Origin of the sequence: Gracilibacillus halophilus YIM-C55.5 (assembly GCF_000359605.1) — a bacterium.
Taxonomy (GTDB): domain Bacteria; phylum Bacillota; class Bacilli; order Bacillales; family Amphibacillaceae; genus Gracilibacillus; species Gracilibacillus halophilus.
The window spans coordinates 1-56,286 of sequence record NZ_APML01000012.1 but is presented as its reverse complement, the minus strand read 5'-3'; the positions used below and the strand labels follow the sequence as shown (position 1 = coordinate 56,286).

General features: G+C 37.5%; 49 protein-coding genes, 1 pseudogene and 1 riboswitch. Of the genes and pseudogenes, 40 read left to right on the top strand and 10 right to left on the bottom strand.

The window, feature by feature from the left end; genetic code table 11:
* Positions 1-322 precede the first annotated feature (322 nt).
* The gene (locus J416_RS02970) at positions 323-532 is read right to left on the bottom strand and encodes a hypothetical protein (protein ID WP_003464472.1); all 210 of its coding nucleotides are present in this window, start codon (positions 530-532) and stop codon (positions 323-325) included.
* A gap of 249 nt (positions 533-781) precedes the next feature.
* Between J416_RS02970 and J416_RS02965 the strand changes: the two genes are divergently transcribed.
* From J416_RS02965 to J416_RS02895, 17 genes and pseudogenes are all read left to right on the top strand, one after another.
* Complete coding sequence (locus J416_RS02965) at positions 782-970, top strand: hypothetical protein (RefSeq protein WP_003464469.1); 189 nt, start codon at positions 782-784, stop codon at positions 968-970.
* Positions 967-2,430 carry a sodium:solute symporter family protein gene (locus tag J416_RS02960; RefSeq protein ID WP_003464467.1) on the top strand — a complete coding sequence of 488 codons (1,464 nt, stop codon included), beginning with the start codon at positions 967-969 and terminating at the stop codon, positions 2,428-2,430. The genes J416_RS02965 and J416_RS02960 overlap by 4 nt, the downstream gene beginning before the upstream one ends.
* A 143-nt stretch (positions 2,431-2,573) precedes the next feature.
* Positions 2,574-2,987 carry a MarR family winged helix-turn-helix transcriptional regulator gene (locus tag J416_RS02955; RefSeq protein WP_003464464.1) on the top strand — a complete coding sequence of 138 codons (414 nt, stop codon included), beginning with the start codon at positions 2,574-2,576 and terminating at the stop codon, positions 2,985-2,987.
* 9 nt (positions 2,988-2,996) lie between these two features.
* Positions 2,997-3,710 carry an MFS transporter gene (locus tag J416_RS14995; RefSeq protein WP_052000922.1) on the top strand — a complete coding sequence of 238 codons (714 nt, stop codon included), beginning with the start codon at positions 2,997-2,999 and terminating at the stop codon, positions 3,708-3,710.
* Positions 3,711-3,751: 41 nt separating this feature from the next.
* Positions 3,752-4,027 (top strand): MFS transporter, encoded by a 276-nt coding sequence (locus J416_RS15640; protein ID WP_420805422.1) that lies wholly within the window; start codon positions 3,752-3,754, stop codon positions 4,025-4,027.
* A 228-nt stretch (positions 4,028-4,255) separates the two neighbouring features.
* Entirely contained in the window at positions 4,256-4,801 is a 546-nt protein-coding gene (gene cudC, locus J416_RS02945) for a choline uptake/conversion transcriptional regulator CudC (RefSeq protein ID WP_003464461.1), read from the top strand.
* Between the two features lie 402 nt (positions 4,802-5,203).
* Entirely contained in the window at positions 5,204-6,577 is a 1,374-nt protein-coding gene (gene glnA / locus J416_RS02940; protein WP_003464460.1) for a type I glutamate--ammonia ligase, read from the top strand.
* Between the two features lie 110 nt (positions 6,578-6,687).
* Positions 6,688-7,355: pseudogene (locus tag J416_RS14985) on the top strand (EAL domain-containing protein); the annotation flags it as partial.
* Positions 7,338-7,928 carry an EAL-associated domain-containing protein gene (locus J416_RS14980; protein WP_420805423.1) on the top strand — a complete coding sequence of 197 codons (591 nt, stop codon included), beginning with the start codon at positions 7,338-7,340 and terminating at the stop codon, positions 7,926-7,928. The pseudogene J416_RS14985 and the gene J416_RS14980, both read left to right, overlap by 18 nt.
* A 143-nt stretch (positions 7,929-8,071) precedes the next feature.
* A complete protein-coding gene (locus tag J416_RS02930; protein ID WP_003464448.1) occupies positions 8,072-10,621 on the top strand; it encodes an exo-rhamnogalacturonan lyase family protein in 2,550 nt (849 codons plus the stop codon).
* A gap of 246 nt (positions 10,622-10,867) precedes the next feature.
* The gene (locus tag J416_RS02925) at positions 10,868-12,421 is read left to right on the top strand and encodes an extracellular solute-binding protein (RefSeq protein ID WP_003464447.1); all 1,554 of its coding nucleotides are present in this window, start codon (positions 10,868-10,870) and stop codon (positions 12,419-12,421) included.
* A 196-nt stretch (positions 12,422-12,617) separates the two neighbouring features.
* Complete coding sequence (locus J416_RS02920; RefSeq protein WP_240407245.1) at positions 12,618-13,511, top strand: ABC transporter permease; 894 nt, start codon at positions 12,618-12,620, stop codon at positions 13,509-13,511.
* A 20-nt stretch (positions 13,512-13,531) separates the two neighbouring features.
* Complete coding sequence (locus tag J416_RS02915; protein WP_003464445.1) at positions 13,532-14,407, top strand: carbohydrate ABC transporter permease; 876 nt, start codon at positions 13,532-13,534, stop codon at positions 14,405-14,407.
* A 96-nt stretch (positions 14,408-14,503) separates the two neighbouring features.
* On the top strand, positions 14,504-16,822 hold the full coding sequence (locus J416_RS02910; RefSeq protein ID WP_003464444.1) for a helix-turn-helix transcriptional regulator: 2,319 nt from the start codon (positions 14,504-14,506) through the stop codon (positions 16,820-16,822).
* Between the two features lie 14 nt (positions 16,823-16,836).
* Positions 16,837-19,359, top strand: coding sequence for a glycosylhydrolase-like jelly roll fold domain-containing protein (locus J416_RS02905; RefSeq protein WP_003464443.1), 2,523 nt, complete (start codon positions 16,837-16,839; stop codon positions 19,357-19,359).
* Between the two features lie 4 nt (positions 19,360-19,363).
* Positions 19,364-20,041, top strand: a complete 678-nt coding sequence (locus tag J416_RS02900; protein ID WP_003464442.1) for a YesL family protein — start codon at positions 19,364-19,366, stop codon at positions 20,039-20,041.
* Positions 20,031-20,669, top strand: a complete 639-nt coding sequence (locus tag J416_RS02895) for a rhamnogalacturonan acetylesterase (RefSeq protein ID WP_003464441.1) — start codon at positions 20,031-20,033, stop codon at positions 20,667-20,669. The genes J416_RS02900 and J416_RS02895 overlap by 11 nt, the downstream gene beginning before the upstream one ends.
* A gap of 55 nt (positions 20,670-20,724) precedes the next feature.
* Here J416_RS02895 and J416_RS02890 read toward each other — a convergent pair whose 3' ends face one another.
* The 3 genes from J416_RS02890 to J416_RS02880 form a co-directional block, all read right to left on the bottom strand.
* Positions 20,725-22,878, bottom strand: a complete 2,154-nt coding sequence (locus J416_RS02890; protein ID WP_003464440.1) for a methyl-accepting chemotaxis protein — start codon at positions 22,876-22,878, stop codon at positions 20,725-20,727.
* Between the two features lie 435 nt (positions 22,879-23,313).
* The gene (locus J416_RS02885; RefSeq protein WP_003464439.1) at positions 23,314-24,021 is read right to left on the bottom strand and encodes a DsbA family oxidoreductase; all 708 of its coding nucleotides are present in this window, start codon (positions 24,019-24,021) and stop codon (positions 23,314-23,316) included.
* A 125-nt stretch (positions 24,022-24,146) separates the two neighbouring features.
* A complete protein-coding gene (locus tag J416_RS02880) occupies positions 24,147-25,847 on the bottom strand; it encodes a BCCT family transporter (RefSeq protein WP_003464438.1) in 1,701 nt (566 codons plus the stop codon).
* Between the two features lie 267 nt (positions 25,848-26,114).
* On the opposite strand from J416_RS02880, the gene J416_RS02875 reads away from it, so the two are divergent.
* The 21 genes from J416_RS02875 (at position 26,115) to J416_RS16105 (ending at position 47,064) form a co-directional block, all read left to right on the top strand.
* On the top strand, positions 26,115-26,381 hold the full coding sequence (locus J416_RS02875; RefSeq protein ID WP_003464437.1) for a phage holin family protein: 267 nt from the start codon (positions 26,115-26,117) through the stop codon (positions 26,379-26,381).
* A gap of 15 nt (positions 26,382-26,396) precedes the next feature.
* A complete protein-coding gene (locus J416_RS14975; protein WP_003464436.1) occupies positions 26,397-26,978 on the top strand; it encodes a M23 family metallopeptidase in 582 nt (193 codons plus the stop codon).
* Complete coding sequence (locus J416_RS16385; protein ID WP_003464435.1) at positions 26,975-27,262, top strand: peptidoglycan-binding domain-containing protein; 288 nt, start codon at positions 26,975-26,977, stop codon at positions 27,260-27,262. Before J416_RS14975 ends, J416_RS16385 begins: the two co-directional genes overlap by 4 nt.
* Before the next feature lie 158 nt (positions 27,263-27,420).
* Positions 27,421-29,196, top strand: a complete 1,776-nt coding sequence (locus J416_RS02860) for a methyl-accepting chemotaxis protein (RefSeq protein WP_003464434.1) — start codon at positions 27,421-27,423, stop codon at positions 29,194-29,196.
* Between the two features lie 215 nt (positions 29,197-29,411).
* Positions 29,412-30,680, top strand: a complete 1,269-nt coding sequence (locus J416_RS02855; RefSeq protein ID WP_003464433.1) for an MFS transporter — start codon at positions 29,412-29,414, stop codon at positions 30,678-30,680.
* Positions 30,681-30,786: 106 nt separating this feature from the next.
* Entirely contained in the window at positions 30,787-31,404 is a 618-nt protein-coding gene (locus J416_RS02850) for a class I SAM-dependent methyltransferase (RefSeq protein WP_003464432.1), read from the top strand.
* Between the two features lie 117 nt (positions 31,405-31,521).
* On the top strand, positions 31,522-33,309 hold the full coding sequence (locus J416_RS02845) for a methyl-accepting chemotaxis protein (RefSeq protein ID WP_003464430.1): 1,788 nt from the start codon (positions 31,522-31,524) through the stop codon (positions 33,307-33,309).
* A 186-nt stretch (positions 33,310-33,495) separates the two neighbouring features.
* Complete coding sequence (locus tag J416_RS02840; protein ID WP_003464427.1) at positions 33,496-35,148, top strand: sensor domain-containing protein; 1,653 nt, start codon at positions 33,496-33,498, stop codon at positions 35,146-35,148.
* A gap of 138 nt (positions 35,149-35,286) precedes the next feature.
* A complete protein-coding gene (locus J416_RS02835) occupies positions 35,287-35,547 on the top strand; it encodes a metal-sensitive transcriptional regulator (RefSeq protein ID WP_003464424.1) in 261 nt (86 codons plus the stop codon).
* A 100-nt stretch (positions 35,548-35,647) separates the two neighbouring features.
* On the top strand, positions 35,648-36,127 hold the full coding sequence (locus J416_RS02830; RefSeq protein WP_003464421.1) for a DsrE/DsrF/DrsH-like family protein: 480 nt from the start codon (positions 35,648-35,650) through the stop codon (positions 36,125-36,127).
* An 18-nt stretch (positions 36,128-36,145) separates the two neighbouring features.
* Positions 36,146-36,451, top strand: a complete 306-nt coding sequence (locus J416_RS02825; protein WP_003464418.1) for a rhodanese-like domain-containing protein — start codon at positions 36,146-36,148, stop codon at positions 36,449-36,451.
* A gap of 21 nt (positions 36,452-36,472) precedes the next feature.
* Entirely contained in the window at positions 36,473-36,700 is a 228-nt protein-coding gene (locus J416_RS02820) for a sulfurtransferase TusA family protein (protein WP_083875520.1), read from the top strand.
* Between the two features lie 527 nt (positions 36,701-37,227).
* Positions 37,228-39,078 carry a GGDEF domain-containing protein gene (locus tag J416_RS02815; protein ID WP_003464413.1) on the top strand — a complete coding sequence of 617 codons (1,851 nt, stop codon included), beginning with the start codon at positions 37,228-37,230 and terminating at the stop codon, positions 39,076-39,078.
* On the top strand, positions 39,068-40,375 hold the full coding sequence (locus J416_RS02810) for an ABC transporter substrate-binding protein (RefSeq protein ID WP_003464409.1): 1,308 nt from the start codon (positions 39,068-39,070) through the stop codon (positions 40,373-40,375). The genes J416_RS02815 and J416_RS02810 overlap by 11 nt, the downstream gene beginning before the upstream one ends.
* Positions 40,376-40,532: 157 nt before the next feature.
* Positions 40,533-43,076, top strand: coding sequence for a PEP/pyruvate-binding domain-containing protein (locus J416_RS02805; protein WP_003464406.1), 2,544 nt, complete (start codon positions 40,533-40,535; stop codon positions 43,074-43,076).
* A gap of 53 nt (positions 43,077-43,129) precedes the next feature.
* Positions 43,130-43,285 carry a YozQ family protein gene (locus J416_RS15285; protein ID WP_003464403.1) on the top strand — a complete coding sequence of 52 codons (156 nt, stop codon included), beginning with the start codon at positions 43,130-43,132 and terminating at the stop codon, positions 43,283-43,285.
* A gap of 236 nt (positions 43,286-43,521) precedes the next feature.
* Positions 43,522-44,295 (top strand): alpha/beta fold hydrolase, encoded by a 774-nt coding sequence (locus J416_RS02800; protein WP_003464400.1) that lies wholly within the window; start codon positions 43,522-43,524, stop codon positions 44,293-44,295.
* Positions 44,296-44,297: 2 nt separating this feature from the next.
* Positions 44,298-45,512 carry a Mur ligase family protein gene (locus J416_RS02795; protein WP_240407244.1) on the top strand — a complete coding sequence of 405 codons (1,215 nt, stop codon included), beginning with the start codon at positions 44,298-44,300 and terminating at the stop codon, positions 45,510-45,512.
* Positions 45,509-45,874 carry a glutamate ligase domain-containing protein gene (locus tag J416_RS16115; RefSeq protein WP_240407243.1) on the top strand — a complete coding sequence of 122 codons (366 nt, stop codon included), beginning with the start codon at positions 45,509-45,511 and terminating at the stop codon, positions 45,872-45,874. The genes J416_RS02795 and J416_RS16115 overlap by 4 nt, the downstream gene beginning before the upstream one ends.
* A gap of 21 nt (positions 45,875-45,895) precedes the next feature.
* Positions 45,896-46,327, top strand: a complete 432-nt coding sequence (locus J416_RS16110; protein ID WP_240407242.1) for a hypothetical protein — start codon at positions 45,896-45,898, stop codon at positions 46,325-46,327.
* A complete protein-coding gene (locus J416_RS16105; protein WP_240407241.1) occupies positions 46,327-47,064 on the top strand; it encodes an ATP-binding protein in 738 nt (245 codons plus the stop codon). Before J416_RS16110 ends, J416_RS16105 begins: the two co-directional genes overlap by 1 nt.
* A gap of 95 nt (positions 47,065-47,159) precedes the next feature.
* Here J416_RS16105 and J416_RS02785 read toward each other — a convergent pair whose 3' ends face one another.
* Positions 47,160-48,023, bottom strand: a complete 864-nt coding sequence (locus J416_RS02785; protein ID WP_003464397.1) for an AraC family transcriptional regulator — start codon at positions 48,021-48,023, stop codon at positions 47,160-47,162.
* Positions 48,024-48,151: 128 nt separating this feature from the next.
* Between J416_RS02785 and J416_RS02780 the strand changes: the two genes are divergently transcribed.
* Positions 48,152-50,404 (top strand): glycoside hydrolase family 127 protein, encoded by a 2,253-nt coding sequence (locus J416_RS02780; protein ID WP_003464395.1) that lies wholly within the window; start codon positions 48,152-48,154, stop codon positions 50,402-50,404.
* Between the two features lie 74 nt (positions 50,405-50,478).
* Here J416_RS02780 and J416_RS15280 read toward each other — a convergent pair whose 3' ends face one another.
* The 4 genes from J416_RS15280 to J416_RS02765 all read right to left on the bottom strand — a co-directional run bounded on the left by J416_RS15280 (position 50,479) and on the right by J416_RS02765 (position 53,587).
* Positions 50,479-50,616, bottom strand: a complete 138-nt coding sequence (locus J416_RS15280; protein ID WP_003464393.1) for a YjcZ family sporulation protein — start codon at positions 50,614-50,616, stop codon at positions 50,479-50,481.
* Positions 50,617-50,993: 377 nt separating this feature from the next.
* Positions 50,994-51,785, bottom strand: a complete 792-nt coding sequence (locus J416_RS02775) for a Cof-type HAD-IIB family hydrolase (RefSeq protein ID WP_003464392.1) — start codon at positions 51,783-51,785, stop codon at positions 50,994-50,996.
* A gap of 16 nt (positions 51,786-51,801) precedes the next feature.
* A complete protein-coding gene (gene lipA, locus J416_RS02770; RefSeq protein ID WP_003464391.1) occupies positions 51,802-52,749 on the bottom strand; it encodes a lipoyl synthase in 948 nt (315 codons plus the stop codon).
* Between the two features lie 13 nt (positions 52,750-52,762).
* On the bottom strand, positions 52,763-53,587 hold the full coding sequence (locus J416_RS02765) for a lipoate--protein ligase family protein (protein WP_003464388.1): 825 nt from the start codon (positions 53,585-53,587) through the stop codon (positions 52,763-52,765).
* A gap of 360 nt (positions 53,588-53,947) precedes the next feature.
* Here J416_RS02765 and J416_RS02760 point away from each other — a divergent pair, with 360 nt between their 5' ends.
* Positions 53,948-54,694 carry a sulfite exporter TauE/SafE family protein gene (locus J416_RS02760; RefSeq protein WP_003464385.1) on the top strand — a complete coding sequence of 249 codons (747 nt, stop codon included), beginning with the start codon at positions 53,948-53,950 and terminating at the stop codon, positions 54,692-54,694.
* Between the two features lie 220 nt (positions 54,695-54,914).
* On the opposite strand, the gene J416_RS02755 is transcribed toward J416_RS02760, so the two are convergent.
* Positions 54,915-56,006, bottom strand: a complete 1,092-nt coding sequence (locus tag J416_RS02755) for a methionine biosynthesis PLP-dependent protein (protein ID WP_003464383.1) — start codon at positions 56,004-56,006, stop codon at positions 54,915-54,917.
* A 72-nt stretch (positions 56,007-56,078) separates the two neighbouring features.
* Positions 56,079-56,183, bottom strand: a riboswitch (SAM riboswitch).
* Between the last annotated feature and the right edge of the window lie 103 nt (positions 56,184-56,286).

The following is a 56,286-nucleotide window of genomic DNA, read 5'->3' as shown; positions in this document are numbered from 1 at the left end:
ACATTAATCGGATTTTTATTCACCAATCAAAAGTCAACTACAACAATGGATTGCGAGCTTTCCTAACTATACCAAGGCATACCTGCCTGTTTTAGTCTGCGAAAGTTGAGTAACAGAGCAACACCATACACTAGTACACTAGATAATTGGCTGATAAAACTCATATTTGTATGGGGCCAATATATGATTCCAGCCGTAAAGGTGATAATCGCTTGACTCATTCCTGATATAACGTCGGTGTATCTTATATTGTATCATTGAACTAAATAACGTTAGAGCAAATGCAAATATTAGGAAAAAACATATATAACGATAGGATTCATTAACTATGCACCACCTCCTCTCCAACTTTCCTATACATAAATCCATTTATGAGAAGTATGACACCCGCGAGTATGGCTAGTCCGATTTTTATATTACCTACATTTATATTCATTAGGAGCGCAATGAAATTAAGGCTTAGTATGACAGCTGATAAAATAAAACATATAATAGAAATTTCTTTATTTTTATTTCTTTTTAGGTTTTTCATTCGTTATATTCCTCCTGTACATATCGCTCAATAGATTTCTGCTGACAGAAAAATGACCATGAATAAAGTAGCTATCTCTCCATTCACTGTATCATACCATACATTTCCATACTCTAAAAATGTTTTTCTTTTAATTAATGCATGCTAATTGTTCCACATAAGATATTGATTTTGTTTGAACACGTGTCTTTACATATGTAATAAATGATGTATAATAGAGCCCGTAATCAAATTCGTGAGGTGAAACCAATGAACAACAAAGAGAAAAAATGGGGACTATTTCTTTTGATCATCGTGCTTTCTGCCTACATCATTCCGTATACGCTCTTATCTGATGTGACGAAGTGGTATGGGAGCTATTTCCTTTGGTGTGTGTTCGGTTTGATTGCAATCATCGCAAACTTTTTTTTAACAAAAGATTGGGGTGATGAGGAATGAGCACGATGCTTGTATGGGGAATCATTATTGTTTATGTCATTACGGCGGTTATCATTGCGTTTTTATCAAAACAAGGTAATCAGAAAACAATGGCGAGTTACTTTCTTGGGGATCGGAAATTGAGTGGTTTTGTATCAGCACTCAGCTATAGTGCGACGACATACAGTGCGTTTATGCTCGTTGGTTTAGCAGGATTGACTTATAGTGGCGGTGTAGGTGCGTTAGGTTTTGAAATGATTTATTTTATGGGGGTATCCCTTGTAGCGATATTCGGGCCTCGTTTTTGGTTAGTAGGGAAAAAATATGGCTATGTAACACCATCTGAAATGCTAGGAGATCGCTATCAAAATAAATGGGTGGCTGTCGTCACAGCGATATCTAGTTGTATCTTTTTAATTCCGTATAGCGCCGCACAATTGTCGGGAATCGGTTATTTATTACAAGGTGTGACCAATGAAGCCATTCCTTTTACGACAGGGGTGATGATTGCGACGATTCTTGCCCTCGTATTTTCATATATTGCTGGCATTCGCTCAGTTGCTTGGACGGATTCACTACAATCATTGATTATGATCATTGCTTCAACAATCGTTGTCGTGTTGATTGTCAATCAATTGGGTGGCATTTCCGGATTTTTTAAGCAAATTGAGTCCACCGACCCCCAAGCCTTAGCGGTACCTGGGAACGGTTATTTTGATTTTTGGACATTTTTAGGATTAACGATTCCGTGGTTCTTCTTCAGCATTTCGAATCCACAGGTTAGTCAACGTCTATATATGCCCAAATCAATGAAAAGTTTACGTCAAATGTTACTTGGATTTTTAGCATTTGGCTTTGTCTATACGATTGTTTCAGTTGTCTGGGGCTTTTCTGCTTCCATGTTGTTTCCGGATTTAGAAAATGCTGATTTGGCAACAGCGACATTACTAGCATCAGAATATATCCCATCTGTATTAGGGATTGTCGTGATGGTCGGTATTATGGCAGCTGCGATCTCAACCATTGATTCGATTATGCTAACTGTATCATCATTATTTTCTCGCGATGTTTATAAAAATGTGAAAAAGGATACTTCAGATCGCAAGCAATTATTGATCGGAAAATTATTTATTCCTATCATTGCAGTGGCCGCATTTTTATTTGCGCAATTAGAACTCGATTTAATTGCTGTATTATCAGTCGCATCATCTGCTGGTTTGATTGTAGTTGTGCCCGCGATTATCGGTACGTTCTTTTGGAAACGAGGAACCGCTACGGGTGTGATCACGAGTGTATCAATGACGAGTTTGCTAGTGATTGGCTTAGAAGCTTTTTCGTATCAACCATTTGGATTAGCTTCTGGGATATGGGGGATTGTCGTATCAACGATTTTGTTTATTGGCGTAAGCTTACTTACGAAGGCACCTGAGAAAAAAGCGGATGAATTTTTATCATATATTCAGGAACGTATGAAGTCGTAATCTACTCGATTGCGGCTTTTCTTTTGTTTTTTCTAACCGTTGATTCAGTTGCGAAGCTTTACTTTTCACTGAATGTTCAGTAAAATTGTTCAAGTGCGAGTTGATATTTACCTAGGTAAATAATCGAGAAAGGATCGATTAAAATGGATGTGAGCAACCTTTTTCATTTATACAATCAAAAAGCACGACTATTGTCTAAAGCGTTAAATGAAACATTAGAGACATTTGGTTTATACGCTTCGCAATGGACCATTCTATATACGCTTTATCACAAAGGACCGATGATACAAACGGATATATGGAGGTATCTTCAGGTAGAAGCGCCGACGGTTACGAGAACACTGACGCGGATGGAGAAAGCCGGATGGGTGATTCGTAGAGACGGTACAGATAAGCGCGAAAAGGTGATTGAGTTAACGAATCAAGCGATTCATAAATACCCAGAAATAAAAGAAGCGATTCGTAGCAAAGAAAATCAGTTTATTAGTGCCTTATCGAATCAGGAATTGGATCAATTGCGCAACATTTTAGAAAAACTCTACATAGAGGGAGAATAGCTATTAAATATGAATCAACCGATTTGGACGAAAAATTTTATCAGTGTATCACTCGTTAATTTATTTATATTTACGACCTTTTATTCATTATTGACGACATTACCGTTGTATGTGATTTATCAGATCGGGGGAACAGAAGCGCAAGGTGGGTTAGTAGTTACGGCGATGCTGATTGCTGCAATTATCATGCGTCCATTTTCCGGGCAATTGCTTGAGCGATTTGGCAAAAAGCGGATGCTTATTGGAAGTGCCATTGCTTTTGCGATAACGAATATAGGTTATTTTTGGATGGATCAATTTGACGCATTGATGGTGTTACGATTTGTTCACGGCATTTCATTTGCGATTGTAACAACAGCCACTTCAGCCATTGCGGCAGATATCGTACCTGCCAAGCGTCAAGGTGAAGGGTTAGGGTATTTTACGATGTTTATGAATGTAGCTGTTGTGATCGGGCCATTTATTGGTTTAACTGTGACACAATATTTCACCTTTACGGCGTTATTTCAAGTGTTATCGTGTTTTGCCTTTGTAAGCATCGTATTTGCTTTGTTATTAAAGGAACCTGAGCAAGAAAAGAATACGAAGCCAGCGTTTGCTATGTCATTACAGGAATTATTTGAGTTTCGAGCCCTACCATTTTCTTTCATTGGTCTATTGGTGGCTTTTGCGTATTCTGGTATTATTTCTTTTATTTCTGTATTTGCGAAGCATCAAGCTTAGAATCCGTATCCAGTTATTTCTTTCTAGTGTTTGCTATTACGATGCTAGTGACGCGCCCGTATTTAGGGCGATTATTTGATTTGCGTGGTGCAAAAATCGTGATGCTACCATGCCTAATGATTTTTGCGATCGGCCTCGCATTACTAAGTGTTTCCACAACACCTTGGTTATTTTTACTAGCAGCAAGTATTATTGGCATCGGTTATGGTTCATTGCTTCCATTTCTATTGTCATTATCAGTGGAACGGGTAGCTATGGGAAGAAATAGTCATGCGACAGCTACCTTTTTTACGTTATATGATGTAGCATTGCCATAGGATCTTATATATTAGGAACTGTAGTCACTTTCACTGGATTTACGGCATTATTTACCTATTTAGCGCTATTTGTTGTGTTCATTTCCATTGTTTTTCATATGGTTTATCAACGAATGAAGCAAAACAAATAAGGCTTTTAATTGTATGTCAATGATTTATCGCTTACAATAGTTGTTAGAAAATAAAATGCCCGAAATGAAAGGTATATATGAAGAATGGGGGAGCTTTATGGATAATCAATCTGCTGAATCAAAAATATATGATGCAGAAAGCGAAGTTATCAGCGCAATTGCTGAAACGATGGATCTATACGGAGTCCCGCCGTCCATAGGCCGTCTTTATGCAACGATGTATTTTAATCATAGCTCAATGACCCTAGATGAAATGAAAGATGAGCTGGGTATGACAAAACCGAGTATGAGCACAGCGGTACGTAATTTGCAAGATATTCATATTGTCCGAAAAACGTGGCAAAAAGGCTCGAGAAAGGATCATTTTGTAGCAGAAAAGGATTTTTTCAATTACTTTAGTCGCTTCTTCGGCAGTAAATGGAAGCGAGAAGCGGAGTTGAATTTGTCTGCTATTAAAGAAGCGCAAAAAGAGCTACAACAAGTGATGGAAGATGACAACCTTGATGAAGATGTCATTGAAAGAGCGAAGCTAGATTTTGAACAGTTAGAGGATTATAAGAAATATTGTCATTGGCTTCAAAAACTTGTAGCTTCCCTCGAGTCTGGTGAAATTTTTGAATTGCTACCCAAAGATAATGTTTAAACATTTGAATAGTTATGAAATTGGAGCATTAAATAGCCAAAGCGTTTAATGCTCTTTTTGGTTGTCTAGGAGATTGTCATATTCAATTATTGTGGATAGATACGAGTCAAACGGAGATATCACTAGTAGCTGTTAGCCTCGAAAAAGCATGTACGAGTCAAACGGAGAAATCGCAAGCCACTGTTAGCCTTGAAAAATAAAGTATGGCTCATTTTCCGAGAATCTTCACATATATTTCATCAAGTTTTTGTTATCCCCTTTATGTCTAGACTTTGCTTAAATTTTTCATAAAAAGTTTGTTAGATTTTCTGACAAAGACGATGACGATATGAACACATTAATAGTACGATGTTTAATAACAAAGGATGTTAAAAATATTTACATGAAGGGGAATTGATTATTATGGCTAACACAATTGCACCTGATAAACAGGTAACGAGAGAGGAATTATTAAAACGAATTGAAAAGGAGATTGAAACCAAGCATGTAGAACTTCTGCATTTGCAATTTGTTGATATTGAAGGTGCCTTAAAACAAATTACGGTTACATCGGATCAAATCGATGATGTAGTAGAAGGAAATACGATGTTTGATGGTTCTTCCATTACAGGGTTTACACCTATTAATAATTCAGATTTATACTTATTACCAGATTTAGAATCCTTTGTAGTGCTACCATGGACGGAAACAGAAGGATATTCAGAAGCGCGATTTTTATGCAGTATTACGAATCCGGATGGTACGTATTTCGAAGGTGATCCAAGAAGTATTTTGAAAAAGACGGTGGATGAAGCAAAAGAAAAAGGATATTCCATCAATGTTGGACCTGAATTAGAATTCTTCTTATTCCAAACAGATGATAAAGGACAGCCTACAAAAGAATTGCATGACCTTGGCGGGTATTTTGAGCCAGCACCTTTTGATTTAGGTGAAAGAGTGCGCTTAGAAGTATATTTAACCTTGAAGAAGATGGGCTTTACTGTGGAAGCAAGTCACCATGAAGTGGCGCAAAGTCAGCATGAGATCGATTTTAAATTCGCAGATGCATTAACGACAGCTGACGATGCAACAACATTTAAATGGGTTGTAAAAACCATCGCACAAAAATTCGGTTTACATGCTACATTTATGCCTAAACCAATATTTGGTGAGAACGGGAACGGAATGCACGTGAATATGTCCTTGTTTGATGAAAAAGCAGGTGAAAATGCATTCTTCGATCCGACTGATGAGCGTCAATTATCACAAGAAGCATATCAGTTTATTGCAGGACTATTAACACACGTACCATCATTTACGGCATTCACGAATCCGCTTGTTAACTCTTATAAGCGACTCGTTCCAGGATATGAAGCACCTTGTTATATTGCTTGGTCGTCTTCAAACCGTTCTGCACTTGTGCGTATTCCAGCCAATCGTGGCCCTGCAACACGTGTAGAAATTCGTTGTCCTGATCCTTCAGCTAATCCGTACTATGCGTTTGCCGCTATTGCAGCAGCTGGCTTAGATGGTGTAGAAAACAAGCTAGAAGCACCAGAAGAAACGGAGTTAGATATCTTTAGTATGGAAGATGAACAACGTAAAGAGATTGGTATTGATAATTTGCCAACGACATTAGGTGAATCGATCCAAGCATTAGAATCTGGAAAAATTGGCCGTAAAGTATTGGGCGATTACGCATTTAATGAATATCTATCATTGAAAAAAGCTGAATGGGATAGCTATCGAACAGCTGTCACCGAATGGGAATTAGAACGTTATCAATCGAAGTTTTAATCAACCCAACCATTCAAAAAGATTGAGAAAAGCCTGGATTCTTTAGTGATTCAGGCTTTTTTCATTCGATATGATGATTGCATGAATGTTATGATATTGAAAAAGAGTTGATGAACAGAAGGAAGGGGTACGACGTGGATCCATTAGATGTCATGTTGCATTTGGACAGAGTAAAACCCTATTTTCAGGCTATTTTAAGTGCGGATAGCCATCAAGTCACTGGTTATGAAGTACTTGGTCGTATTGAACAAAATGGTCAAATTACTAGTTTAGGGTCGTTTTTTCATGATCCGCATGTTCCAGAAGAATTTAAGATGGAAGTCGATCAACATATTCAATCAATTGCAGTTGATGTATTTAAACAAGTGAATCCTGATGCGTATTTATACATGAATATTCAAGCCAATTACGTAACAATGAACGGTAAGTATGACTTGGTTGAACAGTTTCTAGAATATCAAGACAATGGGATGGACTTATCGAAGATTGTTCTGGAAGTGACAGAGCAAGACTTTGACGGTGATATGAGTCAATTAACCAATGCGTTAAAATATTTGCAAACGTTAGGCGTACAAATAGCGATTGATGATCTAGGAAAGGAGCAAGTAATTTAGACAGAATCAGTCTATTAGATCCAGATGTATTGAAAATTGATTTAAAAGCATTACAACAACAATCCACACCCGTTGCTTTTCATAGTGTAATCTATTCGTTATCTCTACTTGCACGAAAATTAGGGGCTGAATTGCTTTTTGAAGGAATCGAGACGAACTATCAATTTCATTATGCGTGGCGGAAACATGGCCGTTACTATCAAGGCCATTTTATATCAAAACCACTTCCTCATTTCATCGAACAGGATATATGGAAAGATCGTGTAAAAAGTGATATCCGTCAGTTTATTGATGTAGAACAATCAAAACTGACGAAAAAATACCAGTTGGCTCAAAAGCTGAATGATCAAATTGCGCGCTTAAGTCACGAAAATAAATGGGAATCTGACTTAAATGAGCGCATTCTCTTCATCGCTGAACAGATGGAAGATGTTTGTTTTCGAATGTATATTACTGACGTAGAAGGTTATCAACAAACAGCGAATGTGATAAAAGCAAATGATCTTTGGACGTATGATTTTTCAGCGCAAATGAAAAACTGGAGTTGGCGTCCGTATTTTATCGAAAATGTCATTCGGATGAAACAAGACCAAACTGGTATTTTATCTGATTTGTATAGCGATATTGAAACAGGGGAAATGATTCGGACGTTCTCTTACCCGCTAGAAAAAGACTTATTTTTATTTTTAGACATGTCGTCGATGTTTTTAGACCAACATGAATATTTATTATGGTGAATTATCATCTCTGCTTGCTGAAGCAGGGATTTTTTTATGTAACAAATATGCTTTTTTCTATCATTGCAAAAAAGTCTTATTGTCTGTAAAGAAAGAACGGCGTATAGTACAAATGACTGAACAGGATGGAAAGGAGTTGGGAAATGAAACTAAAGCCATTATTCTTTCCGAAGAGAGAGGGAAACAATCGGGGAGTGACGGTCACTTGGGGCGTTCCGTGGAAAAAAGGAGAACTTCAACCGACAGATGTTATGCAGCTAATGGATGAAACTGAAATGAACTACCGTATGGAAACTTGGTGGAATGCATTTTGGCCAGATGGATCGGTGAAATGGTCTGCTCATACAGCAGTGGTCCCGTCCACTGTGCAGACATTAGAACTGAGCAAAGCAGACGTGGAGCATTTAACAGAATCAGACATTTCAATCAATGAGCAAGGAGATAAATGGCAAGTGCAGGCAGGTCGTCTTGCTTTTGATATTTCAAAGCAAAGCCAATTTTTTATACAAAATGTTACGATTGATGAAAAAAGAATGATAGAAGCAGGAAAATTACGTTTGCTTACCGAAGAATGTTTTACCGAGCACAAAGAAGTTTGGTTCCGTCAACATGATTGGGAAACGAAAATTATAGATGTGATCTTTGAGCAGGTAGGTTTATATCGTACTGTGATAAAGCTAGAAGGCACCCATCTTTTCGGTGATGAGATGAGACTTCCATTTTCGTTGCGTTTATATGTGGAACAAGCACAGCCGACGATTCGTTATGTGCATACATTTACAATCGATGGTTCATCTCGAATCAATGATATCGATGAAAAGATTAAAGGGATCGGAGTTGAGTGGAAAGCCCATGTAGAAGGAAAACCTTATAACCGATCGATTCGTGTGGCAACAGAAAATGGTTGGTATCAAGAAGCAAGCCAATTGCTAACATCACGTAAATATAAAAATCATCAAGTCTATCAACAACAAATCGCTGGGCAATTGGTGTATCCCACAAAGGAAACGGAGCAAATATTTGAGCAAGGGGAACAAAATGCCATATGGAACGATTATAAGTTAAGTCAGCGAAGTGCTTCGCATTACCATTTTACCAAAAGTACAGCTAGAACGAAGACGTATATTGAAGCTTTGAGCGCCAAACGAGCAAGGGGAGGAATGTACATTGGTGGTGACAATGGAGGACTTCTTGTCAGCTATAAAAATTTTTGGCGCAAATACCCATCCGAATTAGAAGTGCGCGGTTTAGCGAAAGATAAGTCATCAGTTATTACTTGGTTCTGGCCACCAGATGAGCCTGCTATGAATCTTGAACACTATACGGATCAAACTCATGTGGAGAGTGCTTATGAAGGATTTCACGAATGGCGCGGTAGTCCTGTGGGTATCTCGAATACGAGTGAAGGAGCAATCACGTTATTTACAGCACCTCCATCATCGTCATTGTTAGATTTTCATTTAGACATTCACCAAGAAAGGCCGTTATTGATTTGTGATCCATCCTATTATATTGCAACACAAGCATGTGGACCAATTTCAGCGCCTGATACTGACCATCCAGTGGCGAAAGAAGTGGAAGCAACCATCGATGAGGTGATTCAATTCTATAAATCTGAGATGGATCAACGAAATTGGTACGGGTTTTGGCATTATGGGGATGTGATGCATAGCTACGATTCCGTTCGCCACCAATGGTATTATGATCTTGGTGGATTTGCATGGCAAAACAGTGAACTTGTTCCTAATCTATGGTTATGGTTTCAGTTCTTTAGAAAACCGAGTGAATCACTTTTTCAATTTGCTGAAGCGATGACGCGACATACGAGCGAAGTCGATCAGTATCATAGTGGCCCTGATCAAGGGTTTGGCTCGCGACATAATGTTACGCATTGGGGCTGTGGCTGTAAAGAAGTGAGAATTAGTATGGCATCGTTGCATAAGTATTATTTTTATTTAACATCAGATGAACGTACTGCGGAAATATTGGATCAAGTGAAAGACGTTGACCAACGAATCGATCATTTGCCACCGATGCGAGACTTTTATGATCAAAAAGGTTCGCTCATCCCTATTCGAACCGGACCTGATTGGACATCGTTTTTATCGAATTGGTTGTATCAATGGGAACGTCGCCAAGATCAGTTTTATGAAGAAAAAATTAGAAACACCATTCATGATATAAAAGAAGCACCATTACAGTTATTATCAGGTCCAGTATTTTATTATGATCGTAAGCGAACGAAGCTCATTCATATGGGAGATGGAACACTAGGAGACTATCATATGATTGTTGCTTTTGGTGGACCACAAGTTTGGCTAGAATTAGATGAACTGTTACAAGATTCAATATGGAGTGAAATGTTAGCAACGTTTGGACATTTTTATTTGCTTTCTGATAAAGACATGCGAGACCAAACACAAAATCGATTATATAAAGAACATTTTCAATGGCCAATGTTTGCAACAGGTATCGCTGCCTATGCAGCACATTATTTTCAAGATCAAAAATTAGCCGAAAAAGTATGGGACTTATTATTAGTTGAATACCGATTGAATCTCCAAAAGAACCGTATCAAATCATGGAAACAAGACGAAGAAATGCCAAACTTATCAACAAATGCAGCCTCACAGTGGTGTTTAAATGCGATGATGTGCTTAAAATGGATTCCTTATGCATTGCCGGCCGAGTAGCGAGTGGCAAAAAAGTGATAAATAAACAAAGAAGTGATAATCATCATTCATACGACGAATCAGTGTTGTGAGAAAGCGATTTGATCGTGTGACAAAAAAGTATGATTGTCGGAAAAATGAAAGCGTTTTATTATAAGGGTGTCACGTTACAAAATAAATCTTGTAACGGATAATCTTTGATTGGGAGGGGAAACGAGAATTTGATGTGTACGAAAGTAAAAAAAGTGAAAAAGGGGAGAAAACAAGATGATGAAACGTAAGAAGAAGTTATGGTTGATTTTATTTAGCTGTTTGTTGATGGTTATCTTGATTGGATGTAACTCAGATGACGAAGCTTCCAATCAAGAAGATACAGATGGAACAAATAACGACGAGAGTCAAGGAGAAAATAATCAGACAGATGAAGAACCTTTTGATATTTCCATCATGACAACTTCCTTTTCACCCGAGCCTCCAGAAGAAGATAGTCCAGCCTGGGAAGCTATCGAAGAATTTACCAATACGAATTTAGATATTACATTTGTCCCAAATAGCAATTATGATGAGCGATTTAATATTACATTAGCATCTGGTGAGTTGCCATCGATTATTCTTACCGGGAAAACACCGAGTTTTATTAGCGCGGTGGAAGACGGTGCATTTTGGGATTTAACCGACTATGTAGATGAGTATGAAAACTTAAGTCAAATGAACGAAATTGTGAAGAATAACATTTCTATAAAAGGTCGCATTTATTCATTGTATCGTTCGCGTCCACTGGGGCGTAAAGCAGTAACCATTCGTAAAGATTGGTTAGACAATCTAGGAATGGAAATGCCACAAACTATCGATGAGTTTTATGATGTAATGTATGCCTTTACACATGATGATCCTGACGGCAATGGAAAAGACGACACGATTGGAACGGTCATATCTGAGTATGAAGGTCCTTGGGATATTATGCAGACATGGTTTGGTGTTCCAAATAAATGGGGCATAGATGATGAAGGTAAATTATATCCGCATTTCCAAGACCCACAATATCGAGAAGCACTCGATTTCTTTAAGAAAATGTATGATGAAGGGCTTGTCAATGAAGATTTTGCTGTGATGGACCCTGCGAAATGGCATGATGAATTTGTCAATGGACGTGCAGGAACAGTGATTGATGTAGCAGATGCTGCAAGTCGTAATCAAGATAATATGGTGAAGGAAGATTCTTCTCTTGAAGGTAGTGTTGATTTATTTGGTGCTGTAGAAGGCCCTGAAGGTTTAACACATTTACCAACCACTGGTTATAGTATGATGTTTGCAATATCAAAAACCGCTGTTCAATCAGAAGAAGAATTACACAAAGTGCTTGAATTCATGGATCAAATGAGTACAGAAGAAGGGCAAAACCTAGCCTTTAATGGTGTGGAAGGAAGACATTATGAAATCGTTGATGGAGAGTATACACCATCAGATGATCAAGCTTTAATTTATGAACACGAAGATTTAAACCAGCTACTAACCTTTATCCCAGAAGAACGTCATTTAACGGAACCATTACAAGAAATTGAGAAGAAAGAGGAGCAAGTCATGAAAAATAATGAAGAAATTGTTGTCGAAAACCCAGCAGAACCATTGGTATCAGAAGTGTATGGTCGCCAAGGAGAACAGTTAGACAATATTATTCTTGACGCTCGTGTTCAATATATTGTAGGACAAATTGATGAAAGTGGTTTAGATGAAGCGGAAGAACTTTGGATGAATTCAGGCGGTAAGGAGTACATTGAAGAAATTAATCAATTATATCAAGAAGCACAAGCAAATCAATAAAGATTGACCGAATTACTCATCAGGCAACGGGATTCTCATACTCGTTGGGTACATTCCGTTGCTATATACTTTAACGCTAGATCACCGCTGATGCATATGAAGGGGAAAAGGGGGAATGACGACGTTGGGACTCTTAAGCCTGAAGTCCAAAAAGAAGATCGTTAACGAAGAAGAAGGAAGCAACCAAGTCTCAAAAATGAAATTGTTGTTCAGAAACCGTTATTTATATTTGTTGTTGCTTCCAGGTTTGATATATTTTCTTTTGTTTAAGTACTTGCCGATGTGGGGCGTGTTAATGGCCTTTCAGGATTATTCACCGTTTCTCGGGTTTTGGGAAAGTAAATGGGTTGGTTTTGATCACTTTATCAATTTCTTTCAAAACCCAGACTTTTTTCGTTTGTTGCGCAATACATTAATTTTAGCTTTCTATGATTTAATCTTTTTCTTTCCGGCACCAATTATTGTTGCTTTATTGCTTAATGAAATTAGGGTGCAATTTTTTAAGCGAACGATACAAACCTTGGTATATGTACCACATTTCATGTCTTGGGTAATTATTGCGAGTATTACTTACGTTTTTTTGACGACAAGTGGTGGTGCAGTCAACGCGATCGTTGAATACTTTACAGGTGAAACCATTAATTTTCTTTCAAGTCCTGATTGGTTCCGACCAATGATTATTGGACAGGTAATATGGAAAGAAACGGGTTGGGGAACGGTTATCTTCTTAGCGGCATTAGCAGGGGTTAGCACGGAACAATATGAAGCAGCGATCATGGATGGCGCTGGCCGCTTTCGAAGAATGTGGCATGTGACCTTACCTGCCTTACGCGGTACGATCATGATTTTATTAATTTTACGACTTGGTAATTTCTTAGACCAAGGGTTTCAACAAATCTATTTGATGACAAACTCTCTAAATCGCGAAGTGGCTGATGTATTTGATACGTATGTATATTTTGTTGGGATTACCCAAGGTGCATTCAGTTATAGTACTGCCGTTGGTTTGTTTAAAGCCGTTGTTGGGATTATTTTAATTTATGGTTCTGACTATTTAGCGAAGAAAATGAAACAACCTGGACTATTTTAAGAGGGAGGTTCGTATATATCATGCACAAAATGCATAATACACCATTAGGAAGAGTTTTTGATGTCTTTAACCATATTATTCTACTATTAATGGGGTTAGTGACATTTATTCCGTTTGTTTACGTGATTGCCGCTTCCTTTGCAACAGAGGCAGAAATTGCAGCTCGACCATTTTTCATTATACCCGATACCATAACAACAGCTGCGTACGAATATATTTTCTCTACCAATACGTTCGTTCGTAGTATGGGCGTATCCGTATTAGTTACCGTTTTGGGGACATTAGTGAGTCTGGCATTAACATTAACGATGGCTTATCCGTTGTCTCGACGAAACTTATTAGGGCGAAATGTGTTATTAAATTTAGTTGTATTTACGATGATTTTTAATGGTGGGATGATCCCGACTTATATGGTTGTTCGAAGTTTAGGCTTATTAGATTCATTATGGGCGCTTATTTTGCCAGTAGCGATTAATCCATTCTATTTAATTATTGTAAAAAGCTTCTTTCAAAATTTACCGGAAGAATTGGAGGAATCAGCTCGGATTGATGGGTGTTCTGACATGGGCGTTTTTTGGAAAATTGTCCTCCCGTTATCTAAACCAGTCATCGCTACATTTACATTATTTTATGCCGTTTTTTATTGGAATGACTTCTTTAATGCACTACTCTATATCAGTGATAGTGCCAAATGGCCGATTCAGTTATTGTTACAACAGTTAATGATGGTCGCAAATGTCGATTTTGGTGAAATGGATACGATGTTAGCTGATCCACCGGAAGAATCATTGAAAATGGCAGTTGTCGTTGTGGCAACGGTTCCCATTTTATTATTTTATCCGTTTCTACAGAAGCATTTTGCCAAAGGAATATTATTAGGATCTGTCAAAGGGTAAAAAGAAAAACACGACTTATTCCCTATATGATAACGCTTACATTTTTGGTAGAATGTGTGAATAAGAATTGGAGGGATGATGGGAGGATCGTTCGTCATGATCAATTGGTTGAAAACAAGATGGCAAAGCGCTTTTTACAGAAAAAGTTTTCTATTAATTTTATTGATTGCGTCAATACCTGGGGTGATTTCTGGGATTGGTATTTATTGGTTTGGTTTACAATCCACAGAGTCAGAATTACGTGAGATTCATGCGGAAGAAATTGATGAACGAGTCAAAAATATTGATGAGCAATTTAATTATTTAGAAGAGTCATTGTCATATTGGGCGTTTGAGCCATCATTTCAATCAAAGATTATGCAACTTGATTTTATCGATCAATTTCAAGAAACGAGAGAAATTAAGAAGAAATTGTTGATATTAAAAGGGAGTCATCCGTTAATTCATAACGTTGAATTGTTTGTCAACCGTCATGACCCCGTATTGTTTTCACCATATGTTACGAATGTAGAGGATCAACAACATTTGCGTGCTTATCAATCCATCATTCAAGCCTCTAAAAATGTGACGTGGGAACAAGCAGAAGTATTTTCGAAAAATAAAAAATACCAAAATGAGATGACATTAACTCATCAAATCCCTGGTGTAAGTAATGATCCTTTTGGCGCTATTATTGTGACGATTGATCAAACTACACTCGCTAGACAATTGGAAACCTTAACACCATATAGTGATGGGGTTTCGATTTTATTAAATGACGAAAATGATGTATTGTTGTCAAGTTCAGATTTTAATAACCAGTCATTTATTTCAGAGTTGCAAGAGCGAAAGCAAACGATAAATGGTGAGAAAGAGTCATTTCAGATCGATTGGAATCATCAGACGTATTCTGTTTCTTTCGGATCATTTGACCGGATTGGTTCTGAATGGACCTATGTATCCGCTGCGCCCATTTCAGCGATTACTTCACCGATTGTTACGATATCAAAAGTCATTCTCATATCTAGTTTATCGGTACTTGTCCTAGCTTTTATTATGACATTTCTTGCGTCAAACCGTTTGTATCAACCAGTGAAGCGATTGACATTGAGTTTACCAACTGGAAGTAACTGGTTCGGTACAAGTAAATACCATGATGAATTTCAACAGATACGTGATTCTTTCTATGAATTGTCGACGGAAAGAGAAAAGTTAGAAGAACGAATGTCGGCACAAGTCCCTCAATTAAAACAACATTTTCTGATGCAATTAGCAAGGGGCTATTTCTATGATTATGATGAAATCGAGTTACGAAAACGAATGAATAGTTATGGTTGGGAAACATCGGATCATCATTTTTTATTCATTGATTATCAATTAACAGGTTTATATGAAGCTGGTACAGCAGTAGATGATGATGAAGGTTTACTTACATTTGCCATGGCGAATGTAATGGAAGATGTCGCTAAAGATCATATACATCAGTATACCGTCCTCAATGCGTATGATTTATCCGCTAGTATGTTTTTATTGGTACCGAATGAAGATGCTAATGTTAATCATCAAATTCATTTGATAGCTGATGCGGTGACAAAAACAATCAATCAATTGTTACATCTTCAAGTAACGGTAACCGTGAGTTCGGTGGCTGATCGTGTGAAACAAATTCCGCAATTATTTGAGGAATTGGAGCGTGGGAAGCGTTACCGGGAATTTGGTAATAAAAATCAGTTGATCTTTTTAAATGAGTTAAATAACAACAGGGAGATGGAAAAACTGATTTATCCTTTTGAATTAGAAAAAGAAATGATTCAGTGTATTCGACGTGGTCATACGAATGAGGCAGAAGCAATCATTCGGCAGTTTTTCAATCATTTGTTGGACCGTGGGTTGAATGAAGTGAACGTGCAATCAAGTGTAATGCAACTTTATAGTGCTATTCAACACGAAATGCTTCAATCTGGACTCGACTTAGCAGATTTATTTGAAGGGCGAAATATGTTTGTCGAGTTGCAACAAATACGTGAAAGGGAATGGATGATTCGTTGGCTGATCGGAGAAGTTATACAACCGTATGTCCTTTTCATGGAAGATAATATGAATATGGAAATGAAGCGGCTTGTTGAACAGACACTTCAATATATGAAGAAATATTACATGGAGGATATATCATTGGAAAGCTGTGCCGACTTTGTTCATACGACACCTTATTCGTTAAGTAAAGCATTTAAAAATATTTTAGGCATAAACTTTATTGATTACTTAACAAATATGAGATTAGATCAAGCAAAAAGACTTCTCATAGAATCTAACGTAAAGATTAGTCATATAGCAGAACAAGTTGGATATCGCCATAGTTATTTTAACCGAATTTTCAAAAAGCATGTTGGTGTCCCGCCTAGCCAATTTCGAAAGCAATATGCGCAAACGTCTTAGGGGGTTGATCAGTTTTGACTAAACATTTATGGGAAACATTCCAACAACCCGAATCCATTTATTCAGCAATGCCTTTCTGGTTTTGGAATGACAGGTTAACGAAAGATGAAATCAAACGACAGTTACTTGCATTCAAGGAAAAAGGAATTGAGGGATTTGTATTGCATCCTCGGATCGGATTACCGGACGATCTTCCATATTTATCGGATGGTTTTATGGAATTTGTATCGTTTGCTGTGAAACAAGCGAAAGCGCTAGGGATGCATGTGATTTTATATGATGAAGGTATGTACCCTTCAGGATCGGCAAATGGAAAAGTCGTAGAGACGAATCGAAGCTTTGCTAGTCGCGGGTTAACATTGAAGACATACGATATTGATCAAATCAAACAACCGATTCGGCTTCAGGATGATGATCGTTTAGTCGCTGCATTTTTTGTTCGTCCAAATGATGATGGTTCGATTGAAACGCAGCATGTCACTTGTTTGTATCCGTTAAATACAGAAACGATGACGTTGAAAAATCAAGAACTATGGATTGCAGAAAGAATTCAAGAAGGTTTCTTTCAACGACGAAACCCGAATGAGTGGAAGGTCCTTTTGTTCATAGAAACGTATTCCAGTGGAACCATTCGTGGGCTTCATGATGATCAAGATGATGGTGAGCCCGATGCACCTCGCTCCGCTGATTTATTAAACCCAGAAGCTGTCGATTGTTTCATTCAATTCACGTATGAACGGTATAAAGAAGTTGTAGGAGAGGATTTTGGTGATACCATTTTCGCATTTTTTACCGATGAACCAAATATTTTAGGAAGAAATGCAAAATCAGGACTCATTCCTTGGACAGATGGATTAGAATATGAATTTTATGCAGTTGGTCACCATGTGGAAGATTTAATCGGCTTGTTTTATCCGTTTTCAAATAAAGAAGAAATGATTCGTAAAAATTATCAAACCGTCGTACATAAACGTTTAGAACAGAGTTACTATCAACCGATTTATCAATGGTGTGAAAAGAATCAATTAAGTTTAACTGGTCATCCAGCAGAAAGTGAAGATATTGGTGTGTTATCGAATTTTCATATTCCGGGACAGGATGTTGTTTGGCGATGGGTGGCACCAGAGGATGGAAAGGGCGTGACAGGTGCTCATTCTACAGCAGCAAAATGTGCAGCAGATGCGGCAAGACACAATGGCAGACGGAGAAATATGAATGAATTCCTTGGAGCATGTGGAAGAGATAACGATTGGGATTTGTCGGCAGATGATATGAAATGGTATATCGATTGGTTGGCCGTGCGTGGGTGTAATTTGTTTGTACCCCATGCATTCTATTATTCAATTGATGGGAAAAGAAGTCACGAACGTCCACCTGATGTTGGATTACATAATACGTGGTGGCCGTATTATCACTCGTTTAGTTTGTACATGAAACGATTAAGCTGGTTATTAACAGATAGTATAAATTTGAGTCAGATAGCGATTATTGCAGAGCCTGATCATCTTCCCACGGATGTAGCAAAAATGTTATATCAGCATCAAATCGAATGGAATTATTTAGACATGAACCATTTTTCAAAAAACGAAGTCATGATCGATCGAGATGAATTAGTGATTCAACAGCAACGTTACCACATGCTCATTATTGACGAGTCTATACGTGCACATATACCTACATCCGTTCAAACTGTTCTTGATCAATGGAGTCGTCAAGGCGGTCAAATTGTTCAAATGAGTGGGGAAGAACAGTCAGTTTTGCCCCATGCAACAATAGTAACAAACCGTGAAGAGGTTTTGGATAAAATCAGCGAGAAACGGGAGCAATTGATGTCTATTCAATTTCACCATCACCAACCGGACGTACGAGTGACTTCCCTACACAAAGATGGGCACTATTTTCATTTACTTGTCAACGAAGGAGAAGATATGATTGATGATTACGTTTGGTTCCAACAGACAGGTAAGGTCGAAATATGGGATGCGTGGTATGGTGTAAGGAAATTACCTCGCTATTCTCGTGAAGGCAGTCTTCATATCTGTCTTCATCGTAGAGAAAGCGTGATTGTTTACGTAAATCCATTTATGGAAGAAACAGCGTCACGTGTTTTTCATCATCGTGTCCATGAACGAAACAAACTCATCCCGTGGCAAGCACCCACCCAACAATCAACAGAACAAAATATTTGGCCGTATGAACAATTATTCGACTGGTGTGAGTGTTTTGATCATTTCACGGGTAGCTTTGTTTATCCATTTTCCTTTCAATTACAGCGGGGCGAGATCAACCAAAATGAAGACATTTGGGTGCATTTAGGAGAAGTGCATCAATTAGCTGAAGTGACACTCAATGAACATTTCGTGGATGTGAAAATGTGGGCCCCATACAAAATCAAACTCCCTGTTCATTTACTTCAAGAAGGAGAAAATCATTTAGAAGTGAAGGTTACGAATCATATGACGAATCAGATGGATCATAAAAAGCGATGTTCAGGCCTAATCGGACCAGTGCAATTAGTCTTTCGAACGGGTAGGTGATTGTGTGAACAGTGATAGTTTTATGGGTCGATTTTATCAATTTGGAGAAGCTGTCTTATTTTTATTTTATGTTAATTTTCTGTGGATTGTATTTACCTTACTAGGTTTGTTCTTTTTGGGGATAGGTCCGAGCACAGTAGCGATGTTTGCCGTGTTTCGAAAATGGTCAATGGGTGAACAGGGATTTGCTGTGTTCCCTGTGTTTTGGAAATCTTATCGAGAAGAATTTTTAAAAGCGAATGGATTATTTTGGTTATTATTTCTATTTGGAATGATGTTGCTCGTTAATTTACATTATTTCGAAGTTAATGATCCAACCATCAATTTATTAGTAAAAGCGACTTTTATTCTCACGGCAATTTTGTATGGATTGCTGTTGCTTTATGTATTCCCGTTATATGTACATTATGATCGTTCCATCGGCCAATATATCAAAAATGCTCTCTTAATAAGTCTGTATCAGCCATTGCGAACGATGTATCTATTAGCCGCTTGTTTTGTTCTGTATTATTTATGGGTGACATTTTCGGTTTTCTTGTTTTTATTTGGTCCGAGTCTAACGAGTTTGGTTGTGATGTGGATTTGTTACCGCACTTTTATAAGGATTGAATATAAACAATCACTACTTGAAACGTCAAAAACGAATGGGATGAGTGAAGGGGAGATTCTTAGTGAAAAATAAACGAGCATTATATTTAATCGGTGATTCTACTTGTCAGACTTACACCGAAGATGAAGCGCCACAAGCAGGATGGGGACAGTTTCTCACAAGTTATCTATCGAAGGATATTGACATTCGTAATCATGCAATAGGTGGTAGAAGTACAAAAACATTTATTGAAGAAGGTCGTTTAGATAATGTGTTGCAACAGTTACAGTCAGACGATATGGTCACCATTCAGTTAGGCCATAATGATTCAACCAAAATAAGGCCTCATCGGTATACGGAACCATATCAAGATTACCAAGAGAATTTACACTTGTTCGTGAACGAAATCTATAAACAAAAAGCAACACCCATTTTGATTACACCTGTAGCAAGACTTCATTATGTAAATGGTGCGTTTTTAAGTGATTTTTGTGATTATTGTAATGCGATGAAAGAAGTAGCTGCAGAAACAAACACGGTACTCATCGATGGAATGGCCTTAAGTTTATCACACTTTCAGACGATTGGATATGAGCGAGTGCTCCCTTATTATATGGCTTATGTCAATGGGGAGGATTTTACACATTTCACAAAGAAAGGTGCCAGTCAAATCGCTTTACTCATATCTTTACAATTGAATGCATTGATTGATGACCATTAGTTGACAAAAAAACCTCTTCAAGGATGAAATGATTCGATCCTTGAAGAGGGATTATTTATACTTGAAATCTTTTCATCATTTCTTGTAATTGTTCCGATAACTCTTTTAGTTCATCAGAAGTTGATACTAATTTATCGGTCACATTGAGTTGTTCTTCAGTTGATGCAGACACTTCTTCGCTAATGGCTGATGATTCTTCTGCTGTTGCACTGACTTGCTGAATCGTTGATGTCAGTGTATCTTGTGAGTTCCGTAATTGTTTAATCGATTCAGTCACTTCTGCAATTTTATCATCAAATGCACCCATTCGCTCACCAACATTGTTGAGTATGGATTGCGTATCTTCAGCTTGTTGGACTTGTTCGCTGAATCGAGGAGTTGCTTCCTCAAGAACTTGCAGTGTGTCATCGACTTCATTGACAATTTCATTTGTAATTTCTTCTACTTTATCAATAGAATTCTTTGATTGTGTTGAAAGTTTACGAATTTCATCAGCAACAACAGCAAATCCTTTGCCAGATTCACCTGCTCGAGCCGCTTCGATCGCAGCATTTAATGAAAGCAAGTTCGTTTGTTGCGCAATATCTGTTAACATTTCCATCACTTGATTAATCTGTTCCGTACTGTTTTTAAGTGTATCGACCTTTGTTGAAAGCGCGTTGGTCATTGTTTCACTATCTTTTGTTTTCGTTACTAATTGATTCATTTTTTCTAATCCATCGTAACTACCGTTCACGACTTCTTTGGCAAAATCTTGCATCTCGGTGTTATTGTTGTAGACATTTTCCACTTCTTGATAAATCGTAGATGCGAGTGTATTGCCTCGTTCGGCTTCATCCGTTAATCCAGTAGCGCCACTTGAAATCTCTTCAGATGCACTTGCAACTTCTTTTGCAGATTGTGATTGTGACTGCGCAATATCTGTTAATTCAACCGCTGCATCTAATACTTTTGTAGAAGAGCTGCGCGTTTGATTCATCATTTCGGATATGTTTTCGAGCATATGATTAAAGCTATTTGATAATTCGCCAATTTCATCTTTTCGATTTGCTTGATCCGAACGGACGCGTAAATCCCCATCTTCTGCAACTTGCATTAATCCAGATATATTGGATATTGGTCGAGCAATGGTTTTAACGATTCGACGTGCGAATAGTAAAGAGAATAATAAGGATAACAAAATAATGATAACAGTAACAATAAAAATAATTTGCGTATCCTTTGTTAATTCACTTTCGGGTACAGAACCGACCAAATATAGATCAGACGCTTGTGAATTGTGTTGAAACACGAGTTGGCCCTTGCGTTCTACCATATTTTTTTCTGAGTCAATAGCTATTTCATATTGATAGGGTTTGCCAATCTCTTCTTCATTAAATGAAAATACAACTTCGTTATTCGTATCCACTACCCTTGCTAACCCATTTTCTCCGAACCGGACGTCTGCTAAAGCATCTTGAAAGATTGGATAGGCTAGTTCCATAATCAGCATAAAGTTCGAGCCATTTATATTTAAGGTTTGTGCAAAACTAACGGTAGCATTACTATTATTGTCCGAAACACCACTTTTTTTGCCACCAATCCAGTATGTACCTTTCGTATTTACCGCTGAATCATACCAATCGCTATCAAAAAATGCGGCTTGAGGCGCGCCCTCAGTTGACGAAATAATTCGCTCCTTATCGACATTTAGTAGGTGAAGTGTAATATTCGTATTAATCGTACTAATCGCCGCAAGCTCATCATCGATGATTTGTTTTTGAGAAAAATAATCGAAATTGTTTGTGTTTGCGTTTTCAAAAGTGTTTAACTCAAGAAGTGTGTCTCTGAAATTGTCTGCCATTAAGATTTCGGTTACTCTGTCACGATAGCGTTGAATCATAAAGTCTAACTTATCGCCAGTTTGAATGACAGTTTGTTCAGAAGCTCCTGTTACTTTTGACTTAATAATATTATTAGAAATAATATAAGACGAAACACCTACTATTAGAACGCTTGCAAAAACAGTGGCTAAAATACTGATTGACATTTTGGTACTAATTGAATGCTTCCGATTCACGTTCGAATGCTTCCATACTTGACTTGCGGAATGTTCATTTTCAGATTTTCTCGACCTCCTCATGTTCATTTTGTGCAACAGTGAGCTCCACAGTTGTTTGATTGAACGCTTTTGTTTCGGTGATTGTTGCTTCACCTTTTTCTTGAACATCTGTAACTACCCCCTAGACTCTCTTTCTTTTACCATCGTTTTTGTAATGATGATAAAAATTATAAAAAGTAAAAAAGGTTAACCTATTTTATGAGTCATAGTCATGGTGTAGATGTTTTTAATAGGTAATTTAACCGATTTAATAGTACGAATTGATTATAACATGTTTAGGAAAAAATAACGATACTATTTCGAAAAAAATATGGAAGCGTTTTTTAAATAACAGAAAAGTTAATTCGTTCGATTTATTTTGCCTAGGATATTATCGTATTGTGAAGCGAATGGAGAAATGCTGACATTACGTTAGCAGGTTGAGGGTAAAAGTGGAGTGTGTTACCCAATCGATGATAATCATTGATTGCCAAAAATAGACCCGAATGTTAACGGATAATATCAACGAACATTCGGGTTTATCTTATCTTTTCATATCTTTTATTACCGATAGCAATGGTCACCATCACAATAGTCAGCATCGGTTGTTGGCGTGAGGTCTTGTAATCCGTCTTTTTCTTCTTCATGCACTCTTTCAATCGCTTGTAAAAACGTTTCCGTTGGTTGAGCACCAGAAATCGCGTATTTTTGATTGATAACGAAAAATGGTACACCGGTAATTCCAAGATTCTGTGCTTCAGCTTCATCAGCGCGTACATTATTTGCATAAAGATTTGAATCTCTTAGAATCGTCTCTACTTGATGAGGGTCTAACCCGATATTTTCTGAAATAGTAGTCAATGTCTCTTGATCGCTAAGATTTTTTGATTTAGAAAAATATTGATGTAACATTTCTTCGGTAAATGTTGCTTCTACACCCATTTCTTTTGCATACTTTGCCACTCGATGTACATCAAAAGTATTCGTTGGTTTCATGGTATCAAATACGAATTCTAACCCTACGGACCTCGCTTGTTCTCGAATTTGGGCGTTGGCTTGTTTAGCTTGTTCTATGCTCATACCGTATTTTTTTGCCAAAGATTCATGAATGCCTGTTCCTTGATATGTGGGTGCGTTTGGATCTAACTCAAAACTTTTATACTCTATATGAACAGATATATTTTCTGGATATCGTTCGATTGCTTGTTCCAATCTCCGTTTTCCAATGTAGCAAAATGGACAAACAAAATCGGACCAGATTTCGATTTTCACTTTCATCACCTCAAACTATCCATTTCTTCTATTTTTACATAGAAAAATTAGATAGCAAAGCGATTTGCACAAAAACGATGGACCATTTGAAGATACACATCACCCGTATGATTCAGTTTTTTGTTTTATTTTCGATTATCTTTTTGATCTAATTCATCCATGATGTCTTGTTTCATTTCGTCATATATTTCATCATACATCTCCTCTTTCATCTCTTCATATACTTCTTCTTTCATTTCTTGCCGAAATTCCCCTTTTGCTTGATCTACCCGCTGTTGTATTTGACATTTGCGATCCAATCTCCAATCATTACTAAAAGTAATCATAATCCCAATAATCATAACGATCATTATAATTGCAAATGGAAGTGCAGCGATAATCGATGCAGTTTGTAAAGCATGTAAGCCACCCCCACCACTGAATAACAAGACGCTAGCGGCTCCAGCAATTAATAGCCCCCAAGTTAATTTTACGGACACTTTTGGTTCTAAATCACCATTAGACGTCATGGATCCTAATACAAATGAAGCCGAATCAGCTGAAGTAATAAAAAATATTAGAATGAGGACAATGGCTAATAAATTCGTAATCAAATGTAGAGGAAGTTCGCTTAATGTAGCAAACAATGCAATTTCGACTTGCGAATTTACTAATGCAGCTAAACCACCAGCACCGAATCGTTCAATATATAATCCTGTTCCTCCAAAAGTTGTAAACCAAATGATAGCTAGTATAGAAGGTACAATTAATACTCCCGCCATAAATTCTCTGATAGTTCTTCCTTTGGAGATTCGAGCTATAAACATACCCATGAATGGTGCCCATGAAATATGCCAAGCCCAAAAGAAGATTGTATTGGTTCCGAGCCATTCGCTTTCCGAAAATGGTGTTAATGTTAATGCCATTGGTACGACATTGGTTATATAACCCCCAAGTGTTGTGACGAAACTTTCAGCGATAAATAATGTTGGACCTACAATGAGCACGAAAAGTAATAATAACGCAGCAACTGTTAAATTGATGTTGCTTAAAATTTTTATTCCGCGGTCAAGTCCTCTGGCTGCAGACATCATAAATAAGACTGTTACGATTGCAATGATGATTAATTGGGTCCAAGGTGAGTTCGGAATAGCGGTAACATGTGATAATCCGCCTGTGATCTGCATGGCACTTAAACCGAATGTTGTTGCTACACCCGTACATGTGGCTAACACCGCTAATATATCAATTGTTTTACCAAGTGGACCATCGACGCGTCCACCAATCATTGGATAAAAAGCAGAACTGATGAGAGCTGGGCGATCTTTACGAAATTGAACGTAAGCAAGTGTCATGCCAACAATGGAAAAGATGGCCCAAGGATGCAATGACCAATGATAGGCGCCGTATCGCAAGCCAGCGAGTGCCGATTCACGAGTCCCTGGTGTATAGCCGAATGGTGGATCCATGTAATAGAGAACAGGTTCAGCTACTCCCCAAAATACGAACCCCACACCGATACCCGCAGCAAATAACATACCGATCCATGAAAACCATGAGTATTCAGGGCGGTCATCGCGTTTGCCTAATCGCAGTTTTCCATATGGACTAATGGCTAAGGCAATGACAAACAGAACAAAGAAGGCGGTAATAAGCATATAGAACCAACCAAAGTTCGTAATCATCCATTCCAATCCGTTATTCGCAACTTTTTGTAAGGTAGATGGTGAAAGAGCCCCCCAGATAACAAATAAAGTAACAAAAATTGTCGAAATAACAAAAACAACACCGATGTTCCCTACTTTTTTCATTTGTTGATCATTCGCCATTTGCTGTCGACGTCTCATGATAACAAGACATCGTTGTCCCCCCTTGTTGATCATTCGTCCTTTTGTACGGATATTTATAGCATGTACTTTCTAAGCTGATTTAAACAAAATCTAGACACTGTATTAGGGATTCGTTTGATTATAAAAATAGGGGGCTGGTTGAGGTGAATGCCAAGGCAAGTCTTATTTTACGCGCATACAATGTAATAGATTATCTGTGCAGATAGATAATCAAAAGAAGGAACGCTAGCTACTCATATGTGTAACACAGAGGAGGTGTTCAAAATGCTGGCCGATTACATTCATTTTATGAAGGATGATTTTTGGTTTATTGTACCAGCGTTGTGGTTCATTGGTTATGCTTGTAAACGAACACCGTTTATACCCGATTGGCTTATTGTTTGGATCCTTTTATGCATAGGAGTGCTAGCATCATGTTTCTTTTATGGCTGGTCTGTTCGTGCGATAGCAGATGGTGTGATCGCAACAGGGATTGCTGTCTTTAGTCATCAAATCGTAAAGCAGACGAGTGCACGTGATCAAATCGAATAAAGGAGGGAATCCATTTTGGCAGAATTTAAAGGTTATCGAATCACAAGTCCTTATGGTAATCGAACACATCCCATCAGTGGTGGGGCTGATTTTCATTCTGGTGTCGACTTAGTAAAATCACATCAAGCACCGATCCACTCATTCACTTCAGGCACTGTTTTATATGCAGGATTTGGACAAAGTGGTACTGGTTTTGGTGGATATGGGAATGTTGTTTTTATTAAAGACCGTAACAATCGTGGATTACTATATGCGCATTTAGATCGAATAGCTGTAAGTAACCATCAGCGTGTTTCAGAAGGGGAAGTCATTGGTTATCAAGGTGCGACAGGATATGTAACGGGTTCACATTTGCATTTTGAGGTTCGAAAACAGGCAGAGTCGAGCCCGCCTTATGGTTATCGCAGCAACGAAAGTGCTTCTACCATGGACCCCATTGAATATATACAACAAAGAACAAGTAGCTCTCAGCTTATAGAGAGTGGCGACCGAGGTAGTGATGTGGAAGATATACAACAAAAATTATTGCGCTTAGGCTACGCACTTCCTACGTACGGGTTGATGGTATATTTGGGGATGAAACAGAGCGAGCGGTGAAACATTTTCAGAGAGATCAGCAGATTAAAGTGGATGGTATTGTTGGTCCGGTAACACAATCGAAATTTCAAGAAGCCACGCAAATTGTAGATAATTACCCTGGATATTACATTAGTTTAGGCAGTACTGGTGAAGTAGTAAAACATATTCAACGACGCGTAGGCGCGGAAACGGATGGAATATTTGGTCCAAAAACACAACAAGCAGTGAAAGCATACCAACAAAAACATGGACTAAAAATAGATGGAATTGTCGGTCCGAAGACATGGAACCATCTTTTTTAAAGCATTAGAGCAGTCATTTTAATGGCTGCTCGTTTTACGTCTTATGAAGTTAGATCCTTTGAATTTTACCTAATTTCAAAAGAATTAGGGACAAAAGACTTAATATTTTGAAAATTATGACGAAATAATGAAGTAAGATAGATTTTAGGGGGTACATCATGAAAAAATTGAAACTTCGCTCGCGATCAGTAAAAACAAAACTGGTAACCGTTACATTTTTATTGTTAATGGTACCATTAGTATTACTTGGTTACTTGACCTATCAACAAAGCAAAGATTCATTAAATGAATTAGGTAAAACAAACTTAAAAAATTCAGTCGTTATGACGCTTGAAATGATTGATTCATTAAATGAAGAAGTAGAACAAGGCAATCTCGAACTGAAAGAAGCACAAGAACAAGTAAAAGAAGCGTTATTAGGGGAGCGGCAAAATGACGGTACAAGGCCGATTAATACGTCCATTGACTTGGGTAAAAATGGGTACGCTTACATTTCTGACCAAGAAGGTCTATTGCTCGCTCATCCAAATATGGAAGGTGAAAGCTTATGGGAAGAGACAGATTCGTCGGGCAATTACTTTGCGCAAGAATATACAGAAAAAGCAATGAATGGCGGCGGATATACGTATTATGATTGGCCGCTTCCACATAATGAAAATCGTGTAGAAGAAAAAGTGATTTATTCTGCTTATGACGAAAATTGGGGTTGGGTCGTTAGTGCAAGTACGTATTTAATGGATTTTAATCAACCGGCCAATCATATTCGTTATATGGTATTCATCGTGACTTCAATTTTTATTATTATTGGCGGATTGATTACGTGGTTATTTGCTAATCGTATGACGAAAGGACTCCACCATGTGATGCAACGGATGAGAGATTTATCGAGTGGCAAGTTAGCACAAGAACCATTACATGTAAAAACAAATGATGAATTTGAGACGTTAGCGAATGAAATGAATACGATGCAAAATCAATTGCATGAAATGGTTGCTAATATTGATCATGTTTCCAATTCATTGCAACAACAAAGCACAGGACTAAATAAATCGGCTCATGAAGTGAAAACAAGTTCAGAACAAGTAACGACAACAATGGAAGAATTGGCTTCAGGTGCGGAACTACAAGCCAACCATGTGAGTACACTGTCAGAAAAGATGGAAGGTTTTCGACAAATCGTAAACGAAACGGATACAAAGGGAGCTGAGGCTTCTAATGAGTCGAATGAAGTGTTGAATAAAACATCAGATGGGAAAGAGTTAATGGAGTCATCAACAGAGCAAATGAAAAAAATCGATTCGATTGTAAAAGATGCCGTTCAAAAAGTAGAACACTTGGATCAGCAATCACAAGAAATTACGACATTAGTTGGCGTGATTAAAGATATCGCTGAGCAAACCAATTTACTAGCATTAAATGCTGCCATTGAAGCGGCACGAGCAGGTGAAGAAGGAAAAGGCTTTGCCGTCGTTGCCGATGAAGTACGTAAGTTAGCTGAACAAGTATCAAATTCAGTTACAGAGATTACAAATATTGTAAACCGTATTCAAACAGAGTCTTCTGACGTTTCAGCATCATTAAAAACGGGCTATCAAGAAGTCGAACAAGGGTCTCGACAGATTGAGACCACTAGTGAAACATTTACTGACATTCGCTCGGCAGTGACGAATATGGTAGAAAAAATTCAAACCATTACAAAAAATATGAATGATGTATCGAGTCAAACAAGTGAAATGAATGAATCGATTCAAGAAATTGCTTCAACATCAGAAGAGTCTGCTGCGGGCATTGAGGAAACATCAGCATCTGCTGAAGAATCGAGTACGTCCATGGAAGAAGTGTCCAAACAAGCGAATCAGTTAACAGAAATCTCGGATGAGTTAAAACAAATGGTCGACCAATTTGAATTGAAAAAGCAAAGAGATGACCAGTAATAACCATTAACCTATTTTCGATTATAACCGAGCGTAATGTTTACGCTCGGTATTTTTACTTAGACATAAAAAATGATCGATCATCTAGCAAAACGATAACTAATGGTGAATTAAAACGCTTGCATATAAATAGAAAACTGTTATAGTGAATGGTTGTTATACATATTCCGATTGACCAGTACAGGATTGCAATGAAACGTGAAGGGGGGAGGGAAATGTTATATAAATTAAAGTTTTTTCATAACATTTATTATGGTTGGTTGATCTTGTTCATTGGCGGATTAGGAATCTTTTTCTCAGGGCCTGGGCAAACATATTCCAACTCACAATTTATCGATGAATATATACGTGACTTTGGTTGGTCACGCTCAGAAGTTTCTAGTGTCTATTCAATAGCCACTTTATTAGCAGGTTTGTTAATGATCTATGTTGGAAAGTTAATTGATAGAGTCGGGCAACGTGCAATGATGGTCATTGTCGGTACGTTGTTAAGTATTGCTTGTTTTTACAATAGTATCGTATCGAGTATTTGGATGTTGGCCATTGGTTTTTTCTTTATTCGTTTGCTTGGTCAAGGTAGTATGTCGCTGATTCCTAATACGCTTGTAGCACAATGGTTTATTAAACGAAGAGGACGAGCTTTTAGTCTGAAAGCTTTATTTGGTTTTGCAAGTGCAATGTCATTTCCAATTATTAACACAGCACTTATTCAGACATGGGGATGGGAAGTTGCTTGGCGATTTTGGGGAATACTTATCATCATCATATTTGTCCCACTTGCTTTTTTCGGAGTGAAAAACCGACCAGAAATGATAGGCCTTGAACCAGATGGATTACAACCACCTAATAGACGGGAAGCTACAGGTGGTTTTCATACGCCAATTGTGGAAGCGGAAAAGAACTGGACATTAGCGCAAGCCAAACGAACAAAGGCGTTTTGGGCTATATTAATTTGTGTTGGGATCCCTGCTATGGTGAATACAGGCATTACTTTTCATATTACATCAATCTTCAATGAGAATGGACTATCATTAGAAATTGCTGCAATGGTACTTAGCTTAATGGCTTTTGTAGGTATCCCGATGTCTTTAGTGTCTGGTTATATTACCGATAAAGTGAAAACAAATTATGTATTTATTGTTATTTTCATCATCGAATTTGTGTTGTTACTCTTCTTACTAGTGACTAAAACGTTTTGGTTAGCGATTATTTTTGGCATATTATGGGGACTTGCTGGAGGCCTAGAGCGAATCGCGGTGGGCGTTGTTTGGCCCAATTATTTTGGGAGAAAGTATATAGGTAGTATCAATGGCTACGGAGCAACAGTCGGCGTTATTGGTTCTTCTCTTGGTCCATTGCCATTTGGGGTTGGTTTTGACTTGTTTCAAAGTTATACACCCGTATTATTAGCAACATTGATCTTCCCTGTATTGGGGCTGATCAGTGCTATTCTAGCCAAAAAACCAACTTCATTCAGTGACTAAAAAAATGTGAAACGGTAGAACCATTATGATTCTGCCGTTTACTCTCGAGGAAAGACAAAGGATTATGTTATGATAATGAAGATCAATATATAAAGTGGTGATGATTATGATAGAAGATACGGGTGAGCGAATCATTCCAGAAAATATGAATATAACCAATGAATTATTAATTGAACATCTAACGAGATATCATTTCTCGGTACCTTTTGTCCAGGGGAGGGTTTTAGATTTTGCAGCAGGCGCAGGATATGGTACACATATCATCGCGAAAAAATGCAAAAAACATATTGAGGAAATTATCGGTGTTGATATTGATCCAGACGTTGTAAAATATGCGCAGAAGCAATACTATCATCCATTATCGAGTTATCAAATAGCGGATGTAACGGACAATGATTTGTCAGATCAGCTTGGACGCTTTGATACGATTCTTAGTTTTGAAACGATTGAACATGTTGAAGCAGAAAATCAATTTTTAGAGAATGTATATCAGTTATTGAAGCCAGGTGGTACGTTAATCTTATCAACTCCTTTTGGTGCAGGTCGAGGAAAACCATGTGGGTCACCTTTTCATGTTCATCAAGTGACAGAAGGTGAATTTTTTGAAATGTTTCAGAATTTTTCAAGTAAAACCTTTTATTATCAAAAAGGGGCATTGATTGAACCTGCAGCCAATGCAACACAATCTCATTATCCATTAGGTATTGTCATTGCGAGAAAGTAGGTTTGTGACTATGGTCATGAATCTACTTTTTATTTTTATCCTTGTAGTCATAAATTCCTTACCATGATATAATGACTAGTCATAAAGATAGAATTTTTTTATAAAGGGGACAATACGATGCGACACTTACGGAAAATTAAGTTTAAGTTACCGATTATTATGATTCTTTTATTAGTCATTCCGTTAACAGTTGTAGGTATTATGACATATCAAAAAACGGAGATTCTCGAACGAGCGGTCATTCAAAAAGATGACATTGTAGACATTTCTCCACAATATCAAGACACGTTTCAAGAGTACGAATCCTTCCTTACACAAGTATCCGAAAGTGAGCAAATTCAATATGATTCGATTGAATCGGAAGAAAGCAGTACATATACGAATATGCCGGATACCAATGATCCTAGTTTAACAGCTTATTATGAGAATCATTTTACAAATTTAGCAGACGGTCGGGAATTTATCATTAACTTATATTTAGGCTTGCCTGATGGCTCTCTTTATTTGAATGATATTCCAGCTGAGGATGTTGATTTAAGTCAATATGATGCGAGTACGACCGATTGGTATCAAAAAGCTATGAATGCTTCACCGGATGAAGTGGTTTGGACAAGCCCATATATTGATACAGCAACAGGACAACCTATTATTACACTAGCGAAGCAAGTACAAAATGCTGCTGGTGAAACGATAGGTGTAACAGCCATTGATTTCGACATGTATAAAATTGCCACTATGTTGCGACAGGATATATTACAGACAACGCTGATAACGATGGCAGTTTCGATTATTATTGGCTTAGCAATTGTCATCTTTTTCGTTCGAGTGATCCAGTATAATTTGCGAAAGATTCAAACCGAACTGGATCGTCTAGCGGATGGAGATTTAAGTGGATCAGACCTTGAAATGAAAGGCAATGATGAATTTACGACGTTAGCTCAATCGATCAATCAGATGAGACTGAATCTTTATCAAATTGTCAATCAAGTAATGATCGCAACTGGTCGCGTCATGAATCAGAGTGACAATTTACAGAAATCATCAGAGCAAGTGAAAGAAGGAAGTGAGCAAATTGCTGCAACTATGGAAGAACTTTCTTCTGGTAGTGAATCACAAGCGAATCATGCATCAGATTTAGCAAGTTCGATGGATCAATATAAACAAAAAGTAACGAATGCGGCTGAAAAAGGCGAAACTGTCGCTTCAGAATCTGACCAAGTTTTACAATTGAGTAAACAAGGGGAAGAGAAACTCCATCAAGTCGAATCTCAGATGAATACGATTCAAAACATGGTAGGAACGGCTTATGATAAAGTATCAGGCTTAGATAAACGTACAGAAGAAATTGATAAAATCGTTGATGTCATTAATGATATTGCTGAACAGACCAACCTTTTAGCACTGAATGCTGCGATTGAAGCATCGCGTGCAGGTGAGGCAGGAAAAGGATTTGCTGTAGTAGCTGATGAAGTTCGAAAATTAGCAGAACAAGTCAGTCAATCAATTTCAGAAATAAATCCGATTGTCGCAAGTATACAGGAAGAATCAGGTGAAGTCGCAAAATCACTACAGTCAGGCTATCAAGAAGTTGAAAAAGGAACCGAACAAATGAATCAGACGGGCGAGACGTTTGAAACGATCTATGAGTCGCTAAATCGAATGCTCAATCAGGTACAAACAATAGTTGGTGATTTAAAAGAAATAGATTCAAACAGCATTGAAGTCAATCGCTCGGTCGATGAAATTGCTTCTGTTACAGAAGAATCTGCGGCTGCAGTTGAACAAACTGCGTCCTCAGCTGAAGAAACAAATCAATCAATGGAAGAAGTCGCTAAAAGTGCAGACGAACTTGATGCTCTTGCGAAGGAATTGGAACAAGAAATTTCACGATTTAAAGTGATATAAACATTCGGTAATGAAACTCTCATCGCTGATGGGGGTTTCTTTTTTTATTGATGAATGGGTGAATATGTCAATAGAAATGGTTCTATGGAACTATATACGAATGGTGTAAGATTAAATATAATAATGTAAATTGATAAAATTCGATTAATTTCGACATAAACTGTTTAGGGGGTAGGTGGGTTAAGGATGGCTAACAATGAAAACATTTATTTACAAATTTTAAAAGAGAATATGACGGATCAAATATATATTATGCAAGCACAAAAGCAAGGTTTCGTCTATTATTTTCTGAATCGACAAGCCATGAACGAAACAGGTTTAACGGAGAAAGTGATAGGGCTTACATTGCATGATGCTTTACCGAAAGAGAAAGCTGCGTTTTTACATGATCAATATTTGCATGTATTAGAAAGCCAAGAACAAATAGAATATGTCGATGAATTTCAAAGCGACAGCGGTGAGCGCTATATGAAATCGAAGTTATTTCCAATTAATGATCAGGAGAAGTCTCTTACATTTGTTGTCGCAGTTGTGCAAGATATCACGGATCAAGAAAAGACACAGTCACAAATGGAACAAATATGGAATGAATTGGATCGTAGCAAGAAAAATTATCAGTCACTATTTAGCGATAATCCAGATGCGATTTTAGCATTTGACTTACATGGGGAAATTGTAAATAGTAATCCGCAAACTGAACAATTAATCGGTTATCGACCAACCGAACTCATTGGTAAAACGGCAGAGCATATCTTTTTTTATGATAAAGAAATAAACAAATTATTTAATCAAAATAAACATCAACAAGTACGTACGAGAGTCTATCACAAACAAGGGCATTCAGTAGACGTAGCTATTAAGGTGACACCTTTAATTATTGATCAAGCGGTTGAAGGCATTTTTGCAATCATTCGTAATCTATCACAAGAACATCAGTCCCAACAAAAATTGTTAGAAAGTGAAGAACGGTTTCGTATTATTGCTGAGAATGCACATGACTTGATTTCATTAGTGGATCGTAACGGCAAAATTATTTATGCATCACCGTCTTATCGCAAGATTGTCGGTTTTCATGACCAAGAATTTTTCGGTAAAGTGTTTTTACATCAAATACATCCAGACGATCAAGATACGTTATATGAGTTAGTTACCGGATCGATACAAAATGGCGAACCGTATTCTGCACAAGTTCGTCATAATACAGAATCAGGTCAGTATATTTGGATTGAATCTTATGGAACGCCTGTATTTGATGTGATTGGTAACTTTAAATATATGGTCGTATTATCACGGGACGTAACCCTTCAAAGGAGATATGAAGAGCAATTAGAGCATTTTGCCATGCACGATTCATTAAGCGACCTACCGAATCGTCGCTTGTTTCAAGAAAAATTAAGATATGCACTCGAACAATTTCAAAGGAATGAAGAAGCCATTGCAGTTATAATGTTAGATATTGATGATTTTAAGTCGATTAATGATGAATACGGTCATGATATTGGCGATGAAGTGATTGTCGAGTTTGGCCAAAGAATTCAACAAATAATTAGTCGAGATGACATTGTGGCAAGGCTTGGAGGGGATGAATTCATCGTCTTGCTCCGGCGCGCACAAGGCCAATTCGATGTAAAACGTTTTGCGAGAGAAATTAAACAAAAAATCTATCAACCATGGCCGTTACATGGTAATCAATTACATGTAACAACGAGTATTGGAATAAGAATTCTCCAACCCAATGATTCACTGGATGCAACGCAATTAATGAAACAAGCAGATATTGCTTTATATCAAGCGAAAAAAGGCGGGAAAGATGGCTATTACGTTTTTGATCATTTTTAATCGATAGCAGTTGACAAAATACCTATAAGGGTATATAGTAATCATTGTACAGCAAATGAAAGGTATAGTAGTTGGCTTATTCTGATAGATTTAGTATGATATCAGTACAAGTTCTTATATGAAAGGAGTGTCTTCATCATGGAATATGATGCGAAAACGAAAAACCGTATGAAACGAATTGAAGGCCAAATGCGCGGTTTACTAAAAATGATGGATGAAGGCAAAGATTGTCGAGATGTGGTTACACAGATGTCTGCTGTACGTAATGCACTTGATCGCACCGCAGCGCTAATTGTTAGTTCAAATCTCGAAAAGTGTATACGAGATGAGAAAGAAAACGGAGAAAGTTCTGAGGAATTAATACAAGAAGCAGTTAACTTATTAGTCAAAAGCAGATAACATACAGTTTTAAAATAGAGTGTTGGTGACACCACTCTATTTTTAAGACTTTCTTTTATACCATAACGGGTATATGTATAATTTTTAAAGGAGGATGACGATGTCTGAAAACAAGAAGACTACAATTGTACTATTTAGTGGAGATTATGATAAAGCGATGGCTGCATATATTATTGCCAATGGGGCAGCAGCATATGACCATGAAGTTACCATTTTTCATACCTTTTGGGGTTTAAATGCTTTAAGAAAAGATGAGCACCTTTCTGTAAACAAAGGTTTGTTGGAGAAAATATTCGGGAAGATGATGCCTAGAGGGGTAGACAAAATGGGTCTTTCTAAAATGAATTATCTAGGCATGGGCAAAAAAATGATAAAAAATGTAATGAAAAAGCATAATGCAACTTCACTCCCTGATTTAGTTGATATGGCTCAAGAACAAGATGTAAAATTAATTGCTTGTACAATGACAATGGATTTATTAGGATTAAAAAAGGAAGAATTGTTAGATCATATTGAGTATGCAGGAGTTGCCGCCTATATAGGTGACTCTGAAGATGGCAATATCACACTATTTATCTAAAATGGGAGGAATTAAAGAATGAAAGAGATTGAAGCAAATCAATTAGAAGAAAAAGTAAACAAAAAGGATGAAGTGAACATTATTGATGTTCGCGAAGATGAAGAAGTTGCCGAAGGAATGATTCCTGGTGCAAAGCATATTCGTTTGAGTGAAGTTCCCGAAAGATTAGACGAATTAGATAAAGACAAGCATTATTACATGGTTTGCCGTTCAGGTGGAAGAAGCGGAAAAGCATCGCAATTTTTAGAAGAAAACGGATATGATGTTACAAATGTGGCAGGTGGAATGCTGGCTTGGGATGGTGACGTAGAAAAACCATCTTAAGGAAAGGAGAATGGATCAATGATTGAATCTGATAAGGTGTTAGATGCAACGAATGTGGCATGCCCAATGCCCATCGTGAAAACGAAAAAGGCTATGCAAGAATTGAACAGTGGTGAGGTGCTTGAAGTTCATGCAACAGATCAAGGGGCGAAGAGTGACCTTACCGCATGGGCAAAATCTGGCGGACATGAATTGCTAGAAGACTCAGAAGAAGATCAAATTCTAAAATTCTGGATTAAAAAAGGCTAACAATCGAAAATACTTTGACATGTGATCCCCCCTACCATATTGAGTGGTGGGGGTATTTTTTTGATAGCATGATGAAGCAGATAAAAATAATTGCGTCAAACAGAAGAAATGGAAGGAGCTGTTTGCTTAGAAAATCAATATATGCTTCAAATAGAAGAAACGAAAGGAGTTATCAGCCTCATAAATGCATATATGAGGCTAATAAGCGAATCAAGCGGATTTGTTTGCATCAAAAATTCATTTATCTTGCCAATCGATGATTGATAAGAAGCTGTTTGACTAGTAATAGGAATGGAGCAAACAGAATGAAACAATGTGATCGTTTGACACGTAGTAATATAGGTATAGAATCACTTCTAAAATACAATGAATATGATATAATAGTACCAATTCGTAAAAGTAGAATACTTCATATCTTAAGTTTAATCATGAAATATATTATTAGAGAAACGGTAGGCATGACTTACGTTCATATATTAAAATGACAGAAATTCAAGCAATAATCGACTTACTCGGAGGAGTTAGCCATGAGATGGATGAAATTTGTAGGAAATAAACATATCATCGCGTATCTGATATTTCTTATCACAGGGGTATGTGTGCAGCTAATCGAAATTCCTCTGTTATTCGGTCTTTCAATCAGCTTAATCCCAATTTGGTATTTAGCGATGAGTCGATTATTCGGGCTTGTGCATGCATTTATAGCTCTTGCTTGTTTCTCTAGTGTGGCTTATTTTACCCATATTCATTTTCCTGTCATTTTGTTTGGTTTTCTCCAATTAATCATTATCGGTGGTTTATATCAACGCAAAGGAAAAGATTTATTTACTTGGAGTTTCCTATATTCGATATTCATACTTGTCACTTATTTTGTTGTCGTTTTTTTTATCGATGCAGAGATTATCGGGCCGGTGACGAATTTTTATATTCTAAAAAACATCATCAATATATTAATTGCTTCGTTACTAGCGGATATTGTTAGTGACTATCTTCCTTATGTTCCGTGGGTTAGACATTTTCTTGCAAAACAGAGGCGATTATATTTTGGTCAAATAATTTCACATATGATCATGATTGCAGCCGTCATCCCTGTATTAATTATTATTTGGTTGAATAGTTCAATGATTGAAGAAGAGCTTTTACAATCGTATGAAGATGCATTAATTGAGCTAGATGAACGGTTAAATGAACGTGTGGCGGAAATGGACGCTAATGAAATTCAATATTTTGAATTAGATGCTGACTTAGAAAAAGCAAGAGTAAAAGCACTACTGGAACCTTATATAAATGATAATCAAAAAAGCGTAATCATTTTAGATGAAAAGGGAGACGAGTGGCTTACTGTGACAAATGGATTGCCTGATGACAATATCATTCAAACATTGCAAAATGGTTATACCCAGTCAATCCACGAAAACGGATATATATGGGTACCTAGTGATGATGCTTCAGTATTTCATTGGTTCCAAGGATACTATATTGGATCGAGTCATTTCTTAAATAAACAAGTGATGTTATTGATTCCTTTAAGTAACATAATGATAGATGTCACTGATAATACTCAAATTTATTTAATTTTTGCGATGGTTGTGCTTTTCGTCGCGCTACTTTTTGGTATGATCACGAATCACATTTTATCGAAGTCACTACGCTTTTTGACAGATTTAACATCGGATTTGCCAAACAAATTAAAGGAACAACATTTTAAATGGCCAGATACGAGGATTGATGAATTTTCACGGTTAGGCGATAATATTAAAATTGTAGCGATTCAGTTTCAGAAGATGATGAAAGAAGAAAGCAAGCAGAATGAATTACTGATTGAAAAAACGAATCAATTAATTGAATCGGAAACGAGGTTGTATGAACTAGCACATTTTGATAATTTGACAAAATTACCGAATCGTTACTCGTTTTATGAAGATATGAATCAAATCATAGAAGGAGATGACTTTCAAGAAGATCCTTTTGCTATATTATTTATTGATCTGGATAAATTTAAACAAGTCAATGATACGTTAGGACATAGTGGTGGTGATGAATTGTTGAAAGGAGTTGCGCACCGTCTCAAACAGTTTGAACAAGATTATCCGTCTATACAAATGTATCGGTTAGCAGGAGATGAATTTATTGCGATTGTTCGCCTTTCAGACAAGCAGTCAGTGCAAAATATCCGTCACGTGTTAATCAATGATATCAATCGCCCGATTTCATTATTTGATACACAAATACAGTTGACAGCAAGTATTGGCATCAGTTTTTATCCTGATGATGGTACAACCGTTGATGGTATCTTACATCAAGCAGATACGTTAATGTATGAACAAAAACAAATCACTCATCAAGAATTGGAAAAGGGGGAGGAGCATGAACAATAAATGGCTGTGTGTATATATTTTAATCATTGGAATCATGATGCTAAGTGGTTGTCATGCTTCTTTTCAATCCTATCAAGCTTCAAATTTATCAAATAATGGGCAAAATATCGACGAATCGCAATCACAAAATAATTCTTCAGACCGGTTGGTGATCTGGACACCAGAAAATGTTTTTGAACATTCATTGTCTAGTTTTCAAAATAAATATCCAGAACTCGAAGTAGAGATTGAAATCATTGATTCGAACCAACTAGTCAATACATATCGAGATAGTATAGTGAACCAACGTGTACCAGATGTAATGGTTATTCCTAATCAGCATTTAGGTTCATTTTCTAGCATCAATGGACTTGAAACATTAAATAGTAAACCTTATGTTAATGAAACGTTTTTTTCAAAGTTTCCTAAAGGGTTGTTAGAAAATCATAAAAATGCAACAGATGAAACGATGTATGCTTTTCCATTACTGTATTTCCCTTATGTCACTTTCTATCGAGCGGATATAATGGACAAGGCTGGATTTCCAAGTGATCCAGATAAATTATCAGAGTACTTAGCGAATGTCGATCGATGGTTGCGTTTAGCAGAAAACTTAAAAACAAAGGATCAGTACATGATTCAATCAAATTGGGCCATGATGGGATCTGTGTTACATTCGGCTGACTTTTTTGATGCTGGATATAATTACTTAGGGGATGAACAACCGATGGCTAAAGCGATTGAATCAAGCATTTTGGCTACAGAATATCAGTTATCCCCATATCTTAATATTTGGGAAGAAAACGGACGGCAAGCACTACAAAATGATCAACTCGTCATGTTTCATGCACCGAAATATGTGCAAAATTCTTTGAAGGATTGGGTGCCAGAACAGAAGGGAGATTGGGCGATTACGGACATGCCGTTTGGATTATCAGGAAATGAGAAGACATCCAGTTTATCAATGGCCATTCCTACAGATAGCGATAATAAAAAGGCAGCATGGGAGTTTATCCGATCGATGAGTAAAGATATGCTTAATATGTACCGAGAGATGGAAAATGATCCTTTTTATCGAAATGAGAACTTAAAGAAAACGTATTGGGATATGTTAAGTGAAAATGATAGGGGGCAACCGACACCACTCGATCAACAAGTAGAAATGGTATGGGAAGTGACATTACAACGAATAAGTACAAATCAAACGCAGATTAATGGTGATACGATGAATCAATTACACCAGTCTGTCAATCAACAAATCAGATATGATCGACGCTCCCTAATGAATTTATACAATACGGAATCAACGTCAAAATGAATGGGTGAATAGCCCATTCATTTTTTCATGCTAGAATGACTGGAGATTCCATATATATGAGTTTTGCATACTACCTATCTTGAATCGATATAGTTTTATTAGTATATGATGTTATAATGAGATTATAATATCGAAATAGTTGGTGATCGTATTGGAAATGGAGTTAAAAGTATCTACAGGAATCTCAGGATTTGACCGCACGATTGATTCTCTGCGGTTAGGCGATAATGTCGTTTGGCAAGTGGACTATATTGAAAATTATCGAGATATGGTCATTCCTTTTGTGAATCAAGCAATAGCAGACAATCGAAAAGTGGTCTATGTTCGATTTGGCGATCATCCACCTTTATTAGAGCAATCGTCCGATGTCGTCACATATGAAGTGGATGCAAATATGGGATTTGAAGGGTTCGCAACAGAAGTTCATCGTTTAATTGAAAATGAAGGAACGAAAACGTTTTATGTTTTTGACAGTTTAACGGACTTATTATCGAGTTGGTATTCTGATTTAATGATAGGGAATTTCTTCCGTGTATGTTGTCCGTATTTATATGAATTACATACGATTGCTTATTTTGCGATTCATCGCAATGTCCACACGTATAGTACCATTGCTCGAATCCGTGAAACAACGCAAGTCTTACTTGATTTATATGTTCTTGAAGATAAGCACTATGTCCATCCATTAAAAGTGTGGCAACGCTATTCACCGACGATGTTCTTTCCGCATTTAATCGAAGATCATCATGTAAAAAGTATTACAGCCAGTTCGGAGGCATCTGAATTATTTTCGAACATTAATCGCGTGGAGGAGAAGATGGACTATTGGCATGTTTTGTTTGCACGTGCCAAAGAAGACTTAGACAAAGATCGACAGACACAGGAGAAAACCAAGCGATTATTGATGTCACTGTTAATGGGTGGAAATTCTCGTATGTTTGAATTATGCGATCAATATTTCACATTACATGATATTTTACAAATCGCATCACGGGAAGTTGGGACAGGTTTTATCGGAGGGAAAAGTGTCGGTATGCTTTTAGCCCGAAAAATATTAAAAGAAGCAGAGAATGATCGTTTTCGACCGTATTTAGAAGCACACGATTCCTTTTATATCGGTTCTGATATCTTTTATACATTTATTGTTCAAAATGGTTGGTGGAAACTACGAGTGAAACAAAAAACGAAAGAAGGATATTATAAGTATGCCAAAGAACTACGAGAAAAAATTTTAACAGGTACGTTTCCTGCAAATATTAAAGAGCAATTTGTTCAGTTGTTAGAGTATTTTGGTCAGTCGCCCATTATTGTTCGTTCAAGCTCATTATTAGAGGACAACTTTGGCAATGCATTTGCAGGCAAATATGAAAGTGTATTTTGCGTCAATCAAGGAACACCAGAAGAAAGGTATCAAGCCTTCGAGGATGCGATTCGGACTGTTTATGCAAGTACGATGAACGAAGAAGCATTGGAATATCGAATGAACCGGGGTTTATTTGATAAAGATGAACAAATGGCCATCTTGGTGCAGCGGGTATCAGGTGACCATTATGGCGATCATTTCTTTCCGCATATTGCAGGTGTTGGCAATTCATCAAACTTATATGTCTGGGATCAAAATGTGGATATGGATGCAGGCATGATTCGCCTTGTCTTCGGTCTCGGCACACGTGCTGTTGACCGAACAGTAGATGATTACGCGAGAATTGTGACGTTGGACCAGCCGACACGCAAGCCATTGATGCATATGGATGATGCGAAAAAATTCTCACAACATGGAGTTGATGCGCTATCGATTCGAAATAATCAGTTCTCAAGTATCAAGGCAGATGATGCCATTGCTCATGTTTGGGATGTTGAACGTGATTTATTTGCATCACTTGATACGGAGACGATGTTTCGGTTGAAAGAACTTGGGTATAAAAATATGCCAACTCCGTATATCTTTGATTTTCATAAATTGTTAAAACATTCGTCCTTTCCAAACGTGATGCGGGATATGTTAGCAGAAATCGCTACTGTGTATGAGTATCCGGTTGATGTAGAATTTACCGCTAATTTTCAAAATAAAGATGAATTTAAATTAAATCTTGTTCAGTGTCGCCCATTACAAACCAAAGGGTTAGGTCAATCCGTTCAAGTGCCAGATTTAACACCATCGGAATCATGCTTTATCCAAACAGCTGGTCATTTTATGGGTGGAAATATTCGTTTACCAGTGGATTATGTTGTCATCATCGATATAAATGAATATTTATATTTATCAGATCAAGATAAACATGGAGTTGCGCGGCAAATAGGCCAAATCAGTCGTTATTTGAAAGAAGAGAATCTATTACTTGTTGGTCCGGGTCGGTGGGGAACATCAACACCGTCATTAGGCGTGCCTGTTCACTTTACGGAGATACAGCATGCTGATGCGATTTTTGAAGTCGCTTCTGAGAAAAAAGGGTTTTCACCAGAATTATCATATGGCAGTCATTTTTTCCAAGATATTGTGGAATCAGATATTTTTTACGGAGCTGTATTTGACGGGCATGAAGAAGTTCGGTATGATCCATCATATATTACAAATGAGCCCAATCTACTGTTACAATGGGATGAGAAATATCATGAATGGAAACACGTCATCCATGTGGCCCAAGTACAATCGATGGAATTAGTAGCTGACATCGTCCGTCAAAAGTTGGTATGTCGTTAATGGTTATGAATAATATTGACGGGATGGCCAACGCTATCGTATGAGGTGATGACATGGACCAAAAGAAAAGCAAAAAACAAATCGCTGAAAGAAATTATGAAGCAGAGGATTATCAAAGAAAAGATGAGCTGAGCAAGGGATTAGCAAAAACACATGAACAAGCAACCGACACGTTAAAAGAAGGATATAACGACGGGTCAAATAACTAAGCATGGTCGAATAATCGATCATGCTTTTTCTATGCTATGGGAAATGCTATAATTTCATTTCATAATCATCGACATGAATTTTCTTTTGTTGTTCCATTAATCCATTATAAACATTTTTACATTTTATGATATGATATATGGTGTGCGAAATAATTTTACTAAAACGATAATAAACCTCATATAGTTACATTAAGAAACGAATCTATGAGTTAGAACATTTGAAGGAGCGTTACTTTGTGTTTACAGAAATTGATCAGTTACATATACATTACCAACAAGAAGGAGAAGGTCAACCGGTCGTTTTGCTACATGGCTGGGGAACAAGTCTTGATTTATTTGCTGACTTACAACATTCCTTGGCTCAAGATTTTCAAGTCACATCGATTGACTTTCCTGGATTCGGGCAAAGTGATGAACCACCTGAGTCTTGGGATGTAAGTCAATACACTGATTTTCTAGAAAAATTATTACTACAATTACAAATTGAGCAGCCAATACTCGTCGGACATTCTTTTGGTGGGAGAGTATCGATTAAATATGCTTCGCGCCATTCCGACGTAGAAAAAATCATTTTGATCGGAAGCGCAGGAATTAAACCGAAGCGATCACTAAAATACTATGTAAAGGTTTATACATTTAAAGCAATCAAACAATGTTTACGTTTGCCCGTCTTAAATAAGTATAAGGAAGACATTTTGAGTAAATACCGGGGAAAAGCTGGATCATCTGATTATCAGAATGCGTCTCGTGTGATGCAACAAACGTTAAGTAAAGTGGTAAATGAAGATCTTACGCACCATATGCCGCATATTCAAGCGCCCACACTGTTAATTTGGGGCGCAAATGATACAGCCACTCCAGTTGATGATGCGAGAAAAATGGAGGAACTCATACCAGACGCAGGTCTAGCACTGATTGAAGGCGCTGGGCATTATGTGTTCCTTGAACAGAAACGTCGTGTGGCAACGATTATTGATACATTCTTAGAAGAAGATAAAGGGGACAATTAATCATGCAGATTTCGTTTACGATACTCGTTGTTATATGGATGATGTCGCAACTATTTCGAATCAAACAATCGATCCATATGCTACAATTAAATGGCTACTTTAATAATCGCTTCTTGCATTGGATGAAGCAACACCGAACCAAAGTTGTACCGGTGAATGAATGGTTTGCACTTGTGAGTATCATTCTTATCATTTTTAACACCTATTGGATCGTTGCGTTACTTCCGCTGCTTTTATTATGGATACCGACAGGAAAAACGAATCAAGAAAAAAAGAAACTTGCGTATACGCCTCGTGTCAAACGATTACTAACGACGATTGCACTTATATATTTGCTTTTAGTGGCAACGATTCTCCACTTTGTGTGGCGAGAAGATTCATTACTTATTGCAACAGTCCTTCTACTCATCAGTAGCATGGCGACATATGGTTTTGTTTTGTTGGCAAATCTGATCAACCGACCGATTGAAAATGCGATTAAACAATCTTATTATAAGGACGCTAGCCAAATTATTTCGCAAATGCCTGATCTAAAAAAAGTCGGTATTACTGGAAGTTTCGGTAAAACAAGTACTAAATTTATTTTAGATACCATTTTAACCACTCATTTTAATACATTAAAAACACCCGAAAGTTTTAATACGAAAATTGGTGTGACCATTACTGTCAGAAACTCATTGAAACCATATCATGATGTATTTATTGCAGAAATGGGAGCGAAAGAACCAGGAAATATTCAAGAAATTTGTGAATTAGTCGGACATAATTATGCGGTCCTAACGGCGATTGGTGAACAACATTTGGAAACATTTAAGACATTAGATAATATTAAGAAAACGAAATATGAAATTGTCGAATCGTTGCCTGAAGATGGTACGGCTTTCTTAAATCGCGATGACGAAAATATTATGTCGTATACACCGAAAAATCCTTGCCGAAGAATCTATTTCGCTATCGATGATGAAACAGCAGATTACGTAGCTTCAGATATTTACTATCATAATAAGGGCACGACCTTCCGAGTGACGAATAAAGCGGGCAGTCTAGATGCGACGTTTGATACGAAGTTGTTAGGCAAACATAATGTGTATAACATGTTGGCTGCAATTAGTGTGGCTTGGGAAATGGGTGTACCACTTCATAAGTTGCAACTTGGTGTAAAAAAAGTGCAAGCCGTTAAGCACCGTATGGAAATTAAAAAGGATTCGGCGGATTGACTGTCATCGATGATAGTTTTAATTCGAATCCGACTGGGGCCCGTCAAGCCTTAGAAGTGCTTTCTACTATGGATGGTTACAAAGTGTTAGTTACACCAGGAATGATTGAGTTAGGCGATAAAGAATATGAATATAATAAAATACTTGGTGAACAAGCAGCTGATGTATGTGACTATGTGATTTTAGTCGGCAAGAAACAAACCGAACCACTGCAGGATGGACTGAAAGAAAAGAACTTCTCAGAGGATCAATATTTTATTGCAAAAGACTTAAATCAAGCCATTGAACAATTACAATCACTTGGCCGTCATGATGCCATTGTGTTATTGGAGAATGATTTGCCTGATACCTATAATGAATAACAAGTTGAGGAGGAATCGGTTGTGAAAACGAAAGTAGCCGTCATCTTTGGCGGCGTATCTGTTGAACATGAAGTGTCAGTGATCTCTGCACTTCAAGCGATACAATCCATAGATTCTAACAAATATGAAGTGATACCAGTATATATTAGCAAGTCACGCGAATGGTATACAGGTGATGTGCTAACAGATATTGAAAATTTCAAGGATTTGGAACGACTATTAAAAGAAGCAGATAACGTCCTATTGGATCAAGAAGATGGAAACATTGTATTGAAGAAAAAAGAGAAACCTTTATTTTCAAAGGGTGTTATCTCAGCTATCGACGTTGCATTTCCAGTCATTCATGGAACCAATGGGGAAGATGGGTCTCTTCAAGGCTATCTTGAATTGCTCGGACTTCCGTATGTCGGCTGTGACGTTGCTCATCAGCAGCAGGTATGGATAAAATTATGATGAAACAAATATTAGCTGATGCTGGCGTGCCAATTGTTGCTTACGAATGGTTTTATGCGACAGAATGGCATGTAAAAAAAGAAGATATCCTGCAAAAGGCAGAAAAAATTGGCTATCCAGTCATCGTAAAACCTGCTAATCTTGGTTCTAGTGTTGGTATAAGCAAAGCTGAAACGCTTGATGAGATGGAAGAGGCAGTTGAGCTTGCTATCACTTATAGTCATCGTGTCATTATTGAAGAAGTGATTGACGATTTAACAGAAGTCAATTGCTCTGTTATTGGTGATTATGAATCCGTCGAAAGCTCGGTTTGTGAACAAGTGCTTGGAACCGATGAAATCTTATCATATGCTGATAAATATCAAGGCGGTGGAAAAGATGGGGATACGAAGGGAATGGAATCTGCTAATCGTGTGATTCCGGCAGAAATTTCAGAGGAAACTACAACCAATGTAAAACAATTGGCAGAACAAACTTTTCAATTGTTGAATGCGAGTGGTGTTTCGAGAATTGACTTTTTGATTAATTCGCAAGGCCATGTGTTCGTAAACGAGATTAATACCATTCCTGGCTCACTATCCTTTTATTTATGGGAACCATCTGGCAAAGATTTTCAGCAATTGACGAATGAACTCATTCAATTAGCAATAAAACGAGCAAGAGAACGACAAACGATTGAATTCTCCATTGATACGAATTTGTTTTCATTACAGAGTAAAGGATCGAAAGCGAAGTAAGAAAAGTTGGTCGGCGATCAAAACAAACCTCATATGGTGAGTAGGTAGACGCTCACTATATGAGGTTTTGTCATTTCATTGATCTGATAGGAAGCTTATCGATAGATTTGTTCAAGATAAGCTGAAGGTGAGACACCGATTGTTTTTTTGAATACACGGCTAAAGTAAAAGGGATTAGTGAATCCTAAAGTGTCACTAACTTCTGACACATTTTTATTTTCGTTTTTAAATAACTGAATCGCTCGTTCAATGATGCGTTCATTTTGATATTGTGTGATGCTTTTGCCTGTATGTTCTTTAAACAATGAGGATAAATAAGAATAGTTCATCCCCATCATCGACGCAATTTCCTCACTGGTTAATTTACGTCCTTTCTGATTATGAAAGAGTTCGATCATTTGGTGAATGATGCGGTGTGATTTTTTTGCTGATGATTCGTGTAGTTTCTCAGTATATAAATCAAGAAATAATTGATAGGTACTCATACTTGTTAACATGGGTCGTAATGGATGAGAAGATTGATAACGCTCCATAATGGAAGACAGTTGTTTCTTAATATAATTTTGACTGTTGACCGTATCATGTTTTGGTAGATATATTCTTGATTCATAAGCTTCTTCGTTGATAAACGATGTTTGACGGTAGGGAGAGTATGTATCGAGTTGCTTTGCCGTATTTCGGTCATAAAAATGGATATAATACCAACTCGACCCAGGATTATAAAAGTTTTCCCCCCAATGGTGAACCCCTTTTCTAAGAAAAAGATAGGAACCACTTCGTAATTGATACTCAACATGATCTTCAACGACGTGTAATTTACCTCTTGTCACGTATATAAATACATGTAAATGATCGAGCTGCCGGTCTGGATGCTTAAATATCCCATCACGATCTTCCATCAAACCAATTTCCTGAACTAATGGATACGAATAACCGTCAATATGTACTTGATGATTCATCGATAGACCTCCCTCTCGCTTTTTCTAAAGTATACCATAAAAGAAACAAAAAAAAGATAGGGATTATAAAGAAATTGAAATGTACATTACCTACAATGCCCGTCATACTAGAAAGAGGAGGGTTATAAATGGAACAAACGATTCTACAAGATGCAATGTTCAAGCAATCTCAAGAAAAGGGAAAAGAATACTTAATAAATCTGGATGTTGACCGATTAGTAGCACCTTGCTATGAAGCTGCTTCTCATACACCAAAAAAACCTCGGTACGGTGGATGGGAATCGACTGCGATTAGTGGACATTCCATCGGTCACTGGCTATCAGCAACTGCTACCATGTATCAAGTAACCGGTGATGAGACGTTATATGTTAAATTAAATGATGCATTAGAAGAATTGGCTTATGTTCAATCATTAGATAGAACAGGATTTGTTGCTGGTTTTCCTCGTGATTGTTTTGATCAAGTATTTACAGGCGAATTTGACGTCGATAATTTTAGTCTAGGCGGATCGTGGGTACCTTGGTATTCCATTCATAAAATTTTTGCTGGGTTAGTGGATGTTTATTATTTAACTGGACATCGATTAGCTTTAGACATTGTTACGACACTTGCAGATTGGGCGTATCAAGGATTACATACATTGACACACGATCAATTTCAAAAAATGCTCGTATGTGAACATGGCGGTATGATTGAAGTGTTTGCAGATTTATACCAAATGACACATGATGATCGATATTTAGAATTAGCGGAAAAGTTTTATCATGAAGCGGTATTAGATCCGTTAGCTAGAGGAGTAGATGATTTAGAAGGAAAGCATGCCAATACCCAAATTCCAAAAGTGATCGGCGTTGCCAAATTGTACAATCTCACAGGGAAAGACAAATATCAGCGCATTGCTACATTTTTTTGGGAGCAAGTCATAAAATATCGAACATATGCGATAGGTGGAAATAGTATCCGAGAACATTTTGGACCTGAGGAGGCAGAAGAACTCGGCATAACAACCACTGAAACGTGTAACACATATAATATGTTAAAACTGACAGAATTGTTGTTTGAATGGGAGCCATCATCTCGTTATTATGACTTTTACGAACGCGCTTTATATAATCACATTTTAGCATCGCAAGATCCAGACACAGGGATGAAAACATATTTTGTCCCATCTGAGCCCGGCCATTTTAAAGTCTATCACTCAGAGGAGAATTCGTTTTGGTGTTGTACAGGAACGGGTATGGAGAGTCCCGCGCGATATAATCAAGGAATCTATGATTATATAAAAGATGATTTCTATGTTCAGTTATTTATTCAGTCAAAGTTTGTATCGGATCCATTCGTCATGTCACAGCACACCGATTTTCCCTATCAACTGAAGACAAGGTTAACTATTGAATATGTATCTAATCCTGCCACGAAAATGAACATTCGAAAACCTTACTGGTTAACAGAACCATTACAATGCTATGTAAATGATGAATGGATCAGTTATAAGGAAGAGAATGGTTATATTGTTATCGAAAATGATTGGCAAGAAGGGGATGTTATTGAAATAACGCTTCCTACAGATGTTCATATATATCAAGCCAAAGATGATCCGCGCAAACAAGTGGTGATGTACGGCCCGCTTGTTTTAGCTGGTGCGTTAGGGAGAGAAAATTATCCCAAGACCGATATTTTGGATGATCATCAGGCACTAAATGATCATCCGTTAATTGATGTGCCGACATTGGTGACTAACGAACCATTGTTCACACAAATTACTTGTGTCAACTGGAAAACCTTAACGTTTGAAACTGAACCAATTGGTCAACCCAATCATCAGTCAGTAACGCTAAAACCGTTTTATGACATTCACCATGAACGATATACAATTTATTGGAAAGTCATGACGGAAAAGGAGTTCACACATTTTATTGAAGAAGATAATGATAGAGGCGAAGACGAAATGGGGATCACTATTGATCAAGTGAGTCCAGGTGAACAGCAGCCAGAAGTGGACCATCAGTTACAACGTCTATATTCTCATACAGGCTACAATGCAATCGTTAAGAAAAATTGGCGTGAGGCGAAAGATGGTGGATTTTTTAGTTATAACGTAAAAGTTGATTCCAATCAACCAATCGATTTATCTGTCAGTTATTTTGGCAGTGATCAGCAAGAAATCATCGATGGCCAAGTATTCGAACGAGAATTTGCGATTTATATTAATGAAAATCTTTTATCAAAGCAAACTTTACATGGAGAAAAGGAAGGACAACTCGTTACTGTTCGCTATGCCTTACCAGAAGAATGGGTGAGGGATAAACAAGAAATAACCGTCCGTTTTGAAGCCGAGCGAGAAAAATTGCTGGCGCGGTTTACGATGTTCGAATCATGACGCAATCGATATCATTTGAACAGAAAAGCAAATAAAAAGCTGGGACAAGAATTTGCCCCAGCTTTTCCTAGAATCTAGCTATAGAAAGAAGCACCTACGATGATCAACAAAATAAACAATACGACGATTAGCGCAAATCCGCTACCATATCCGCTACCATATCCGCCGCCATAGCCACTGCCGTAGCCGCCACACTGTTGATAGTAACTCATCCTATCGACCTCCTTGAGTATTGTCACTATATAATGTATGTCAGTTTTTCTAAGAAGTTAGGGTAAACAACCATATTCTATAAAAATGGGCAGTTGTAGAAAGTGTGTCAATAAATCTGACAAAAGCACTGAATCGGTTATGAGGATCTGTTATCGTTAAGACAATCACATATAAGCAAAAAGTAAAGAAGTTCACTTCCGAATGCTTATGTGTTTGATACTAGTTGCTCCCCTATCCATTTATGGTGTCCTGCTTTCTCGAGACGAAAGCGCAAAAAGCCAACTATAAAAGTTGGCTTTTTGCATCTAAAAGTATATCGAGTTGCTCTTGTTTCGCTGATAAGACAAAGATAATTGCAAACGATCAAACGTCGTTTTTATGGCACAATTCCTAATGACTGCAAACCATGGTAAATGCCGTCATTGTTCACAGAAGTGGTGCGATGTTTGGCGTATTGAAATAGTTCTTCATGTGCGTTCCCCATGGCAAAACTTTCACCGACAAACTGAAGCATTTGTTTATCGTTCATGCCATCGCCAAAAGCAATCGCTTGATGAGCTTCTATTTCTAACCTTTCTAAGACCGTTTTTATGGCTCGTCCTTTGTTCACATTTTCTCGAATGACATCATAACAATCGTCCACACCACTTACATTAACCTCAGAAAAATAAATGTCGCTCTTTGGTAAATCGTACAGTGCTGTTTCGTTCGGTTTAACATTCATCATCGTAATCCCAAGAATATTTTGTTTATACTGATCAGTGTAGAGAAAGTTTTGTTGAAAATTGAAATAATCCGCAAACCGCTGCACGAAATCGGGTGTTAAGGATGTGAACAAGTTCAACTGATTTGTATAAAGCACCATTTCATGTCCATTTTGATGAGCAACTTGCAAAAAATGCTCAATGATTGTGGAATCTATTGGTTGATTGAAGACCACTTGATCTTCATAAATGGCATAAGCGCCATTATATCCAATGAAAGAATGGATGTCTAAGGAATCAGCAATATCTGAAATTTCGTGTAGTGGTCTGCCAGTTGCAAGAAATACTTCAATTCCTTTCGCTTTTGCTTGTTGCACAGCCTTTTTAGTTGAGGTTGCAATTGTATGGTCATCTTGTAAAACTGTTCCGTCAATATCTAAGAATAAAACTTTATATGATGACATGTTGTCTCTCCTTCGGTTAGAAGTTCGTGTTGGTTAACTGTTCACCACTTGTTTCTTCATAACCTTTCATATATTGAATGCGCCGTTGAGCTGACGTTTGGTTGACTTGTTCATCAGCATGGTAAGAAGACCGAACAAGTGGACCAGCTTCACAATGCTTAAATCCTTTAGAGAATGCAATTTCCTTTAATTCTTGAAATTCATCTGGATGGTAATAGCGTTCAACATTCAAATGTTTTTTCGTTGGTTGCAAATACTGTCCAATAGTCATGATATCGACATTGTTTGCACGCAAGTCATCCATCGCTTCTACAATTTCTTCCTTTGTTTCACCAAGTCCGACCATAATACTGGATTTTGTCGGGGTATTTGGAGAAATTTCTTTTACGCGACGTAGCAATTCTAACGATCGATCATACATCGCAATCGCACGAACACGTTTCGTTAAACGACGGACTGTTTCAATATTATGATTGAAAATATCAGGTGCACTGCTCATGAGTGTATGTAAACTTTCATAGTCGCCTTTCATATCAGACGGCAAAATTTCAATGGTACATCCTGGCACGCGTTCACGGATTTGGCGTACGGTTTCGGCAAAAACAGCTGCGCCACCATCTTTTAAATCATCACGTGCGACAGATGTTACAACAACATGTTTTAGTCCCATAATTTCAACCGACTCAGCAACACGTTTTGGTTCGCCCCAATCCAGCTCATTCGGAAGTCCAGTTTTTACCGCGCAGAAACGGCAACCACGTGTACATGTGTCTCCTAAAATCATAAACGTTGCCGTTTGTCTTTCACTCCAACATTCATGAATATTGGGACATCTCGCTTCTTCACAAACTGTGTTTAAGCGCTTGTCACGCATTAAATGCTTTAAACGATTGTAGGATTTGTTTGTGTTAAGTTTAATTTTTAGCCATTCGGGTTTGCGTACATGTTCTTCATTTTTAGCCATACCAAATCACTTCCTATCTAGATAGATTCCATGCATCTGACATATATGTATGATGCATAACATGTTCGATTTCTTTTTTCTGATCATCACTAAAAGTAAGTGGCTTAAACGTAATATTGAGTCCTTGTTCAAAGCCATGTTTAAAAGCATCTTTGGTTTCTTCCATCGTTACCGTTCGACCGGCTGCTTCTTCGATGGAAATCGCCTTATCTTTAAACGCGCGGCGTGCTCTTTCTTTTACCTTTTCATTAGGATAGACAAACATATCATATAGTTTTGTATCATCAACAGTTATAGGAATCGATCCATGTTGTAGAATCACACCTTTCTTTCTTGTCTGTGCACTGCCGGCTGCTTTTTTACCATGAACAACTAATTCATACCATGAGGGTTCCTCAAAACAAACAGCAGATTGTGTCGTCTTTTGTTTTTCTTCTGGAATAGCAAATGATGCATCAATACCAAGGTTGTTATATCCTTCTAACAGTCCCTTGGATAAAATAAGATATGCTTCTTTTACCGAGCGAGGCATATCTGAATGTGATTCAGAGACGATTATACTGTATGTAAGCTCCTGATCGTGCAAGACCGCTCGACCACCTGTCAAACGTCGTACTAAGTCAATATTTTGATTTTCTAATGCATCAAAATTTATTTTTCCCTTTGTTTTTTGAAAATAACCAACTGATAAACCAGCAGGCTTCCATTGGTAAAAGCGGATAACTGGCGGAATTTCTTGATTACTGTGCCATCGCAAGAGACAGTCATCAACCGCCATGTTGTATGCTGGTGATTGCTCACCTGTATCTAGGAAGTACCAAGTTTCTGTCATTTTCATAGCGTATAAAAACGCTATTCCCCCCTTAAAAAATATAAGCTTGTGCCGAGAAATTCATATGATAATCACAGCATGAATAAGCATTCTATCTTGCATTCAATACCTTTATGGTACAACTTGGAACTATCAATGTCAAAGTAAAAAGGCTCCTATCATTATCGAGCATGAGCAAGCTGAACATGGATTCGAATGATGACGAATGATCAAATGTCATTTGCCTAACAGACTTGTGTGATATGTTATAGTATAAAAGGACGATTTGGATGATCGTGAATCGATTGATCTCGTTTGATGAAGAAGGCACTGTTAGATGTCAGTGCTTTTCTTTGTGGACAATAAAGAGAGAATGAGAGGGATCTTATGTTTGATTTAACGGTATGGGAATGGATCATTGTCCTGATTAGTGGACTGCTTATTGGGTTTGCTAAAGCTGGTATTGCGAGTATGGGGATTCTTGTTGTCACGATATTTATGATGCTATTTCCAGCGCGAGAATCGGTTGGTATTCTATTACCATTACTGATTGCAGCCGATATTTTTGCCGTCACTTATTATCGACGGAGTGTTGTTTGGCGACATTTATTTTCATTAGTACCATGGACGCTAGTCGGTATTATGTTAGGATACTTTGTCTTAGAATGGGTAACGAATGAACAATTAAAGCCATTAGTCGGAATTATGGTATTAGCGTTAATCGTTCTACATATAAGTCGTGAAAAACTAGGTGACCGGTTTAATGAGTTATTGCCGACATCAAAACTATTTACATTCTCTATGGGAGTTTTAGCTGGATTTACGACAATGGTAGGTAACGCATCAGGTGGTGTAATGGCAATATATTTACTTGTAAAGGGGTTGCCAAAAAAACAATTTATCGGAACGGGAGCATGGTTCTTTTTATTTGTGAATGTGATTAAAGTGCCATTTTATATACAGCTTGGTTTAATTACTACAAGATCAATTGCATTTAATGTGTGGGTGCTACCTGCCATTTTAATCGGGGCAATGATCGGCGTTTATGTCTTAAAGGTGATCCCGCAAAAAACATTTCAATTTCTTGTTCTATTCTTTGCTGCCGTTGGTGCGATTCGTTTAATTATTGGTTAAGAACAGAAATTCATTGAGTCTTGAGGTTATCATAGCATTTGTTGAAAAGAGACTAGACTAGGACATAACTCTTTGCATCAAAAAAACGAACTTTCTCTGTTTTTATCAGATGGCTGTTTTCGTAACCTTTGTTGTATTAGAAAACAGCGTATCAGGTAAAGTCCGTTTTTTGATGTAGTCACGATTTACTGGTCTGTCCCTCTTCTATTTGATATCTCTTTTATGAGTGGGCTTTTAATGCTTGGTCTAAGTCTAGTTTTAAATCTTGTGCATGTTCAATGCCGACTGAAAAACGAAGAAGCGTATCATCAACACCGCGACGGTCACGTTCTTCTTTCGGAATTTCAGAGTGTGTTTGTGTTGATGGGTAGGTAATAAAGCTTTCCACTCCACCTAAACTTTCTGCAAATGAAATTAACTCCAATCGTTGTAAGAATGGATCGACGATGTTTTCGTTTTTGACACGGAAACTTACCATTGCTCCTCGCCCTGGATATAATACATCAGATACATTTGGATGTTCTTCCAAAAATGTGACAATCTCTTGGGCGTTCGATTGTTGCTTCTCTAGTCGTAGGCTTAACGTCTTCATTCCCCGAATTAATAACATACAATCAAACGGAGATAATACGGCACCGATGGCATTTTGCATGTATTCAAGCTTTTCGCCAATCTGTTTATCTTTTACCGCCACGAGGCCAGCCAAAACATCGTTATGTCCACCTAAATATTTGGTTGCAGAATGTATGACAATATCAGCACCTTGGTTTAACGGTTTCTGTAGATATGGGGTATAAAATGTATTGTCAACAATTAACCATAAATTATGATTGTTTGCGATATTAGCGACTTGTTGAATATCGATCTCTAATAATAGCGGGTTAGTCGGCGTTTCAATAAAAATGGCTTTTGTTTGAGATGTGATCGCACGTTCAATCGCATCAGGTGTCGTATATACAGGTTTTACTTGATACGCTGTTTCATAGTGATCGAATAATCGATAGCTACCACCATAGATATCTTCTGTCACAATCAATTCATCACCTTGCTGAAACAGTGTTAAAATTAATTGAATCGCAGCCATTCCAGAAGAGCAAGCGAATCCTTGTGCACCTTCCTCTAACTCGCTTATGGTATTTTCAACAATTTCTCTAGTTGGATTGCCTGTTCGCGCATAATCATATCCCGTTGATTGGCCTAATCCTTTATGTTGATAAGCTGTTGATAGATATAATGGCGCTTCTACGGCACCTGTTTTTTCATCATTGCGATTTCCGATTTGAGCTAATATCGATTCCATATTCTGCTTCATGTTTAACACTCCTAAAGAAAAAATAAAAAAAGACCTTCTCTCCAGTAAGAAGGTCTTGATTGGTATGTATCCTTCTTATCTTCGGCTATCTCATTATGCCACTGGAATTAGCACCATACATTTTGCTGGTTGCTGAAGCTTCATAGGGCCCAGTCCCTCAGCTTCTCTTGATAAGATATTGCATATATACTTTTATAATGAAATCATACTATCCATGAATCAAAAAATCAAGAGAAAAGATCTCTGGTTGTTTTTTCTTCTACGCTGTTTTCTAAAAGGT

What these genes read in the sequence shown, in the direction of transcription:
- J416_RS02970 (WP_003464472.1), bottom strand. Translation starts at nt 532, where the DNA reads ATGAAAAACCTAAAAAGAAATAAAAATAAAGAAATTTCTATTATATGT.
- J416_RS02965 (WP_003464469.1), top strand. Translation starts at nt 782, where the DNA reads ATGAACAACAAAGAGAAAAAATGGGGACTATTTCTTTTGATCATCGTG.
- J416_RS02960 (WP_003464467.1), top strand. Translation starts at nt 967, where the DNA reads ATGAGCACGATGCTTGTATGGGGAATCATTATTGTTTATGTCATTACG.
- J416_RS02955 (WP_003464464.1), top strand. Translation starts at nt 2,574, where the DNA reads ATGGATGTGAGCAACCTTTTTCATTTATACAATCAAAAAGCACGACTA.
- J416_RS14995 (WP_052000922.1), top strand. Translation starts at nt 2,997, where the DNA reads ATGAATCAACCGATTTGGACGAAAAATTTTATCAGTGTATCACTCGTT.
- J416_RS15640 (WP_420805422.1), top strand. Translation starts at nt 3,752, where the DNA reads ATGCTAGTGACGCGCCCGTATTTAGGGCGATTATTTGATTTGCGTGGT.
- cudC (WP_003464461.1), top strand. Translation starts at nt 4,256, where the DNA reads ATGGATAATCAATCTGCTGAATCAAAAATATATGATGCAGAAAGCGAA.
- glnA (WP_003464460.1), top strand. Translation starts at nt 5,204, where the DNA reads ATGGCTAACACAATTGCACCTGATAAACAGGTAACGAGAGAGGAATTA.
- J416_RS02930 (WP_003464448.1), top strand. Translation starts at nt 8,072, where the DNA reads ATGAAACTAAAGCCATTATTCTTTCCGAAGAGAGAGGGAAACAATCGG.
- J416_RS02925 (WP_003464447.1), top strand. Translation starts at nt 10,868, where the DNA reads ATGATGAAACGTAAGAAGAAGTTATGGTTGATTTTATTTAGCTGTTTG.
- J416_RS02920 (WP_240407245.1), top strand. Translation starts at nt 12,618, where the DNA reads ATGAAATTGTTGTTCAGAAACCGTTATTTATATTTGTTGTTGCTTCCA.
- J416_RS02915 (WP_003464445.1), top strand. Translation starts at nt 13,532, where the DNA reads ATGCACAAAATGCATAATACACCATTAGGAAGAGTTTTTGATGTCTTT.
- J416_RS02910 (WP_003464444.1), top strand. Translation starts at nt 14,504, where the DNA reads ATGATCAATTGGTTGAAAACAAGATGGCAAAGCGCTTTTTACAGAAAA.
- J416_RS02890 (WP_003464440.1), bottom strand. Translation starts at nt 22,878, where the DNA reads ATGTTCAAGAAAAAGGTGAAGCAACAATCACCGAAACAAAAGCGTTCA.
- J416_RS02880 (WP_003464438.1), bottom strand. Translation starts at nt 25,847, where the DNA reads ATGAGACGTCGACAGCAAATGGCGAATGATCAACAAATGAAAAAAGTA.
- J416_RS02875 (WP_003464437.1), top strand. Translation starts at nt 26,115, where the DNA reads ATGCTGGCCGATTACATTCATTTTATGAAGGATGATTTTTGGTTTATT.
- J416_RS02860 (WP_003464434.1), top strand. Translation starts at nt 27,421, where the DNA reads ATGAAAAAATTGAAACTTCGCTCGCGATCAGTAAAAACAAAACTGGTA.
- J416_RS02855 (WP_003464433.1), top strand. Translation starts at nt 29,412, where the DNA reads ATGTTATATAAATTAAAGTTTTTTCATAACATTTATTATGGTTGGTTG.
- J416_RS02850 (WP_003464432.1), top strand. Translation starts at nt 30,787, where the DNA reads ATGATAGAAGATACGGGTGAGCGAATCATTCCAGAAAATATGAATATA.
- J416_RS02845 (WP_003464430.1), top strand. Translation starts at nt 31,522, where the DNA reads ATGCGACACTTACGGAAAATTAAGTTTAAGTTACCGATTATTATGATT.
- J416_RS02840 (WP_003464427.1), top strand. Translation starts at nt 33,496, where the DNA reads ATGGCTAACAATGAAAACATTTATTTACAAATTTTAAAAGAGAATATG.
- J416_RS02835 (WP_003464424.1), top strand. Translation starts at nt 35,287, where the DNA reads ATGGAATATGATGCGAAAACGAAAAACCGTATGAAACGAATTGAAGGC.
- J416_RS02830 (WP_003464421.1), top strand. Translation starts at nt 35,648, where the DNA reads ATGTCTGAAAACAAGAAGACTACAATTGTACTATTTAGTGGAGATTAT.
- J416_RS02825 (WP_003464418.1), top strand. Translation starts at nt 36,146, where the DNA reads ATGAAAGAGATTGAAGCAAATCAATTAGAAGAAAAAGTAAACAAAAAG.
- J416_RS02815 (WP_003464413.1), top strand. Translation starts at nt 37,228, where the DNA reads ATGAGATGGATGAAATTTGTAGGAAATAAACATATCATCGCGTATCTG.
- J416_RS02810 (WP_003464409.1), top strand. Translation starts at nt 39,068, where the DNA reads ATGAACAATAAATGGCTGTGTGTATATATTTTAATCATTGGAATCATG.
- J416_RS02805 (WP_003464406.1), top strand. Translation starts at nt 40,533, where the DNA reads ATGGAGTTAAAAGTATCTACAGGAATCTCAGGATTTGACCGCACGATT.
- J416_RS15285 (WP_003464403.1), top strand. Translation starts at nt 43,130, where the DNA reads ATGGACCAAAAGAAAAGCAAAAAACAAATCGCTGAAAGAAATTATGAA.
- J416_RS02795 (WP_240407244.1), top strand. Translation starts at nt 44,298, where the DNA reads ATGCAGATTTCGTTTACGATACTCGTTGTTATATGGATGATGTCGCAA.
- J416_RS16105 (WP_240407241.1), top strand. Translation starts at nt 46,327, where the DNA reads ATGAAACAAATATTAGCTGATGCTGGCGTGCCAATTGTTGCTTACGAA.
- J416_RS02785 (WP_003464397.1), bottom strand. Translation starts at nt 48,023, where the DNA reads ATGAATCATCAAGTACATATTGACGGTTATTCGTATCCATTAGTTCAG.
- J416_RS02780 (WP_003464395.1), top strand. Translation starts at nt 48,152, where the DNA reads ATGGAACAAACGATTCTACAAGATGCAATGTTCAAGCAATCTCAAGAA.
- J416_RS15280 (WP_003464393.1), bottom strand. Translation starts at nt 50,616, where the DNA reads ATGAGTTACTATCAACAGTGTGGCGGCTACGGCAGTGGCTATGGCGGC.
- J416_RS02775 (WP_003464392.1), bottom strand. Translation starts at nt 51,785, where the DNA reads ATGTCATCATATAAAGTTTTATTCTTAGATATTGACGGAACAGTTTTA.
- lipA (WP_003464391.1), bottom strand. Translation starts at nt 52,749, where the DNA reads ATGGCTAAAAATGAAGAACATGTACGCAAACCCGAATGGCTAAAAATT.
- J416_RS02765 (WP_003464388.1), bottom strand. Translation starts at nt 53,587, where the DNA reads ATGAAAATGACAGAAACTTGGTACTTCCTAGATACAGGTGAGCAATCA.
- J416_RS02760 (WP_003464385.1), top strand. Translation starts at nt 53,948, where the DNA reads ATGTTTGATTTAACGGTATGGGAATGGATCATTGTCCTGATTAGTGGA.
- J416_RS02755 (WP_003464383.1), bottom strand. Translation starts at nt 56,006, where the DNA reads ATGAAGCAGAATATGGAATCGATATTAGCTCAAATCGGAAATCGCAAT.